51 protein-coding genes, 1 pseudogene and 1 riboswitch (2 of these 53 running past the window's edge) are annotated in these 57,671 nt (G+C 40.7%); of the genes and pseudogenes, 15 read left to right on the top strand and 37 right to left on the bottom strand.

All coding sequences use genetic code 11. The annotated features are described in order from the left end of the window. The 4 genes from MKX82_RS17765 to MKX82_RS17780 form a co-directional block, all read right to left on the bottom strand. On the bottom strand, positions 1-670 hold the 5' portion of the coding sequence (locus MKX82_RS17765) for an amino acid ABC transporter ATP-binding protein (protein WP_233315714.1). 53 nt of this gene lie to the left of the window's left edge; the window shows 670 of its 723 coding nt (coding positions 1-670); it begins with the start codon at positions 668-670; the stop codon falls past the left edge of the window. After that, entirely contained in the window at positions 657-1,319 is a 663-nt protein-coding gene (locus MKX82_RS17770) for an amino acid ABC transporter permease (protein WP_233315715.1), read from the bottom strand. Before MKX82_RS17770 ends, MKX82_RS17765 begins: the two co-directional genes overlap by 14 nt. Positions 1,320-1,431: 112 nt before the next feature. Further along, positions 1,432-2,262, bottom strand: coding sequence for a transporter substrate-binding domain-containing protein (locus tag MKX82_RS17775; protein ID WP_237941946.1), 831 nt, complete (start codon positions 2,260-2,262; stop codon positions 1,432-1,434). 355 nt (positions 2,263-2,617) lie between these two features. Next, positions 2,618-4,147 (bottom strand): glycosyltransferase family 2 protein, encoded by a 1,530-nt coding sequence (locus MKX82_RS17780; protein ID WP_233315717.1) that lies wholly within the window; start codon positions 4,145-4,147, stop codon positions 2,618-2,620. Between the two features lie 371 nt (positions 4,148-4,518). On the opposite strand from MKX82_RS17780, the gene MKX82_RS17785 reads away from it, so the two are divergent. From MKX82_RS17785 to MKX82_RS17795, 3 genes are all read left to right on the top strand, one after another. Beyond that, entirely contained in the window at positions 4,519-5,538 is a 1,020-nt protein-coding gene (locus MKX82_RS17785; protein ID WP_341078881.1) for a methionine ABC transporter ATP-binding protein, read from the top strand. Next, positions 5,538-6,197 carry a methionine ABC transporter permease gene (locus MKX82_RS17790; RefSeq protein WP_233315719.1) on the top strand — a complete coding sequence of 220 codons (660 nt, stop codon included), beginning with the start codon at positions 5,538-5,540 and terminating at the stop codon, positions 6,195-6,197. The genes MKX82_RS17785 and MKX82_RS17790 overlap by 1 nt, the downstream gene beginning before the upstream one ends. A gap of 133 nt (positions 6,198-6,330) precedes the next feature. Continuing rightward, positions 6,331-6,555: a hypothetical protein gene (locus MKX82_RS17795; RefSeq protein ID WP_341078882.1), complete on the top strand. Its 225-nt coding sequence runs from the start codon at positions 6,331-6,333 to the stop codon at positions 6,553-6,555. 21 nt (positions 6,556-6,576) lie between these two features. On the opposite strand, the gene MKX82_RS17800 is transcribed toward MKX82_RS17795, so the two are convergent. The 7 genes from MKX82_RS17800 to MKX82_RS17830 all read right to left on the bottom strand — a co-directional run bounded on the left by MKX82_RS17800 (position 6,577) and on the right by MKX82_RS17830 (position 15,446). Then, the gene (locus MKX82_RS17800) at positions 6,577-7,809 is read right to left on the bottom strand and encodes a Zn-dependent hydrolase (RefSeq protein ID WP_233315721.1); all 1,233 of its coding nucleotides are present in this window, start codon (positions 7,807-7,809) and stop codon (positions 6,577-6,579) included. A gap of 23 nt (positions 7,810-7,832) precedes the next feature. Next, complete coding sequence (locus MKX82_RS17805) at positions 7,833-8,069, bottom strand: hypothetical protein (RefSeq protein WP_233315722.1); 237 nt, start codon at positions 8,067-8,069, stop codon at positions 7,833-7,835. A 16-nt stretch (positions 8,070-8,085) separates the two neighbouring features. Continuing rightward, on the bottom strand, positions 8,086-9,561 hold the full coding sequence (locus tag MKX82_RS17810) for an NCS1 family transporter (RefSeq protein ID WP_341078883.1): 1,476 nt from the start codon (positions 9,559-9,561) through the stop codon (positions 8,086-8,088). A gap of 88 nt (positions 9,562-9,649) precedes the next feature. Then, a complete protein-coding gene (hydA, locus tag MKX82_RS17815; protein WP_237941948.1) occupies positions 9,650-11,068 on the bottom strand; it encodes a dihydropyrimidinase in 1,419 nt (472 codons plus the stop codon). A gap of 23 nt (positions 11,069-11,091) precedes the next feature. Then, complete coding sequence (preA, locus tag MKX82_RS17820; protein WP_341078886.1) at positions 11,092-12,369, bottom strand: NAD-dependent dihydropyrimidine dehydrogenase subunit PreA; 1,278 nt, start codon at positions 12,367-12,369, stop codon at positions 11,092-11,094. Positions 12,370-12,406: 37 nt separating this feature from the next. Beyond that, positions 12,407-13,765, bottom strand: coding sequence for an NAD(P)-dependent oxidoreductase (locus tag MKX82_RS17825; RefSeq protein ID WP_341078888.1), 1,359 nt, complete (start codon positions 13,763-13,765; stop codon positions 12,407-12,409). A 319-nt stretch (positions 13,766-14,084) separates the two neighbouring features. Next, complete coding sequence (locus tag MKX82_RS17830) at positions 14,085-15,446, bottom strand: aspartate aminotransferase family protein (RefSeq protein WP_341078890.1); 1,362 nt, start codon at positions 15,444-15,446, stop codon at positions 14,085-14,087. 159 nt (positions 15,447-15,605) lie between these two features. On the opposite strand from MKX82_RS17830, the gene MKX82_RS17835 reads away from it, so the two are divergent. After that, positions 15,606-17,231 carry a PucR family transcriptional regulator gene (locus MKX82_RS17835; protein ID WP_341079578.1) on the top strand — a complete coding sequence of 542 codons (1,626 nt, stop codon included), beginning with the start codon at positions 15,606-15,608 and terminating at the stop codon, positions 17,229-17,231. A gap of 1 nt (position 17,232) precedes the next feature. Here MKX82_RS17835 and MKX82_RS17840 read toward each other — a convergent pair whose 3' ends face one another. The 5 genes from MKX82_RS17840 to MKX82_RS17860 form a co-directional block, all read right to left on the bottom strand. Continuing rightward, a complete protein-coding gene (locus MKX82_RS17840; RefSeq protein WP_233315728.1) occupies positions 17,233-17,706 on the bottom strand; it encodes a hypothetical protein in 474 nt (157 codons plus the stop codon). A gap of 108 nt (positions 17,707-17,814) precedes the next feature. Next, positions 17,815-18,198: a VOC family protein gene (locus MKX82_RS17845; RefSeq protein ID WP_233315729.1), complete on the bottom strand. Its 384-nt coding sequence runs from the start codon at positions 18,196-18,198 to the stop codon at positions 17,815-17,817. Between the two features lie 256 nt (positions 18,199-18,454). After that, on the bottom strand, positions 18,455-19,567 hold the full coding sequence (locus tag MKX82_RS17850) for a GerAB/ArcD/ProY family transporter (RefSeq protein ID WP_341078891.1): 1,113 nt from the start codon (positions 19,565-19,567) through the stop codon (positions 18,455-18,457). Beyond that, positions 19,564-20,781, bottom strand: a complete 1,218-nt coding sequence (locus tag MKX82_RS17855) for a Ger(x)C family spore germination protein (RefSeq protein WP_341078892.1) — start codon at positions 20,779-20,781, stop codon at positions 19,564-19,566. Before MKX82_RS17855 ends, MKX82_RS17850 begins: the two co-directional genes overlap by 4 nt. After that, complete coding sequence (locus tag MKX82_RS17860) at positions 20,778-22,469, bottom strand: spore germination protein (RefSeq protein WP_233315732.1); 1,692 nt, start codon at positions 22,467-22,469, stop codon at positions 20,778-20,780. The genes MKX82_RS17855 and MKX82_RS17860 overlap by 4 nt, the downstream gene beginning before the upstream one ends. A gap of 177 nt (positions 22,470-22,646) precedes the next feature. Between MKX82_RS17860 and MKX82_RS17865 the strand changes: the two genes are divergently transcribed. Beyond that, positions 22,647-22,853, top strand: a complete 207-nt coding sequence (locus MKX82_RS17865) for a hypothetical protein (RefSeq protein WP_233315733.1) — start codon at positions 22,647-22,649, stop codon at positions 22,851-22,853. Between the two features lie 30 nt (positions 22,854-22,883). On the opposite strand, the gene MKX82_RS17870 is transcribed toward MKX82_RS17865, so the two are convergent. Then, complete coding sequence (locus MKX82_RS17870) at positions 22,884-24,209, bottom strand: UDP-glucose dehydrogenase family protein (RefSeq protein WP_341078897.1); 1,326 nt, start codon at positions 24,207-24,209, stop codon at positions 22,884-22,886. Between the two features lie 288 nt (positions 24,210-24,497). Here MKX82_RS17870 and MKX82_RS17875 point away from each other — a divergent pair, with 288 nt between their 5' ends. After that, positions 24,498-24,986: a sigma-70 family RNA polymerase sigma factor gene (locus MKX82_RS17875; RefSeq protein ID WP_341078898.1), complete on the top strand. Its 489-nt coding sequence runs from the start codon at positions 24,498-24,500 to the stop codon at positions 24,984-24,986. A gap of 30 nt (positions 24,987-25,016) precedes the next feature. Here the strand turns inward: MKX82_RS17875 and MKX82_RS17880 are convergent, their stop codons facing one another. Both MKX82_RS17880 and MKX82_RS17885 read right to left on the bottom strand, forming a co-directional pair. Next, a complete protein-coding gene (locus MKX82_RS17880) occupies positions 25,017-26,075 on the bottom strand; it encodes a M42 family metallopeptidase (RefSeq protein ID WP_341078900.1) in 1,059 nt (352 codons plus the stop codon). Positions 26,076-26,213: 138 nt separating this feature from the next. Beyond that, positions 26,214-27,395 carry a NupC/NupG family nucleoside CNT transporter gene (locus MKX82_RS17885; protein ID WP_341078903.1) on the bottom strand — a complete coding sequence of 394 codons (1,182 nt, stop codon included), beginning with the start codon at positions 27,393-27,395 and terminating at the stop codon, positions 26,214-26,216. 407 nt (positions 27,396-27,802) lie between these two features. Between MKX82_RS17885 and MKX82_RS17890 the strand changes: the two genes are divergently transcribed. After that, a complete protein-coding gene (locus MKX82_RS17890; RefSeq protein ID WP_341078905.1) occupies positions 27,803-28,606 on the top strand; it encodes a pepsin/retropepsin-like aspartic protease family protein in 804 nt (267 codons plus the stop codon). 123 nt (positions 28,607-28,729) lie between these two features. Here MKX82_RS17890 and MKX82_RS17895 read toward each other — a convergent pair whose 3' ends face one another. From MKX82_RS17895 to MKX82_RS17930, 8 genes and pseudogenes are all read right to left on the bottom strand, one after another. After that, the gene (locus MKX82_RS17895) at positions 28,730-30,031 is read right to left on the bottom strand and encodes a nucleobase:cation symporter-2 family protein (protein WP_233315738.1); all 1,302 of its coding nucleotides are present in this window, start codon (positions 30,029-30,031) and stop codon (positions 28,730-28,732) included. A gap of 4 nt (positions 30,032-30,035) precedes the next feature. After that, on the bottom strand, positions 30,036-30,644 hold the full coding sequence (locus MKX82_RS17900; RefSeq protein ID WP_233315739.1) for a xanthine phosphoribosyltransferase: 609 nt from the start codon (positions 30,642-30,644) through the stop codon (positions 30,036-30,038). Positions 30,645-30,758: 114 nt separating this feature from the next. Next, positions 30,759-30,860: riboswitch (purine riboswitch) on the bottom strand. A 189-nt stretch (positions 30,861-31,049) separates the two neighbouring features. Beyond that, on the bottom strand, positions 31,050-36,131 hold the full coding sequence (locus tag MKX82_RS17905; RefSeq protein ID WP_341078908.1) for a PA14 domain-containing protein: 5,082 nt from the start codon (positions 36,129-36,131) through the stop codon (positions 31,050-31,052). A 319-nt stretch (positions 36,132-36,450) separates the two neighbouring features. Then, positions 36,451-36,705 (bottom strand): annotated as a pseudogene (locus MKX82_RS17910) (response regulator transcription factor); the annotation flags it as partial. Between the two features lie 69 nt (positions 36,706-36,774). Continuing rightward, positions 36,775-37,935: an MFS transporter gene (locus MKX82_RS17915; protein WP_341078910.1), complete on the bottom strand. Its 1,161-nt coding sequence runs from the start codon at positions 37,933-37,935 to the stop codon at positions 36,775-36,777. 112 nt (positions 37,936-38,047) lie between these two features. Beyond that, positions 38,048-39,250: a SpoIIE family protein phosphatase gene (locus MKX82_RS17920; protein ID WP_341078911.1), complete on the bottom strand. Its 1,203-nt coding sequence runs from the start codon at positions 39,248-39,250 to the stop codon at positions 38,048-38,050. Between the two features lie 20 nt (positions 39,251-39,270). Continuing rightward, a complete protein-coding gene (locus tag MKX82_RS17925) occupies positions 39,271-40,083 on the bottom strand; it encodes an alpha/beta fold hydrolase (protein WP_233315751.1) in 813 nt (270 codons plus the stop codon). Positions 40,084-40,238: 155 nt separating this feature from the next. Further along, on the bottom strand, positions 40,239-40,850 hold the full coding sequence (locus MKX82_RS17930; protein ID WP_341078913.1) for a PH domain-containing protein: 612 nt from the start codon (positions 40,848-40,850) through the stop codon (positions 40,239-40,241). Between the two features lie 234 nt (positions 40,851-41,084). Between MKX82_RS17930 and MKX82_RS17935 the strand changes: the two genes are divergently transcribed. Continuing rightward, a complete protein-coding gene (locus MKX82_RS17935; RefSeq protein WP_233315753.1) occupies positions 41,085-41,468 on the top strand; it encodes a UPF0715 family protein in 384 nt (127 codons plus the stop codon). A 402-nt stretch (positions 41,469-41,870) separates the two neighbouring features. On the opposite strand, the gene MKX82_RS17940 is transcribed toward MKX82_RS17935, so the two are convergent. From MKX82_RS17940 to MKX82_RS17950, 3 genes are all read right to left on the bottom strand, one after another. After that, on the bottom strand, positions 41,871-42,062 hold the full coding sequence (locus MKX82_RS17940; RefSeq protein WP_233315754.1) for a YwbE family protein: 192 nt from the start codon (positions 42,060-42,062) through the stop codon (positions 41,871-41,873). Continuing rightward, positions 42,062-42,238 carry a hypothetical protein gene (locus MKX82_RS17945; RefSeq protein WP_233315755.1) on the bottom strand — a complete coding sequence of 59 codons (177 nt, stop codon included), beginning with the start codon at positions 42,236-42,238 and terminating at the stop codon, positions 42,062-42,064. Before MKX82_RS17945 ends, MKX82_RS17940 begins: the two co-directional genes overlap by 1 nt. Positions 42,239-42,312: 74 nt before the next feature. After that, complete coding sequence (locus MKX82_RS17950) at positions 42,313-43,134, bottom strand: methyl-accepting chemotaxis protein (protein ID WP_233315756.1); 822 nt, start codon at positions 43,132-43,134, stop codon at positions 42,313-42,315. A 129-nt stretch (positions 43,135-43,263) separates the two neighbouring features. Here MKX82_RS17950 and MKX82_RS17955 point away from each other — a divergent pair, with 129 nt between their 5' ends. The 5 genes from MKX82_RS17955 to MKX82_RS17975 all read left to right on the top strand — a co-directional run bounded on the left by MKX82_RS17955 (position 43,264) and on the right by MKX82_RS17975 (position 47,984). Then, positions 43,264-43,953 (top strand): response regulator transcription factor, encoded by a 690-nt coding sequence (locus MKX82_RS17955; protein WP_237941968.1) that lies wholly within the window; start codon positions 43,264-43,266, stop codon positions 43,951-43,953. Beyond that, positions 43,950-44,963, top strand: a complete 1,014-nt coding sequence (locus MKX82_RS17960) for a sensor histidine kinase (protein ID WP_341078918.1) — start codon at positions 43,950-43,952, stop codon at positions 44,961-44,963. The genes MKX82_RS17955 and MKX82_RS17960 overlap by 4 nt, the downstream gene beginning before the upstream one ends. 107 nt (positions 44,964-45,070) lie before the next feature. Continuing rightward, complete coding sequence (locus MKX82_RS17965) at positions 45,071-45,832, top strand: ABC transporter ATP-binding protein (RefSeq protein ID WP_341078921.1); 762 nt, start codon at positions 45,071-45,073, stop codon at positions 45,830-45,832. Next, positions 45,822-47,765 carry an ABC transporter permease gene (locus MKX82_RS17970; RefSeq protein WP_341078923.1) on the top strand — a complete coding sequence of 648 codons (1,944 nt, stop codon included), beginning with the start codon at positions 45,822-45,824 and terminating at the stop codon, positions 47,763-47,765. Before MKX82_RS17965 ends, MKX82_RS17970 begins: the two co-directional genes overlap by 11 nt. Before the next feature lie 81 nt (positions 47,766-47,846). Continuing rightward, complete coding sequence (locus MKX82_RS17975) at positions 47,847-47,984, top strand: hypothetical protein (protein ID WP_233315761.1); 138 nt, start codon at positions 47,847-47,849, stop codon at positions 47,982-47,984. A 43-nt stretch (positions 47,985-48,027) separates the two neighbouring features. Here MKX82_RS17975 and MKX82_RS17980 read toward each other — a convergent pair whose 3' ends face one another. Further along, entirely contained in the window at positions 48,028-49,281 is a 1,254-nt protein-coding gene (locus MKX82_RS17980; RefSeq protein WP_341078925.1) for an ATP-binding protein, read from the bottom strand. Between the two features lie 539 nt (positions 49,282-49,820). Here MKX82_RS17980 and MKX82_RS17985 point away from each other — a divergent pair. Continuing rightward, a complete protein-coding gene (locus MKX82_RS17985) occupies positions 49,821-51,212 on the top strand; it encodes an amino acid permease (protein WP_237941972.1) in 1,392 nt (463 codons plus the stop codon). Between the two features lie 42 nt (positions 51,213-51,254). Here MKX82_RS17985 and MKX82_RS17990 read toward each other — a convergent pair whose 3' ends face one another. The 5 genes from MKX82_RS17990 to MKX82_RS18010 all read right to left on the bottom strand — a co-directional run bounded on the left by MKX82_RS17990 (position 51,255) and on the right by MKX82_RS18010 (position 56,734). After that, positions 51,255-51,593 carry a hypothetical protein gene (locus MKX82_RS17990; protein ID WP_237941973.1) on the bottom strand — a complete coding sequence of 113 codons (339 nt, stop codon included), beginning with the start codon at positions 51,591-51,593 and terminating at the stop codon, positions 51,255-51,257. Positions 51,594-51,753: 160 nt separating this feature from the next. Then, on the bottom strand, positions 51,754-53,067 hold the full coding sequence (locus MKX82_RS17995; protein ID WP_341078927.1) for a glycosyltransferase family 2 protein: 1,314 nt from the start codon (positions 53,065-53,067) through the stop codon (positions 51,754-51,756). A gap of 15 nt (positions 53,068-53,082) precedes the next feature. Beyond that, entirely contained in the window at positions 53,083-54,609 is a 1,527-nt protein-coding gene (locus tag MKX82_RS18000; protein ID WP_341078930.1) for a sugar isomerase, read from the bottom strand. A 12-nt stretch (positions 54,610-54,621) separates the two neighbouring features. Then, a complete protein-coding gene (locus MKX82_RS18005; protein ID WP_341078932.1) occupies positions 54,622-55,734 on the bottom strand; it encodes a polysaccharide pyruvyl transferase family protein in 1,113 nt (370 codons plus the stop codon). Between the two features lie 22 nt (positions 55,735-55,756). Next, a complete protein-coding gene (locus MKX82_RS18010; RefSeq protein WP_233315770.1) occupies positions 55,757-56,734 on the bottom strand; it encodes a glycosyltransferase family 2 protein in 978 nt (325 codons plus the stop codon). 268 nt (positions 56,735-57,002) lie between these two features. On the opposite strand from MKX82_RS18010, the gene MKX82_RS18015 reads away from it, so the two are divergent. Beyond that, positions 57,003-57,131, top strand: coding sequence for a hypothetical protein (locus MKX82_RS18015; RefSeq protein ID WP_282581406.1), 129 nt, complete (start codon positions 57,003-57,005; stop codon positions 57,129-57,131). Between the two features lie 37 nt (positions 57,132-57,168). Here MKX82_RS18015 and MKX82_RS18020 read toward each other — a convergent pair whose 3' ends face one another. Continuing rightward, a protein-coding gene (locus MKX82_RS18020) for a hypothetical protein (RefSeq protein ID WP_341078935.1) crosses the window boundary here: on the bottom strand, positions 57,169-57,671 show its 3' portion. It continues 244 nt past the right edge of the window; 503 of the gene's 747 nt are visible here — the last part of the coding sequence; its start codon lies beyond the right edge, outside the window — the gene reads right to left on this strand; it ends in the stop codon at positions 57,169-57,171.

Below are 57,671 nucleotides of genomic sequence, written 5' to 3' on the forward strand. Positions count from 1 at the left end.
AGAAATCTTGCGGGTTATTTTCCTCAAGGATTTTTCCTTGATCGATAAATAAAATCCTGTCTCCGACCTCTTTGGCAAAGCCCATTTCATGTGTTACAACAACCATTGTCATTCCTTCCTTTGCAAGATCCTTCATGACGGCAAGAACCTCTCCGACCATCTCTGGATCAAGTGCTGATGTCGGCTCATCAAACAGCATCACTTCCGGCTGCATCGCCAAAGCCCGGGCAATGGCAATCCGTTGCTGCTGCCCGCCTGAAAGAGAGGATGGGTAAACATCCATTTTCTCCAAAAGTCCAACTTTTTTTAACAGTCCGATTGCCAAGTCCTTTGCCGCTCCTGTCTTCAATCCCTTTACACGGACAGGTGCATGGCAGATGTTTTGACAAACGGTTTTATGAGGGAAAAGATTGAATTGCTGAAAGACCATCCCCATCTTCTCCCTGACTTTATCAATATTGGTATCCTTCGATGTGATGTCCTGCTCATTCACATAAATATGACCGCTTGTCGGTATTTCAAGAAGATTTAAACAGCGCAGTAACGTGCTTTTTCCAGAACCGGAAGGACCGATAATGACGACAACCTCCCCCTTTTGGATGGTTACATCAATGCCTTTGAGCACTTCACTTTTCCCATAGCTTTTATGCAAGTTTTTAACGCCTATCACTTGTTTTCAGTCTCCTTTCAACCACTGCCAACAGTCTCGACAATGTAAAAGTCATGATTAAATAGCCAATAGAGGCAATGATGATTGGCTCTAATCCTAATGCCGTATTTCCTCTGACAATCGTTGTTTTGTACATTAGCTCTGCAACACCGATAATAGACACGATAGACGAGTCCTTAATGCTGCCGATAAACTGATTTCCAAGTGCTGGCAAAATATTCTTGAATGCTTGTGGAAGAATGATGTCAAACATTGCTTGTCTCTGACTCATACCAAGGCTTCTTGCTGCCTCCATTTGCCCAATGTTTACTGCATCAATTCCGGAGCGAATAGTTTCTGAAATATATGCTGCTGCATTAAGTGATAAAGCAATGGCGCCTACTGCCAGATCAGGAATGTCATAGCCGACGAACAACAGCGGCACCCCTATGTAAATGATGTAAATTTGTGCAAGCAGCGGTGTACCCCTGATAAACTCGACATATATATCGCCAATCCACCTTAAAACAGTAAATCTTGACCGCCTTAGCAGTGTCAGACCAACTCCAAAGATGCTTCCCAATATCACGGCAATGACAGCCAGGATAATAGTGATGTATGCCCCAGTTAAAAAGAACTGATAGTAATCCCCGAAAAATGAAAAGTTCATTGTGTCACCCCTTATCCCAAAACTGTCTCACATACAATATTTAGAGAAGGCAGCTCACAGCCCAATAAGGGGAAGCTGCCAGCCATGCTTATTAGCTATAACTACTAAACAATCAGTCTTCGAGCTCTACACCATCCATGGCATCTTTCAGCCATTTCTCATAATCTGGCTTAATTCTTTCAATTGTTCCATTGATAGCATTCATAATTTCCTCATTTGTGCCATTCGGCATGGCAATGGCTGCACCAGCAGAAGGATCTTCATAGTAAACTTGACTTGCGACAATGCTGCTGTTTGCTTTAGCAAGGAGCGTTGCTGTCGGAATGTCAACAAGCACCGCATCGACTTTCTTGTTAGCTAAATCAAGCGACAGTTCAGTAGATTTCCCAAGAAGCTTTAGGGTTGCATCTGGCAGTTCACTTTCTAAAATAGCTTGCTGAACGGAAGTTTTAATTGCTCCTATCTTCTTATCTGCAAAATCCTCTTCAGACTTGTACTTGTCCAAATCTCCCTTCCTGACCATCATCACATTGCGCCCTTTATAGTAAACATCTGTAAAGTCAGCATTCTTTTCTCTTTCCTCTGTCGGGCTCATCGCCGAAATAATCATGTCAATCTTTCCGCTTTGCAGTGCGACAAGCAGCCCGTCAAAGTCCATATCCTTAATCTCGTACTCGACCCCTAAATCTTTTGCTACCTCATCAAGTAGTTTAATGTCCGACCCGACAATTTTGTCCTCTCCATTCTCGACAAGATGGTATTCATATGGCGGGGTTGCAGCCATTGTGCCTACGACAATCTTTCCTTTTTTCTGCAGGTCTTCCAGACTGTCGACAGCGCCGCTTGAACTAGTAGCCGATGAAGATCCACATGCTGCTAAAGCCAAAATAGTTGTTCCTGCCATCATTAATGTTGTCATTGCTTTAAAGAGCCTTTTCTTCATTCATTTCTCCCCCATTTAAATAATAGTTTTATCTAACTCGGTAATAAGACTAAATATTCAAATAACTCTTCAGAAAAATTTACGGCTATTTAACTGTCCTTGCTTATCAGCTAATATTTCAACTGATACATATAAAGCTCCTTACAATTAAAACGAGTAATCCTGTATTCTCCAACAGTTGTTTTTCATCTATTTGTTATATAACGTTATATAACGTTATAATAATACCCACGCTAACACCTGTCAATATTATTCTGAAAATTTCTACTAAACTAAAAATTAATCGTACTTTCCTCCCAAAACAAAAAAAAGATAGAGCATTATACTCTATCTCTACTAAAATATTAAACTTTCATCAGGCTGTATGTCTGCCGCGCAGTGTCCAAATTTGATAAACCATCATTGCAGATTTAATGACTGTCAAATAAGTCAGCACAACCCAGCCTCCCATCAAGTACGGTTCAACATTTGCTTGCACAGAAGCGCTCGTTAAGAAATCGCGTTTATCGTAGCATAAGTAAGCAATTAACGCTACGCCAAGTATACTTAATAAAATACCTTGTGCCAGTTTACTTTTTGTTTTCCCTGATTCTGCTGCATATTGGTTTGCCCAGCCGTCCTTCTTGTTGGCGGAAAGCTTACCGAGCCATACTTGGCCAAATGTCATTAAGTTAACCCATAAATACATTTCGGGACTTATCAATAACCCTGCCATCACCACATCTATCGGTCGATACATCGGTGTTTTTATCGCAAGAATTATATTTAACACAGATGCAAGGGCAATAGGTGTCAGCCATATCCATGACCAATAATACTGGTCTGTTGCAAGGGCGAGCGCTAGCAAGACGATAAACATCACACGAATAAGCAAGTCGGAAAAGAGCTTAACCTGATTTCGCCAAATTTTCCCCTTATGTCTTGTCTTCACACTCAAATCTTTATTTGTCAGCAAGTCCACCGTTCCTGAATTCCATTTATTCCGCTGCTCCCGGAAGGTATGATAAGAACGCATCGCATCAACAAAGCAGCGTCCTTCAGGGCTGATTAACGTTTTCCAGCCGGATTTCTGCAGCTGCCAAGTAAGCAGCATATCCTCTACATCACTGTCATTTTGCCACGGTCCATCAAGTTTATTATCATTCACAACCTCCTGCAAAGCTTCAGGTCTGAACAATGTTGCCTGACCGCCAAGAACATAAGTGCTTCCGCCATGGTATTGAAGATCAAGGAGCCAGCTCGCCATATCCTGCTTCTGCTGATGTGTCCACCATCTTGCCATCGGTCCGCCATATTCTCCGTTTGCAATCTTTTCTTCATAGAAAACATCGTCCTTGCTCAGTAAGCTTTTCTTCTTAGGCATGCGCATCGTATACTTGGCCATAACGCCGCCAATATTTCGTGCGCTCATCAGGCCTTCCCATAAATGCTTTAAGCAATTAGGAGCAAGCCTGCTGTCTGCATCCATTCCAAGCACGCCTTTAATGCTTTGTTTATAGATGATTTGCGAGTCTGTCAGCTCTTTATCGTAAATATCTAGCAAATCGCCGTATAACAGCTTCCAACCAGAATTCAACGCACCAACTTTACGGAGCTTGTTTCCGTCTGTCACGATGACCTTTAAGTTCAGATTGAATTCCTCACCTGCTGCAATGGCTCTCTCCTCTGTGCGATCAGAACAATTATCAGCAATAACATAAACATCAAGGTCTACACCTTTTGGCAATGTTTGATCTCTTAAGCCAGCAAGGCAATCTCGAATCGAATTTTCCTCATTATGAGCAGGAATCAACGCAATGATCCGCGGCCTCATATATGTTTTTTTTACACCTGGCATACTAAAAATCGACATTCTACCTTGTTCTCTTTGTACTAATAATGACATATGAATTCACCAACTCTCTCTTTTTTGTTTTATAGAAAACGTATCGTTTGTTTGTTCTTTAAAAAGAACGTTTCAACCAAAAAAATAGGAAAAAGAAACTGTTCTATATTTTTCTTTCAGTTGTTCTTAACTAAGAACATATTAACATCTCTATATTGCAGCGTCAATTTATTTTATTAATAAATCGACAAAAAATTAAGTGAACCATTCGTGAAATCCTTATCATAACCTTTGTAAAGGCAAATAAATTATTTCTTTATAAAGAACAGCTGGTTTTTACTATTATGATTATTAAATATTGTATTCCCGCCAGTATTTCATTATTATTAATGCAGCAAAGATTATAGTAAGTTTTAATGAAAGGATTGCCCATGATTGAGTTAAAAAACGTTTATAAAACATTTATACAAAAAGACAACGAAGTGCAGGCATTAAAAAATATAAATCTTAAGGTGGAAACAGGAGATATCTTTGGTGTCATCGGCTTTAGCGGTGCTGGCAAAAGCACGCTCATCCGCCTTGTTAATCTGCTGGAGCAGCCGACTAAAGGAGAGGTAATCGTTGGCGGTCAATCTCTGCTAGACCTTAACAGTAAACAGCTGCGGACAGCAAAGAAGCAAATTGGCATGGTTTTTCAGCATTTTAACTTATTAGAATCAAAGAGTGTGTTTGACAATATAGCAATACCTCTTATTCTGCAAAAAAGAAAAAAGGGAGAGATCCGCAAGCGGGTTATGGAGCTTCTTGAGTTTGTCGGCCTGGCAGACAAGGAGAAAGCTTATCCTAATGAATTATCGGGCGGACAGAAACAGCGTGTCGGCATTGCAAGAGCACTTGCCACCAATCCTTCTGTCCTGTTATGCGATGAGGCAACATCCGCTTTAGACCCGCAAACGACAAGGTCAATCCTCCGGCTGTTAAAGCGAATTAATGAAGAATATAATATTACGGTTATGATTATTACCCATGAAATGGCTGTCATTCAGGAAATCTGCAATAAGGTTGCCGTTATGGAACAAGGAGAGATTATTGAACAAGGCACTGTTCTTGACGTATTCTCCAATCCTGCTCATCACACTACCAAAAGCTTTGTGAGCACGATTGTTCAGCATGATCTTCCTGCAAGCATGAAAGGCAAATACAAAAACGAGCCTGGCAGCAGATTAGTTAAGCTAGAGTTTCTCGGAAGTGAAATGGCACAGCCATTTCTTTTTGAATTAGTTACTCGCTTTGGAGTAAGTCCGAGAATATTGTTTGCCAACACGGTCGAAATTCAGGAGCATTTGATCAGCACAATGACTGTCACACTGAGTGGCGAAGACGAACAGATTATAACAGCACTTTCTTATTTAAAAGAACAAGGAATACAAGTGAAGGAGGTGGCTGAATAATGTTTGATACATTTATAACGACAGATTTATTTATGCAGGCAATCGTCGAAACTTTATATATGGTAGGATGGTCGCTTTTAATAGGTACCTTGATTGGAGGACCGCTCGGTATCCTGCTTGTTGTAACAAGAAAAGGCGGGGTCTTGGAAAACAGGCTCTTGTATAATATCCTGAATCCGATCATAAATATTATCCGCTCCCTGCCATTTATTATCCTGCTGATTGCCATCATTCCCTTTACCAGATTTGTCGTCCAAACGACGATTGGGACAGAAGCAGCGATTGTGCCGCTGATTATTTATATTGCACCATACATAGCCAGACTTGTTGAGAATTCCATCTTAGAAGTGAACCCTGGTATTTTAGAAGCTGCTGAATCAATGGGAGCAACTCCCTTTCAAGTTATCTGGTATTTTCTGCTGCCAGAGGCCTTCGGTTCGCTCATCCTCTCGATTACAACGGCAGCAATCGGCTTGCTTGGTGCGACTGCAATGGCCGGAACAGTCGGCGGCGGCGGTGTCGGCAGCCTTGCGTTAACATATGGCTATCAGCGTTTTGACACATTCGTTATGGTAATAACAGTGATCGTCCTTATTATTCTTGTCCAAGTGATTCAATCTCTAGGAACCTTTTTAGCCCGTAAAGTTCGGAGAAGATAAAAAAACACAAAAAAACTGACCGCTTCAATAGGTCAGTTTTTTTGGTTGTTACGAAAATTTCCATATTTACGTGCATTCATTTAATAGAAACCACAATTCTAAATGGTAAAATAAGATAAAAGGAGTTGGTCTGATGTTTTTTAAAGAAAATAAAAATTTCGACAGGGTAAGTATAAATATAGCAAGCTATTCTGCTTTTATTTATTGGGGAATTTTTTTACTTATTAACGGCTTTTACGAAACCTGTGGAAAAGGGCCGCTAGTCAATTCCCTATTTCTGCTGAATTCGGGATTAGTCATCTTTTTCACTAGTGAAATACTTGCTAAATGGATAAGAAAAAGAAGAACCAATGCATGATTCTTCCTTGTGAGTACTACCCTATTTCTTCAACAATTCCAGCACTGTCTCCAACAGCAGGTTAACTCCTCTTTCACAATCCTCCCATAATGTCAGCTCTGCTTCGCAATGGCTTTTTCCATTAATGCTCGGCACAAACAGCATTGCTGTCGGAATGTAGCTGGCGATAAATTGGGCATCATGACCTGCGCCGCTTGCCATTTTTCGATACGAATATCCAAGCTGTTTAACGGCGTTTTCCATCACAGCTAGAATAGCTTCATCAAACCAGACAGTCGTCCGGTCCCACTGCTTCTCTGCCTTCATTGCACAGCCTTCTAAAGCAGAGACCTCTGTAAGACTCCCAATAATATTCTCCACTTCACGAATGACAGCTGGTTCCTTATGTCTGGCTTCTAAAGTGAAGACAACTTTATTCGGGATGACGGTGTGTATATTTGGGGAGATATTCATTCTTCCAATTGTGTATACAAGGTCATCTGCTAAAGCTCCGAGCCTTGTTCGTATCTCTGCGATAATATTATGACTTGCAAATAAGGCATCTTTTCTCATATCCATTGGTGTTGTTCCCGCATGGTCCGACTCACCTGTCACTTCTATTTCATAACAGACCATCCCGACAACACACTCCACAATGCCAATCGACAAGTTCTCACGCTCAAGCACTGGTCCTTGTTCAATATGCAATTCTAAAAATGCCGCTGCTTCCTTTAAACGGGACTCTTTTAGCCCTGCATACTCGATTTTGTTTAATGCCTCCTGAAAGGTAATACCAGCTGTATCTGTTTTTTTCAGCATGGTATCTTTCTCAAATTTGCCGGATAGAATGCCTGATGCCATCATTGATGGTTCAAACCTTGCTCCCTCTTCGTTAGTAAAGTTGATGACCGTTATCGGAACAGCAGGTTTTACATTGTTTTCAACAAGTGTGCGCACAACCTCAAGGCCTGCGGCAACACCGAGGACACCGTCAAAACGTCCGCCTTTTTTAACCGTATCGAGATGGGAGCCGATTGCTATCGGCGGCTTAGCCTCTTGGCCGGGAAGAGTCGCATACATATTGCCTAGATCATCAACTGTCACTGCCATGCCAAGCTCTTCACAACAATCGTAAAAATAATCCCTTGCTTGCCGGTCCTCCTCTGATAGAGACAGCCTTGTTACTCCATTGTTCTTTGTTCTGCCAAAGTCTGCAAATCTCTCTAATGAATCTTGCAATCTCTTGCCATTAATCAACAGCTTTTGCCCTTCCATGCTAACTCCTCCACTTCTTTAACTTATTTAGCAAAGTTTACTGCTTGCTGCTCTATCAGCTTTACAGCAAAATATTTCCGAGCATTCGCTGTTGATAGATGCACTGTTTCCATCTCTGCCTCTTCTTCCTTAGCATCTCGTTTTGCAAAATCTACAAACGCTCCATCTAAGTTCTCTGTTACTTTGGCGATTTTATACCCTTTTTCCAAGAGGATATCCATCTGCTCTCTCTCTTGCAGGAACTGCTCATAATCTGACATAAATCGAACCCTCCTTTTACACTCTTTCAGCAGCAGCATCTGTAATAACTTCTGCCTCTATGTCTGCTCCCTCTACTGCCCAATCGCGGCCTGCCGTTATTCCTAAATACTGGCTGTCATCTGGATCAACCATTTCTGCCTGCGGATATTTTTTGAACCACCAATATTTTGCTAAAATATAATAAAGCCCAGCACCAACCACAAAGCCGACAATAGAGGAATAAGCAGACAGCATGTTGGCGATGACTCCACCTACAATCCAGGAAATGAAGCCTGCCAGATTAAAACCTTTCAAATAGCGGAACTGGCCGTCTTTTTCATATAAGTCCTGCACATTCACTCTCCTTTTACGAAGCAAATAATAATCGGCGAACAAGATGCCGACAATGCTAGTAAGAATCCCGCCAATTACAAGCAGAGCACTGTTAAGAACAGTAAACAAACTCCAAGGCTGGGCGAGCATGCCGATGATGCCAGCAAGGACAACTCCCACCCAGAAGGGCATTTTCGGTCCGCCCACATTAGAAAAGATGGTCGCAGCCGGTATAACATTGGCCGATGTATTAGTTGACCACTGTGCAAGCACAATCATAAGCATTAGAACACCTAATGTAATTCCGCTTGCCGTTTCCTGAAGGGCGACAACAGGATCGGAGTTAGCTACAGCCATATAGGAAACAGCACCAATAATGATCATAAAGGTATTCACAATTGGCATGATGATAATGCTGCCCAACAGCTGTGTTTTGTTTCTTTTAAACCAATTTCGTTCCTTTTTCGGTGCCCGGAAATAGCGGGAAAGTGTTGGCATATCGGCTGCAAGGGTAGCCCAAAAACCCATATTGCTCATAACGACAACCATAAAGGCAGTAAATGCTGCTCCCCCTGTGACTGGACTTTCCACCCATGTCCAGATATTCTTTCCCTGCTCTACCGCTTTGTCAGACAAAGCAATATACATCCAGCAGGAAATTAAGATAATAATAGGGGCAGCCAAATCGGCAAAGCGTTCGATTGACTTGATGCCAAGAGAAGTATTAATCAGCTGGAATGCTGCAAACAGCAAGAAACAAATAAACCAATTATCAAAACCAAATAATAGATTCAAAATGGCATTGATTGCTGTCGAGCCAAAATAGGTGTTAATCCCAAACCAGCATGCGGCAGTGATGCCGCGGACAATCGATGGAATATGAGTTCCGATTGTTCCAAACGGCGCCCGCATATAGACAGGAAAGGAAAGGCCATGCTCAACTCCAATATCACCGATGATGGTCATTAATACTCCAATTGCCACAGACCCAAGAAGTGTTGCCATTATCACCAGGCCAAGGGGCAGGTGTATAATTGCGCCTCCTCCAATTGCAAAAGCTGCCAGCACGATGGCCATACCGACCCAGATGACGGCAAATCCAAACGGACCAATATTCCGTTCACTTGAAGCAATCGGCAATAAATCAGGTGATCGTAAATAATTGCTTTTCTTTTCCATACCTATCTTCACCCGCCTAAACTTATTTGAATATTGAAAATATTTAAATTACAAAGCAGGCTGATTTTATATCAGCCTATTCTGTCTTTTAAATCGTAATCGTGCTGCCTGCGGAGATTTTCTTTGCTTCTCCATATTTTGCCCGTTTAATGAATTGCCCTGCCCCAGCTTGACCTGTAAACAGTTTATCCTTAATGACAAACTCTCCTCTGGACAAAACAGACACAGGCTCACCTGTTACTTCCATACCTTCAAAAGGATTATAGTCGACAGCCATATGATGTGTTTCTGCAGAGATAACCCGCTTTACATCAGGATCAAAAATGACTAAATCTGCGTCAGAACCGACGGCGATTGTCCCCTTTTGCGGATAAAGACCAAACAGCTTTGCTGCTTTTGTTGACATGATATCCACAAACTGGTTAAGAGATATCCGTCCACCAACAACACCCTCTGAGTATAAAATACTGACACGGTCCTCAATAATGGGACCGCCATTCGGGATTTTAGAGAAATCATCTTTGCCTAAATCCTTCTGTCCTTTAAAGTCAAAAGAGCATTGGTCAGAGCCGAGAGTCTGGAGCTGACCTGTTTTTAAGGCATTCCACAGAATTTCCTGATTATGCTTTTCTCGAAGCGGCGGTGACCAAACATATTTCGCACCTTCAAAATCAGGCTTCTCTAAATAGGATTGATCGAGCACTAAATACTGGGGACATGTTTCTCCCCAAATATCAATTCCGCTATTTCTTGCGGCTGCGATTTTTTCTGCCGCCTCGGCACAGCTTACATGCACAACATACAGCTGTGATTTTGCCAGCCCTGTTAATGCTGCTGCCCTGCCAGTCGCTTCTCCCTCTGCTTCCGGCGGCCTTGTTAAGGCATGATAAATAGGTGCTGTATTGCCTTCTTGCAATGCTTTTTTCACTAAATAGTCGATTACATCGCCGTTTTCAGCATGAACCATCACTAATGCGCCCAATTCCTTGGCTGCAAGCAATGTTCGAAAAAGAGTCTCGTCATCTGCTTGAAACTGGTTTTTATATGCCATGAACACCTTTAAGGAAGTAATTCCTTCCTCATTAATCATCGCAGGCAGCTCGTTCAAGGCAGCTTCATTTGCTTCCACAATTTGAAGATGAAAGCCATAGTCTATGACCGCTTTTTCCTTTGCTTTTGCATGCCATGCTTCCACTGCAGCCTTTAAAGGCTTACCTTTTGTAGTCAGACAAAAGTCGATAACTGTTGTTGTTCCGCCGAAGGCTGCCGCCATTGTTCCTGTTTCAAAATCATCCTTTGTGACAGTGCCTCCGAATGGCATATCTAAATGGGTATGCGGGTCAATTCCCCCTGGAAAAATATACGAGCCAGCTGCATCAATAATCTCTGCCCCGGTTTCATCCAATTGACTGCCAATTTGGGCGATTATGCCATTTTCTATACATAGATCTGCCTGATACGTATCTGCTGCTGTCACGATTATTCCATTTTTAATGATTTTTCTCATCGATCACCGCTCCTCGTAGTTTTTTATGGACGAACAGAATTTGCTAATGCACCTAATGCGCCTTGGCGCTCGTTCCAAGTCATTGGCGGAAGTCCATTTTGCATCTGAACCATATCAATCGCCCCTTCCACAGGACATACAATAGAACATAGATTGCAACCGACACAATCTTCCTCTCTCACTTTTAAATAGCTCATGCCGCTTGCGTCCTTTAGCATATCAATGCATTGGTGAGAAGTATCTTCACAAGCGATATGGCATTTATTGCAATTGATACAAACATCATTATTGATTTTGGCAACAACGCTGTAGTTGAGATCCAAGTCGCCCCAGTCAGAATACTTCGGCACTGACTTTCCGACTAAATCCATGACAGATGACAGTCCCTTTTCCTCTAAGTAGAAGTCGAGCCCTTCTATCATATCCTCGACAATTCGGAATCCGTGGTGCATGGCGGCCGTGCAAACTTGCACACCAGTGGCACCCATCAGCATGAATTCGACTGTATCTCGCCAGCTCGATATCCCCCCAATACCGGAAATCGGCACATTGATATACGGGTTGCGGGCACATTCTCCAACCATATGAAGGGCGATTGGCTTGACGGCTGGTCCGCAATAGCCGCCATGGGCGCCTTTCCCAGCAACATGGGGAATTGTTTCCCATGTGTCAATATCAACACCTGCCAAGCTGTTAATGGTATTAATCATACTGATGGAATCGGCGCCGCCACGAACAGCTGCTTCAGCTGTTGCGGTAATGTCTGTAATATTTGGAGTAAGCTTGACAATAACAGGTGTTGTGGCAACTTCCTTCGCCCAGTATGTCTGCTTTTCAACCAGTTCAGGCACTTGGCCTGAAGCGGCTCCCATCCCCCGTTCTGCCATACCGTGAGGACAGCCGAAGTTCAGTTCAAGCCCGTCAACGCCGACAGCCTCCACTCGTTTCACAATTTCATGCCATTTATCCTGCTGCGGTTCCACCATCAAGCTTGCTATAATCGCATGATTTGGGAATCTTTTTTTCGTTTCATAAATTTCCTTCAAGTTTACTTCTAATGGTCGGTCTGTAATGAGCTCAATATTGTTAAAGCCTGCCACTCTTTGCCCATTAAAGCTGACTGCAGCAAATCTCGAGGATACATTTAATATCGGGTCACCGAGTGTTTTCCAGACAGCTCCTCCCCAGCCAGCTTCAAACGCACGCTGCACTTGATAGCCTGAATTAGTTGGGGGAGCGGACGCAAGCCAGAACGGATTAGGTGATTTAATGCCTGCTAAATTAATGCTCAAGTCTGCCATAAACGACCTCCTAGTTTTAGTAAAAAGGCATGCTTATTTAAGCTGTCTCTGCTGTTTCTTGAGTCAATTTCCTGTGAATCGCATAAGCACTTTCCTTCCCTTGCTGTGCAGCAGACACAACCATTGCCTCTCCCTGTCCTTTGCCAAAAATCGCATCTCCGCATGCAAATACCTTTTCGTTAGAAGTTTGATAAGAATTTAAATTAATAGAAATGACTCCGCCATCATGATCAAGTTCAAATTGCTCAATCAGGGGCAAATGACGTGATTGCCCAATCGCCTTTATTACGACGTCAACATCAAGCTTGAATTCCGAACCACAGACAGCTGCGGGCTTAGAGCGGCCATCCTCGTCAGGCTCGCCAAGCTCCATTTTCACACACTCCAGAGCTGTTACGTTGCCAGCCTCATCGCTGATAATCGTTTGAGGAGCTGTCAGCCACTTAAACTCTACTCCATCTTGTTTAGCAAATTCGTATTCAAATCGATAGGCGGTCATTTCCGCTGCTGTCCGACGATATACAATCTGAACTTGCTCTGCTCCGAGGCGGACAGAACAAGTAGCAGCATCAATCGCTGTGTTTCCTGCCCCGATAACTGCTACTTTCTTTCCGACTAAGTGATTCGTAATGGGCTTTGTCTTTGTTTCCTTCACGAATTCAATGGCATCATACACACCATCCAGGTCCTCACCAGCTATATTCAAGTCAGGGACATTCGCCATCCCTATTGCCAAGAGAACAGAATCATAGTTTTCGAGAAGAGCACTCGCAGAAATATCAGTGCCTACTCTTGTATTTGTGCGGATTTCCACATCAAGACTCTTCACCTGCTCCACTTCCCAATAGGAAATTTCCTTCGGAAGGCGGAACGAGACAATTCCATAAGTGTTCAGCCCGCCTGCCTCCTTCTCTGCTTCAAAGATGGTCACCTTGTAGCCAAGCAGTGCAAGCTCTCTTGCCGCAGACAGGCCAGCAGGTCCTCCCCCGACAATCGCTATCCTTTTGCCATTGCTTATGCCTGCCTTAAACATTACTTGCTTATTCTTTATTGCCCAATCTGTCGCATAACGCTGGAGACTGCCAATCATGATTGGCTTTGTAGAGGAGTTCAACACGCAAGCTCCTTCACACAATTCCTCTGTCGGACATACTCTTGCACAGCTGGCACCAACAGGATTGGCTGTCATAATTGTTTTAGCAGACCCTTTCATATTTCCTGACGCGATTTTTTTAATAAAAGACGGAATATTAATTCCTGTAGGACATGCAGTAATACACGGCGCATCATAACAGTAAAGACAGCGGTTCGCTTCTTCTGTTGCCTCCTGTGCTGAAAGAGGCGGTGCTGCTTCTAAAAAATTAGCGGATAAATTTACTTTTGAAATGAGACTCATAGAAACCTCCTTATATTTAGGGAAGGATTTACTTCCTATTGATCTATTGGGTATTCTTGTTACTCGGAGTTTTATGGTAAGTCTAGGACGAAGATTCATTGGTGGAAGGAAAGCTTACAATTTAAGGAATAGTTTCATAAATTATAATTGGTAATTATTTGTTAGTCTATATAGTATTCAATCAAGTTTAGCTTCATTACGAACAGGAGAACAAGCTCTTATCTTGCTTCATGCCAGTAATACCAATGGAATAAGGCAAATTCCCCCATGATGGCATCCGTTATTCATTAATATTATTAATGGCAGATAATCTTACAATCTACTTACAAATATTCTCAGCCAATACTTTCTTCAATGTCCCAATCAAATACATGAGATCTGCATCTGTACTTGATAAGGGCGGACAAATGGTCAGCACATTATTGTAGCCGTCGACAGTGTCGCCATTCTTCCCAATAATTAGTCCTTCCTGCCGGCACGCTTGAACAATGTTGGCAGCAAAAGCAGACGGTGCTGGCTCTTTGCTTTGTTTATTAGCAACAAGCTCGATGCCGACAATCATTCCTAATCCGCGGACATCCCCAATGTTCGGGTGAGTCTCGGCAAGGGGCAGCAGCTCCTTGAGAAGAAAGGAGCCTTTTTCTGCTGATCTGTCTACCAGATTCTCCGCCTCGATAATTTCAAGGTTTTTCAAAGCGACAGCACAGGCGGATGGATTTCCGCCAAATGTATTGATATGGCGAAAATGGACATTCTCTTCAGTTCCTTTGAACTTCTCAAAGATTTCCTTTTTTACGGCGGTCACAGATAAAGGCAGATAGGCACTTGTCAGCCCCTTGGCCATCGTCACAATATCCGGTTTTATTCCAAAATGCTGATGACCGAATTTTTTCCCTGTTCGTCCAAACCCGCAAATCACCTCATCAATGATGAGAAGGACACCATATTTCTCGCATATCTCTTGCACCTTTTCGATATACACTTTATCTGGAATAAGAATGCCGCCGCCTGTAATTAACGGCTCCATAATAACAGCGGCGATGGTTTCCTTCTGCTCCCAGATAATTTTCTGTTCCAATTCCTCTGCCCTTAAATTACTATGCTCTTTTGCTGTCATGCCGTTAGGTCGGCGGTACGGATCGGGAGGTGCTACGTGCAGGAAGCCAGACGCTAAAGGCTCATATTTATATTTCCGCAATGCCTGTCCTGTTGCAGCTAACGCTCCCATGGAGCTGCCATGATAAGCTCGATGCCGGGAAATGAACTTATAGCGGCCTGAATTCCCATTTTGCTGGTGATATTGGCGGCTGATTTTAAAAGCTACCTCATTTGCTTCTGAACCGCTGTTTGAATAGAAAATCATATATTCGCCTTCCAGCCATTCATTGATTTTTTCTGCAAGCTGTATAGCAGGCAAGTGGCTCTGTGTTAACGGGGCATAGCAAAGCTCCTTCATCTGCTCAAATGCTGCTTGGGCGAGCTCCTCCCTGCCGTATCCGATATTCACACACCAAAGCCCTGACATACCGTCCATATACCTGTTCCCTTCATGGTCAGTCAGCCATGCTCCCTCTCCTTTAGCTGTTATCATTGCCGGCTTTTCCTCCACATATGGAGAGATATGATGCCAAACATTCCCTTGATCCTTTTCAGTCCATGAAGCAGTTCGCAGCTGATCCATTTTAATAACCCCTTTCTTTGTGCCTGTGCCCCTCCAATTGGATTGACGGCAAGCCATTTTTTAAGATAGTATCTAATTTACAGATTATTTAAATAATTGTCATTTAACATCATGTAACATAGTAAGCTAAATCATTTAACAAAAGTGGGGGCTAAAGTGATGAAGATGATGCTGACAGTTGAGGATGTTTTGCAGCGCAAGCCATTTCATTCTGCAAAGGTGCTTGCAGGGAGGAAAGGAATAAACCGTCCCGTAAAGTGGTCTCATATATTAGAAGTCAATAATGCAGAGGAATTTGTAAACGGCGAGGAGCTGATTTTAACGACAGGCATGAATCTGCAGCACGGTCAAAAAAGTCAGTTAGCTTATATAGAAAAGCTGATTAAGCTGAATACTGCTTGCATATGTATCGAGCTTGGCTCCTCCATACTTGGGATTGCACAAGATGCACTGGCACTTGCAGAGATGCATGATTATCCTGTTATTGTGTTTGAAGAAACAGTCAAATTTGTCGAAATCACGCAGGATTTGCATACTGCAATCATTAATAGTCACCACGAAATGCTGACTGACCTTGACCGGCTGTCAACGGAATTTCACTCCCTTTCCTTGCAGCCTAACGGCATCATGAAAATATTGCAGGCTGTTTACCAGTATTTTCACAAGCCAGTCTGCTTTCTCTCACCAGACTCTATTCAATATTATCCAGTTAATAAAAAGGAAGCTGCGTTTTTTATAAAGGAACTAGACTTAGAGAATCGGCCATATATGGAGCATAATGATGACATCCTTCTTTCAGCAGCAGTTCGGATGTTTGACCAGGTGTGGGGCTATATCGTCTTAATGGAAGCTGATCAAATCCATCATGATTTCTCCACACTTGTACTTGACCGAGCGGCAACTGCCATATCACAAGTGACTCTGCGCTATAAAGAATTAGCAGAAAAAAAGCATTGTTTAGAAGAGGATTTCATTCGCTCCTGCTTGTCCAACGACTCTGTCGACTTTAATCGTTTTCATTCTATCTTGCCTACCTATTATGCAAATGCAGCTTACCGACTTCTGTGTATTCCAACACATCAAAACCAGCTTAGCTTCATGAACAGCAAAGCGGATTTTCAAAACACGCATACGGCGATGATGCTGCGGACATTATTGCAAAAGGAAGGATATTCTCCTATCATTTCAGTTCATCCACATGAAATTATTTGTATCATCTTCTCTAGTCCCAGTAATGTAAATACTAATGGCCAATGGGAAAAGCTCCGTGTAAAGCTGACTCAGCTGTGTGCTAAGCTTTTGAATGGTCAATTATTTGGAATAAGCTCGTCTTACTCGAGCCTTGAGCTTGTGACAAAGGCTTATGAAGAGGCAAATGACGTCCTGCATTTACGAAAACAGGCCGAAATAATCAGCCCTTTTTTCGACAATCTCGGCATATACCGGCTGTTGCTCCCCCTTCAGAAAACAGGGGCATTACAGCGCTATATCGAGGATTATATAGGGGGAATTATTGAATATGATAAGGTGAATAACAGCGAGCTCCTCAAAACATTGGCCGTGTACTTTGAGTGCAACGGCTCCAGAAAGATGGCGGCAGAAAGGCTGTTTATCGTCAGGCAAACCTTGTATCACAGGCTGGAGAAATTACGGAGTCTCCTTGGCGATGGGTTTACTGAGCCAACGAGCCGCTTGGCTTTAGAAGCAGCAATTAAAGGCTATGAACTTGAAAATAGCCTTCGCAAAAAGCAGGAAAATCTGCTGATTCACGAAGGCCGGAACTAATTTACGTACATTGGAAGGAAGAAATGCGGTCTGCATCTGTTCCGTAATACACCCAGCGGTTATTTCTCCAGCGCCATCCAGCAACAGAAGTTCTGCCGATATAAGTAGGATAGAACCAGAATGAGTTGCCATTGCGCAGCCACACATAAGTGTAGCGGAATCTGCATCTTCTCATAGAACCAGGATCAACTGCATATAGCTGTGGTCCTTGTGGTCCCTGAAGCTGCGGTGTAAAGGTAGGCGGCGGTCCTGATGGAGGACCATATTGGTCGCCTCCTGAACCTCCTCCAAAATCTGGCTGGAAAGAAGGTCCCCCAAAATCCGGCTGGAAGGAAGGTCCTCCTGGAGAAAATGGCGGCGGACCGCTCGGAGGACCACCAGGAATAGGAAAGAAAGATCCTCCTCCGATTTGGTTTAAACGATATGGATCTTGTTCATTTGCAACATTGTATGGATTAATAGGCGGATAATACATGCATAATCCCCTTTCAGTTTTTATGCTTTACTGTATGCTGCCCGCCTAATTTGGTGCCCGTACCGTTATAAGAATCAACATTTAAATATTTAAAACGCTTTCAATAATTCAAGCAAAGCCATGGATTCTAATTTTGTTATTTTCTATGTCTACAAAATAAAACTCATAGTATGTGGGGAATGGATTGTCAACAGGACCGACCAGCACACCCTTTTCTTTTAGCTGCTCATGTGCCGCAAAGATGTCATCAGCTTGCAAATCAAGGCAATCATTGACTGGAAGCTGGTTTATTGGATTTCTCAAATAACGGTTGCATAAGGCCAATTTTGTATATTCATTTATGGTAAAGAAATAGGCGGCATCATGTCTTTCTGTAGGTTCCAGCTCTAAAATATAAGAATACCACTCTACAGCACTCTGAAGATGTTCGACATATGTCCAGATGACTACCTTGCCATTAATCATCGTTTTTGGGATAAACACTTCACTCAACCTTATCTCCTCCCCATTTTATTCTTCTTTTTTATGTACGTTATCTCTATGCTTCCTCCTCTCTTTCTTAACTATATGCTGTTAAACGATGTATTTTACATAAAAAACATAAAAGGATAAGCCTTTAAGCAACAAGGCTAAAACAACAGCTTAATGATGAGCCAAATGACAAGAATCCAAATTGGTATTGATATAATGGTGCCCCAAAAGCAGCCTGCAGCAAATGATTTTTCCACTAAATTTCATCCTTTTTATCCTAGACTGTTTTTGCATCCTCTTTCTTTTTAAGCTTTTTCTTAAATATCGCTCCTAATACAAACAGCATCCCAGGCAGTCCTATGGCAATGCTGAGGCTGACAAGAACCCATTCCTTCTCAATGATGCCCATTGCCCGATGATGACTGCCTATCATCCAATAGCTAAAGGCACTTAGAACAAGACCAACAGGAATGATTACAGGACGATAATCCTTTAAGCCGATGATTTTTTGAACAGCTATAGAGGAGCATAAAAACGTCATCATAATTTGTGTTAAAATGGACAGCGCGAAAAAGGCAATCATAATCATTTCATAACGGTGCAAAAATAGACCGATTTCGGCACTTCTGGCCATTTGCATACAAGACACAATATACTGTGCAGCAACTTCTGGCGACAGAACACCAACCTCTAAAATCGGCCACATGACGATGATGACACCGCTGAAAATCAACCCAGACGTACTTGATCGAATCCATGTCGCACTATCTCTGACAAGGGGAAGAATCATACAAGCCATCATTGTCGCCATTGCCCAGTCTGCATCATGATGCCTGCTTGCCCATAATGTTGAGAAGAAGCCGGAGTCAAAGGTTGGCTGCAGCTCTTTAATATCAAATTCACTAATCGATCCTGCCAGAAGCAAAATATTCAACGCCATCACAGAGAAAACACCGATAAGCGCCATTCTTGCAATTACTTCTATGCCAAAATGAATGGCATATGACCCAATTAGAAAGGCAGCAACAATGAACAAAATAGTATGAGCTTCAGGCAAAAAATAATCTTTCAAATGGTAAACGAAAGTAGCCATTATCGTGCCATATGCACCTAAGAAAAACAAAAATACAAGGGCTGCGACCCCTTTGCCAATCCATTTTCCTAGTATCTGTCCATACTGATCAATCATATCTCCATTCGGGAGCCGCTTAATCGCAAAAATCACAATTGCCATAATGACAATGCCCTGAATCGAAGAAAATATCGTGGATATCCATATATCTCCACCCACTTCCCTTGCCATAATGCCTTGTGTCAGTCCAATTGACTTCGCATAAAGCATATTAATAATCAATGCCATGAACATGCCATTTGTTATTTGTACTTTCATTCTTCCTTTTTCTCCTTTTTGCCTGATGTTGTCGGCTTATAAAGCAGGGATCCGCTCTCTACTTTTGCACTAACCTTTAAATTTATCTTTACAGTTGGAAATACTTCATCCCAAGAATTAGCATAATGCTTCCACTCATATGGATATTCGTTTTGAAAAACCTTCCCTAGTTCCAATACATCTGCTCCGTAATCTTTTTGGATTTTATCCACTGTTGTCTTTATTTGACTTGTCAGCTCTTTTTCCACATTGTCTTCGAGCTTCTTTACATGCTTTTTATTAGACAGGTCAAGAGAACAGCCTGCTTCCACAACGCGGATATGCGCTTTAAAGGACGCATCATAGCTGATGTCACCATCCTTATATTTTGGCTTCACGTTAAAGGATTGATTTGTTAACTCCACACTTAGAGGCGTATTTGGATCATCAGGACAGCTCACTACTGCCACACCTGAATCGAGCTTTTCTCTGAACAAAACCAGCCCTCTCAACTCTTCTGGCTTCAATGTTCCCACAAGCTTATCCCCTTTAAAAATACCGGCCCCTGCTAAGACGACCTGCTTCGTTTGTGCTCCTTTATCAGGTGCTTTATTGTCAATTTTACTCGTTTCAAAGGCAACCCTCGCAAGCAGCGGCTCTGTCGACTCACTTAAATAAGCACTTAACAAGTCCATAATCACTGTTCTCGGCGCCTGATTAGATATGGTTGTGTAGCGAAACAGCTTTGCAAGCGCTTCGCCTGGGATTACTTCAAGACTTGTAACGGTAGAAATGACTTCATTCGCTTTCTCTGGTGTTACAGTTACCCATGTTCTCATTCTTAGTTCAGGGTTACGTGTGAAGAAATCGATAACATCCCCGATTCCTTCCTTCGCTACCTCCTCATTAATGACAATAATAAAGTTATGAGCCCAAAAAACCCTTCGTGATGACATGCTCGACATTTGACGGATTGCTTCAAAAATCGATGAGCCTTCTGTTTCCACCGTCCAAACTGGCTCTCCTGATTGACCTGATGGTGCTCCTGTCTGGCCCCGGGCATCTGCAGGTCTGGCTACTTGGGCTGTTACCTTAACTGTCCCTTCCTTTTCTCCTTTATCAAGGCCAACTGCCATCACTAAAGCTAAATCGCTAATTTCCCGCTTGCCCGAGCATGCCCCAAGCAAAAGAACAACAGACAGCAACGCATGAAAAAGGATGGTTTTTTTCATCATTTCTCATCCCCTTTTCCTTTTGGTGACTTTCGTCTCTTCAGCTGTTTAATGCCTGTCCCACCGCTGTCCTCTTTCGTTTCTGACTGCTGTTCGGCATTGCTCTCCGGCTCCTTCCGCTCAGAGGTTTCCTCTGCCTTCGTATGGGTGCTTTCTCCATGCTCATCTCCTTTTGGAGGCTGAGGCAGCTGGCTTTCCCCAATCTTAGAAGTATCATTGTCTGCTAATTGAGGGCGCTTCTTCATTGCCCACCATGGCATGCGGAAAATAGTATCCTTCTGGTCCTGCGGCTGAAAAGGCGTTGCTGGTGCTAAGTAGGATTCGCCAAATGAGCGGATGCTTAAGGCGTGAATTGCTATAAGTGCAAACATTGATGCAAAGCCAAGCAATCCTAATGTACCTGATGCAATTAACAACGGAAATCGTATCAGCCGGATTGAATAAGAGGCTGAGTAGTTCGGAATTACAAAAGAGGATATCCCGGTTGTCGCCACGATAATGACCATAAATGGTGACACGATGCCGGCCTGAACAGCTGCTTGCCCAATAACAAGAGAACCAACGATGCTCACAGCCGAGCCGACTGGTTTTGGCATGCGCAAACCAGCTTCCCGCATCAGCTCAAAGGTCAGCTCCATCAACAACGCTTCCAGCAAGACAGGAAAGGGGACAACCTCACGCCCTGAAGCGATTGTTAACGCGAGAGGGGTTGGAATCATCTCTTGATGAAAGCTGACAAGCATCACATAAATCGACGTCAATGTTAAGCTGAGAATAAAGGCTGTATAGCGGACAATTCGAAAAAAGCTTCCTGCCATGAAACCTAAATAATAATCATCGCTCGCCTGCAGGAACTCCCAGAAATAAGTTGGTACAACAAGAACAAAGGGTGTATTATCAACAAAAATCGCCACCCTGCCCTCTAGAAGCGAGGAAGCGACCTTATCAGGACGTTCGGTGCTCATGATGGTCGTGAAAGGAGATAATGGTGCGTCCCTTATCAGCTCCTCAATATAACCGCTTTCTAATATGCCATCAATATCAATTCTATTCAGACGTTCCTTCACTTCATCGACAAGCCCTTTTTTAACAATTCCATTTATATAGGCAATATTGATGTCTGTTTTTGTACGTTTCCCTGCATTCAGCTCTTCGAGACGAAAGCCTGTATCTCGTATCCTTCTTCTCACAAGAGCAGTGTTAACTCGAATGCTTTCTGTGAAGCCATCCCGCGGACCGCGCACAACTTGCTCTGCCTGAGGCTCTGATACTCCTCTTTGCGCCCAGCCTTTTGTCGGCACTTGAAAGGCTTTGTTGCAGCCTTCAACAAGCAGCACTGTGTCACCAGATAAAATCGATTTTATAGCACTCTCAAGCTCTGTCGTTTCAATGAAGTTAGTGTTCATAAGAACATGCTCTTCTAAGAGCCTCTCAATATCACGAGTATCCAAGTCATTGCGGATAATGACCTCATTTCCTTCAAACATCAGGGATTGCACTATCTTTTCAATAATTTGCGTATTTACTAGACCGTCAATATAAAAACAAGCAGCATGAACATCCTTTTTTTCTAAAAAGGTTACTTTCCGTTCAATAAAATCGGCACTGCCGCCAAGAAGCTCCTTAATGATGGAACTGTTATAGGTTAGTGAATAGGTGAAATCTCGCTGAGGTGTATTATTTGCTACCATTATTCATCATCCTTTAATCTGCGTATCATTCACAGCTTCTTTTATCCTTCATAACCAACTGTATGCTTCTCTATTCTTTTTGTTGAAAAATGTATAATTATGACTGCTTTTGTTGATTAAATAGAATATAGTTCCAATTGCTATAATAGAATTTTACTTATTAAGGAGTATTTGCCAATGAATTTATATCATACATGGATTTACGAATATGTCCTCAATGCCAAGTGGTTCATCTGGGTGATTGTCTACACCGTGCTTGCCTTAAACGTCATGGCACCTGTAATTATTTGGGGACTGATGAATGGCACTGCTTTAAAAAAATGGGGAAAGATGATTGTGGAGAAAACAAAAAAGAAAATGAAGCAAAAGAATCTCGAATCCTAATCTTTGCTTCATTTTCCACCTTTTATTTTATTAAATTTTTTGCAAAACCTTTTCATTCACAGACGGACGGCCGATGGAGTGGTAATGGACTCCAGCTTCTTCTGCCTCCGCAAGTGCATAGCAGTTCCTGCCGTCGTATACGTACGGCGTTTTCATATTTTCTGTAAACAAAGTTAAAGGAGCATTCTTGATTTCCGGCCACTCTGTAAACACAAAGCAAATATCTGCATCCTGCAACGCTTCTTCTATGGTTGATGCAAAAGCCACTTCGGTCGGGTAGATTTTTTTGAAATTCTGTTCTCCTACCGGATCATAGACATGCACAGATGCGCCTTCGTTCAAAAGCAAGCGAACATTCGGAATAGACGGAGCTTCTCGCAAATCATCTGTTCCCGGCTTAAAAGTGACACCTAAAACAGCCACCTTCAAGCCAGCAAAACTGGCAAAGTCTTTCCTTGCCTTTTTGATGAGCTTAAACTTCTGCTTTTCATTAACCTCAATCGCTGCCTTCACAGTGCGAAGAACATAGCCTTCTTCCTCAGACAGCCAGTGCAGCGCCTTCGTATCCTTCGGGAAGCATGAGCCACCGTAACCAATACCAGCCTGCAGAAATTTGTCCCCAATCCGGCTGTCCATGCTCATCCCTTTCGTAACATCATCAATATTAGCACCAACTGCCTCACATAGATTGGCAATATCGTTCACAAAGGAGATTTTAAGTGCCAGAAAGTCATTGGACGCATACTTGACCATTTCCGCACTGCGGCGTCCCATATTAAGAATTGGCTGCTGGAACGGCTGGTAAATTTGTGTTAAGAGCTGTCTTGCATTCTCTGATTCTGTACCGATAACGATTCGCGATGCATGAAGTGTGTCTCTGACAGCAGTGCCTTGTGCCAAAAACTCCGGATTTGCGGCTACCTCAACGTTTATATCACGCTTCACATGCTCTTTTATAAATGCTTCGACCTTATCGTTTGTACCGATTGGAACAGTCGATTTAATCACTACTAAACAGTCTCTTTGTACATTTTCGGCTATTTGTCTGGCCACATTGTATAAGAACGTAAGATTAGCAGAGCCATCCTCGTTTTCTGGTGTACCGACACCGATGATGATGACACTTGAATTTGCATATGCTGATTTATGGTCTGTTGTAAAAAACAGGCTGCCAGCATCCTTATTTCTGACGATCAGCTCATCTAGCTGCGGCTCATAAATAGGAGAGATGCCTTTATTCAATAAATCAATCTTATCCTGAATGGGATCAACACATGTCACTACATGGCCTGCTTCTGCCAAACATACGCCAGTCACTAATCCTACATACCCTGTTCCTGCTACTGTAATCTCCATTCGATCGAAACTCCCTCATCTTTTTATTGTCTATAAACCCGATTGCAATCTTTTTCCTTCATTTTAGCAGTGGCTTGTAAAGCTAATTCGTCATCTTTGTAAAGGTTGTATGAACTAACCCTATCGCCTAAGGCAAACAACAGCTATCATGGCAATTACCTAGTTTTCACACCCACTTCTTTTGTCTAAAATAGATTTCCACTATTCGCAGCCTGTTAATATTTCTTATATATTGAAAGCACCTAGGAAACTAACAAGAAAAAGCGCTTTTTCGAAAGGGATTTTCTGTTGAATGACAAAGACTATCAATTGTTAACCGAACAGTATACACCGATGATTCACCATTTGCTGAAAAAACTATCTATCTATAAAAATAAAGAAGAGTTTGTGCAAATTGGCCTTATCAGCATCTGGGAAGCATGGCAGAACTATAAAGAAGATAAAGGAAAGTTTCACTCTTATTTGTATATGTATATGAGAGGAAGATTTCTCGATGAACTGAAACGCCGTTCTAAAGAGGAACAGCAGACTGTATACCCTGAGGAGGCATTTTGGGAAACGGCTGGAAGTCACATGCTGACTCTAGATGAGCACTATATTCAAACATTGTGCAGTACACTTACTGCAAAAGAAGCAAAGTGGGTCAGCTATTTTTCCATCCAGCAGTTGACAATAGCTGAAATTGCTGCAAAAGAGCATGTCAGCAAGTCAGCAGTGAAGGCTTGGAAAAAAGGTGCGGTAGAAAAGCTGCGTAAAATTCTTGCCCAGCAAATGTAAAAAGGACGGCTCGGGAGCCATCCTCAAGTGTTAAATCATAAATTTATATTCACTAGCTGTTCTCATATGAAGAATAAATACCTTCAAGAGATCCTTTGTCGCTTCTAAATCCTTTATATCAATCACTTCATTTGGAGAATGTGCATATCTGGAAGGAATAGAGAGCACTCCTGTCGGTATCCCCTTACCCGCAAGGCTTAATTCTCCTGCATCTGTTCCAATTCCAGGAAACACTTCAAGCTGATAAGGAATGCTGTGTTCTTTTGCCAGTGACTGGAGCTGCTCTTTTACCTTCCTGTTAGAAATCAAGCTAAAATCCATAATTTTAATACCGGTGCCAGCACCTAAGGCAAGTGTTTTATCCATCATTTCCTCAGGAGTATCACTGACTGCTGTCGTATCAAGAGCAATTGCCACATCAGCATCCGTCTGATGGCTAACAACCCTTGCTCCCCTTAAGCCGACTTCCTCCTGAACAGTAAAGGCGCCGATAATTTCTCCTGCAAAATCAGTTGCATCAAGTTCCTCAAGCGCTTTAATTAGCACGGCACAGCCTGCTCTGTCATCAAAAGCTTTGCCGCTGATTCTTTTATCTGTTAACAGGTCGAAATGAGGCTGCCAAACAATCGAATCACCCACTTCAATCCCCAGTTCCGCTGCCTCTTTTTTGCTTGTAACACCTGCGTCTATGTATTGCTGTTTATGAGAACGAACCTTCTGCACATCATCAAACTTCACCATATGAGCAGATATGGTGCCAATAACCCCTGAACGCAGACCTCTGCCAGTTTTGATTTGTACTCGCTGCGAAAGAAGGACTCTGTCATCATGGCCACCTAATTTCTCAAAGCGAATCAAACCATTGTCTTCTACTTTTTTGACAATAAAGCCTACTTCATCCATATGTGCAGCAACGACAATTTTGGGTCCTGGCTTGCTGCCCTTTTTCGTGACTATTAAATTACCAGCACCGTCCACTTCAATTGTATCAACAGTGCCGCGCAGGCGTGCTGCAATAAATGCCGCAACATCGTCTTCAAAACCGCATGGTCCGTGCAGTGCTGTCAGTTCCTTCAATAATTCTATCACTTTGTTCCACCTCCGATAATTTCAGCCTTATTTCTATATCCGAAATAAATTCCGCCTTCCTTTATCGTAAGCTATTTTTCAGAAAAATCAATATAATAATAAAAAAAAGACTGGTGTTTGGCACCAGCCTTTTAAACATTATATAAATAACCCAACTATTGTTGCAGTTAGAACAGATGATAGAGTTGCTGCAAGCAGCATTTTTAAACCAAATTTAGCAACAACATCCGCTTTTTCACCATTGATTGCCTGGATGGACCCAGAGATAATACCAATGGAAGAAAAGTTAGCAAATGATACTAGGAATGTGGAAACAATACCGACCGTCTTCTCAGACAGATTTGGAATCATTTCTTGGAACTGCAGCATCGCAACGAATTCGTTAGCCGCAAGCTTCGTACCCATAACAGAACCTGCATCAAGGATTTCATGGCCTGGTATACCCATAATCCAAGCGATTGGCGCAAAGATATAGCCTAGAATTCCTGTAAAGCCAATACCGAAGATTGCTGAAAAGAAAGAGTTGATTAGTGCCAGTAAACCTACATAAGCAACAAGCATTGCCGCAACAATTAAAGCAACTCGTCCACCATCAAGAGCTCCTGCAGAGATTGCTCCGAAAATAGAATTCGTTGTAGAAACCTCTTTAATGTTGATTTCCTCGTCCTCTTCCTTTTTGATCGGGCAGAACAATGTAGAAATGATAAGGGCAGACAACGCATTAAGCAGCATGGCAATCAATACATACTTCGCAGGAATCATATTCATATATGAACCCATGATAGAAGCAGATACACTTGCCATTGCAGAAGTCGATACAACGAACAGCTTGTTGTCATTCATTTTATCCAAATGCGATTTAATCGCTAAAATAGTTTCTGACTGTCCAAAGAAAATAGAGTTAATGCTGTTGAAAGTTACAACCTTAGAAAGACCAGTAAGCTTCGCCAATGCTCCGCCGATATATTTGATAGCCAATGGCAGAACTCTAATATGAGTCAGCACAGACAATAATGTGGATGTAAAGATAATCAGCATCAGTACATTAAGGAAAAATACACTTACTCCTTCATCAACAAGACCGCCTGTAACGAAGTCGACTCCCTCATAACCAAAGCTAAGTACTTTCGACACACCATTAGAAGTAGCTTCAATAATCTTCAAGCCAAAAGTTGTCTTGAACATCACAACAGTTATTAATAATTGCATAACAATCATAATAAGAATCGCTTTAAAGTTAACGGCCTTTTTATCATTTGACAGAAGATATGACAAGCCCAATGTTAAAAGCAGCCCAATTATTCCTATTAAAATAGACATTTCCCTTTCCCTCCTGGATGTTATTCACAAATGTTGAATAATAGATTCGCACATAGTACACAATTTTTTATGATACTGGAAAGGAGCAGGAATGTCACTGCTTTTAAGCAAATAAACAAAAGTTCTATTCTTCAAAAAAGTATAGTAAATTCACAAGATTTATATAGTTTTGTGATTCAAACAATTGTTTATCCCCCCTTTTATTGGAGAGAATTTGAATTATAGAATTAAATCAGTGGAGATGTCAAATGTTAGTCTTGTTTTATTGTTTTTTTCTATTTGTCTGATTATTTTTGAGCACCTTTATCAACTAAGCACTATGCCTTTCGGAGAGCAAACCTTAAGCTTTTGGAGAAAAATGGATAAATTATGATAAAATATACTTTTGAAGATTAGGAGGAGATTATTTGAATAGTATTAACCTATTAGTGATTAAAGATGAGGAAATAAGCGACTTTGAGACTTTATTTGTAAAAGCTAGTATAGATGGAAAAGAACACCGCTTTCAGCTAGATACAGGCTCCAATCAAACTATCATGTTAGAAGATGATAGTTTAGCATCTTATCAAAAAAATGAGGCCAATGATTATATAGGAGCCTTTTCCGAACATCAAATAGAATCTATTAGTGTTTCTTCAATAAGAGTCGGTCCGATTAGCAAAGTGGATTTTGAAGTAGCATCAATCAAGGATGAAACGGGAACATTCACCAATATACTAGGAATAGATTTTTTCTTAGAACATAAATGCTATTTTCGCTTCGATCAATCTCAAATAGTTATTGATTCACCTTTGGAAGAAGGAGAAGATATTCTTTTTCACCATATAAAAGCTGATAATTCTCTTCCCTTTATAGAAGGAATTCTTAATGGTATGAAAGTTCATGCTTTATGGGATACAGGAGCTAATATTAATGTTGTTGATAGTTCACTTATCAATAGCTATCCAGAAATGTTTCAAGAAATAGATGGCAAAGCATTAGCATCAGGTCTAAGTGAAACAAATACAGAAATCCCTATTTATTATATGGAAGCCATTGAAATAGGAGGGCATGTTTTTCAAAAGCAATTAGTGGCTGCTACGGATTTGTCCCATTTTATTGAGCATATGGAACAGCCAATCCAACTAATAATAGGTTATAACACGATAAGTAATGCAAATTGGATATTTGACTTTCCTAACAGCAAATGGGCGATTTTAAGCAATGATTAAGTTATACAATTGAAAATCTTCGGAACTAGATAACTAAGATTTTCTACTAATTTTCTTTTATTTAATATCCTTTTTTTATAAACAAACAAAAAACCCCTCAAATTAATGAAGGGGCTCCTTAAATCATGCAGTCTTTTCTTCTGCTTTAACTGCTGGTTTTCTGTTTGGCAATAGATTAAACAAGATGTTCAGCACAATAGCTGTAACACTTCCTGCTACAATGCCGCTTTCTGTCAGAATGCGGATTGTTTCAGGCATTTCTTTGAAGATATCTGGCACTACTGTCACACCAAGACCTAATCCGACTGAGCATGCGACAACAAGCAGGTTTCCTTGCTGGTTGAAATCAACTTGTCCCAGCATTTTAATACCGTATGCACAAACCATACCGAACATCGCTAACGATGCTCCCCCCAGCACTGCTGTTGGGATTAGGGTTGTGACTGCTGCTACTTTAGGCAGGAAGCCTAGGATAACAAGGATAATACCAGCAGAGAAAATCGCGCTTTTTGTTTTTACTCCTGTCAGCTGTACAAGCCCGACGTTTTGTGAGTAAGCTGTGTATGGGAAGGAGTTGAACACACCGCCAATTACGCTGGCAATCCCTTCAGAACGATATCCTCTTGCAAGGTCCTTTTCTGATACCTTTGTTTTTGTGATATCGCTAAGAGCTAAATATACACCAGTCGATTCAATAAGGCTGACAATTGCTACAAGTGTCATTGTTAAGATAGCTGAAAAATTAAATGTCGGCATTCCGAAATAGAATGGCTTTAAGCCGTGAACCCAGGAAGCTTCCCCAACTTCAGCAAAGTTGACTAAGCCCATGAACGCTGCAACAATTGTTCCAACGATTAATCCAATTAAAATGGAGATAGTTTTAATAAAGCCTTTTGCATATTTGTTTAGCAACAGGATAAACACTAACACACCGAAAGACAACAGCAGGTTTTTCGGATCACCGAAGTCTGCACTGCCTTCGCCGCCTGCCATATCCTTAATAGCGACAGGAATCAATGTTAAACCAATGATGGTTACGACAGAGCCTGTCACAACAGGCGGGAAATATTTAACTAGCTTACTAAAGAAGGAAGAAATAATAATAATGATAGCTCCTGAAACGATAATCGCTCCGTATATAGCAGTTACTCCATGATTTGCACCAATTGCAATCATCGGTCCTACTGCTGTAAATGTACAGCCAAGCATGACTGGAAGACCAATCCCGAAGAATTTATTTTTCCAAACTTGCAGCAATGTAGCGATACCGCATGTCAGCAAATCAATTGATACTAAATAGGTTAATTGTTCAAATGTTAAATTCAGCGCTCCGCCAACAATCAATGGAACTAGCACTGCTCCGGCATACATTGCCAGAACGTGTTGAAAGCCTATTGACCATGTCTTTAAAGATTCCTTGCCCATATAATTAGTAACCTCCTGAATAGATGCTTTGCACTTCTCTGTCTGCAGCAAACTTCACTTTTCCTTCTTGCAGGGAAGCGATTCTTGCCAATGACTCCAAACGATATCCTTTTTTAAGAATCTCATCAGCACCAGGCTGGAAGGACTTTTCAATCAAAATACCGATACCGCTCACCTCAGCGCCAGCTTGTTCTACTAAATCTGCCAGACCGATTGCTGCCTGTCCGTTTGCAAGGAAGTCATCAATAATTAAGACACGGTCTTCCTTTAAAAGATATTTTTTCGATACAGTAATCTCATTGGATTCCTGCTTTGTAAAAGAATAAACAGTCGATGTATATAAATCGCTTGTTAACGTCAAAGATTTTCTTTTTCTCGCAAAAATGACGGGAACATTCATCGCTAGGCCCGCCATAATAGCAGGTGCAATGCCGGAAGATTCAATCGTTAGGATTCTTGTGACTCCTGCGTCTTTAAACCTTCTTGCGAACTCTAAGCCAATCTCATTCATAAGCTGTGGATCCATTTGATGATTGATGAAAGAGTCTACTTTAAGCACATTGCTGTCGAGCACAATGCCTTCTCTTTCAATTTTGTCTGTTAGTAGCTTCATTGCGTTCATCCCCCTGAAAAATAAAAAGGAGAACAGCACGTTTACTTAAAAAAGAGTAAGCGTGCTGTTCTCCAGCAGAATTAATGACACTATTCCCTAAAGAAAATAGCATCCTATTATTAATAGCTTACTCGTAGTCAGATAATTTCCGGTTATCTGGTAGAAACTCGCAGGCCATATCCCTGCTATTATACGAGATGAATATAAATGTTATATAGAAATTATATCCGAAGATTGGACTTTTGCAAACTGAATTTTTACAAAAACGAAGAATATTCGACAAAGTCCAACACGGAAGCACAGGATAAAAACCTTGCTGTCACTGTCTTTAGCCGGTTTTTCAGACTAATGCTGGGAAATGCAACCAAAAGAAGAAGCCGCCAAATTTATCGGCGGCTTTTCCTCTTATTTATATCTTGGTATGTCAAGGGTAATACTATATGACTCTAGTATATTATAAATATTATACATGCTGGATGTTTGCTTAGATGCCCAGCCAATATCTGTTGCATATTGGTGTGTAGCATATCCATTTGCAGCTGCTCCGACAGGATTCCATCTCATTTCATATATAGTATCTTGACCTCTGTCAATATAGTCTTTTCGCACAAATTCAGCACCGCCAATAATAGCTGCTTCTGGTGTAAACCAGCCTGCGCTGTACGCGAAAGCTGCTCCGCCTGAAACGGCATTATTGTCTGTTGCGCCAATTCCGTACATATTGTACACTGTCTTGCCATTGTATGTGACGCCTTTTGCAAGCTGGCTCGTTCCGTTTCCTGTTTCCAAGAAGGAGTGTGCCATCAAGTAAACGGCGTTAACGCCATACTGCTCTGCAGCTTTTTGGTAGCTGCTCGCTTTTCCAGCAAGAATACCTTTTCCGGTAAGAACCTTCTCGTTTACTTCAGTCACATTGATTGTTCCCGGATCAGAAAGCTTAGCGAATTGCAGCTGTGCTTTCAGCGTTCCCTGGAAGTTAGATGGGTTGATATAATACTTCAGATCCGCTATGGAAGGCGGAACCCATCCGCCAAGCTTCATCCAGTTCATGCCGTCCGTGCCCTTTACTGTGCTAAGGACTGTGAAATCACTGTCTCCTGCTTGGAAGCGAAGATCATGTGCACTGTAGTTCGCCCCCGGACCTGTACGAATATTCCAGCCGCCCTCAACAGCTAATCTGCCATTGCTTTTCGTATAAAAAGCATCTTCACGCAAGTAGATGTCATAGCGTTTGTCTGTTTTTGGAGCGGAATTGCTCTGGATTGTCGTCATTTGGTCAAGGGTAAGAGAAAAGTCACTGTATGTTTTAATTACTTCTTGCTTCACCGATTCGCTAATATCAAGGCTGAGATTTGCGTTGCCAGTGCTCTCGAAATACTTGATTGTTACAGTGTGGTATCCTTTGTCCATGTACTTCGCTTTTACTTCTCGCTCGCCCTTCTTCGCTACCCATGAATCGATGATAGTCTTTCCATCGACAAGCAGAATGACACCGTCATCTGCATTAACAGTGAAGTCATAGTTCGTGCTCTTAGAGAAGTAGACTTGCTTGCTCATAACTGCTGAGAAGTTATCATTTGGAATACTCTTAGCAGGCGAGCCTGAACCCCAATTGAAGTTCACGTCAGATTCCTGATCGACTTCCACAAGTCCTGTGGAAGATACAGGACTGCTTGGATTAATGACGTTCGGATAATATTGAACTGTCCAAGTATCCTTATTGATTAAGCTGTTCTCATTGAATGGGGTAATCGTAAAGTCAATATTCGATTTGCCTGTCTGTTCAAGATATCTAACCTCAATCCAGTGAATATCTCCTTCTGCCCCATTCTTGACAGAAAGCTTAACTGCATCATTTTTGCTGTTGCCAGCACTCCATCTGTCGATCACAACTTTGCCGTCGACAAGCACTTGCACTCCGTCGTCAGCAATTGTGTTGATATAATAATCGCCAGCAGTCAGGCGCTTCGCCGTAACATAACGTGCTGAATAGTTATTAGCAGGCACATTTGCCATCGGCGCATCATAGCCGAAATCTTCTGTAAAGCCGTTGTTGCTGTTCGGATTGAGCACTTTCGCATTCACAGGAGCACCAGATGTTTCCATATTGTCATAATAATAGACAATCCAGTTTCCAAATGGGACTACATCAGCAAACAGAGATGCTTTTCCGGTATTTTCATAGTATTCAGCAGTAACGGTATGATTACCGCTAGAGACCTTCGGCAATGTTGCACGGTAGATGTCTCCTGAAGAGTTCGTCCACTTATCGATAAACTTGCTGCCATCAAGGCTCATGCGGATGCCGTCATCAGCAAACGCCTGTGCAAAGTAATCTTGTCCGCCTGCAATCAGTTTTCTGAAGCGAGCAGAGAAGTTATCTGCAGAAAGGCCTGAGATGGACTGCCCCGTACCCCAATTATAGCGAATGGTATCAAGCTTATTGCCGGATGTCGCTCCGCCTGCTATATTTACATAATTTCCAGACAATGTGCTGTTCGGGTAGAATTGACCGAACCAGCTGTCCTTCTCAACTTCCTTATCTGCGTTTTGCAAATAGAACTCAAGACCGCTGCCGCCTGTCTGATCATAGTATTGAATTTCAATGGTATGAACATTTTTGTCAGAAGCAGAAGCTGAAGTGCGATCATTAACTTGAATAATATCAGTTGTTTCACTCTTCCAATAGCTGCTTGATTTCCATCTGTCCACAACAAGATTGCCGTCAAGATAAACACGAATTCCATCATCTGCTCTTGTGCGCAAAATATACGAACCAGCAGTTATCCTTTGTGCTGTCTTGTAGCTTACAGAGAAGTTGTCTGCATTAATCCCTGCAGTTGGTGAGCCTGTGCCATTTTCCACCTTCAGACTTTGTCCATTTCCAGAAACAGTCTTGACAGACTTAGGCATACCAGTCAGAGATGTATTGTTATAATAGGATGCAATCCAGTTTCCGAATGGTGCCACAGTTGCTGCGATTCCTGCATTGTTGGTACTTTCATAGTAATCAACAGTCAAACGGTGATTTCCAGTGCTTAAACCTGTGATTGTTCCAAAATCTGATTTTCCGGAAGAATTGCTCCAGCGGTTAATGACAGTCTTGTCATCAACCGTTGCTCTTACTCCGTCATCTGCATATGTTTGAATAACATAGTCCTTGCCGCCCTCAATGAGCTTCATGAACTTAGCAGAGAAGTTGTCTGCATTCACTTCTGTATAAGGCTTGCCTGTTCCCCAATTATGAAGAAGCTCCTTCACCTTAGTGCCTGCAGTAGCACCGCCGACTGCTTTTACCAGTGTTCCAGACTGACTCGTATTATTGTAGTAAAGCTCTAGCCAGCTGTCCTTTTCAAGCTCATCACTCGCAGGCTGCAGATAAAATTCCAATCCGCTGCTTTTTGTCTCCTCATGATACTCAATTCGTATGGTGTGAATATCTTTATGGTCTGCATTCCCTGTTGTATGATCCTTTACAGAGATGACATGAGTCTGTTCGCTCTTCCAGTAGCTGCTTGACTTCCAGCTGTCGACTGCAAGCTTGCCGTCAATATAAACACGCATTCCGTCGTCAGCTCTTGTACGTAAAATATAGTCGCCTGCCTTAATTCTTTGGGCAGTTGAATAGCTTGCGGAGAAATAATCGCCGCCAACCGCACTAACAGGTGAACCATATCCGTTCTCTACCTTCAAGGAAGTGCCGTCACTTGAAATTGTATTTTGTGCTGCCGGGAAGCCGCTTAAATTCGTATTGTTGTAATACCAGGCAATCCAGTTGCCCAGCGGCACTGCGTCTCCCGCTACTCTTGCTCTGCCGCCTGCTTCCATATAATCGACTTGAAGCAGATTATTGCCGGATGCAAGATCCGTAATAATTCCTGTATCCATTATTCCAGAGGAGTTGCTCCAGCGATTGATGACGGTGTTGCCATTTGCCTTTGCACGAATTCTGTCATCGGCATATGTCTGGATATAATAATCCTTGCTGCCATCAAGAAGCTTATAGTAGCTTGCTGTGAAATTATCCTCATTGATGTTTGGATACGGCTTGTTCTTATCCCAGTTATGGAAAAGCTGGCTCTGCTTTGTTCCAGCAGTAGCGCCTCCCTCAATAACAGAAGCAAGCCCGCTTAAAGAGGTATTGTTATAATATAAGCCAAACCATTTATTAGCTGCAGCCTCTTGTTGAATAGTATTCAAGTAAAATTCAAGGCCGCTGCCGCCTGTTTTCTCATAATACTCGATCGTAATTTCATGGACATCCTTCTTAGAAGCATCACTTGTGCTCTTGTCCTTTATTTCGATCATATGCGCTTGTTCACTTTTCCAATAGCTGCTTGATTTCCAGCTGTCTACAGCCAATTTGCCGTCAATATAAATCCGCATGCCGTCATCAGCACGAGTTCGCAAGATATACTTGCCGGCCTTTATATGCTGAGCTGTTGAATATCTCACAGAGAAGTTATCCTTGCCAATGCCTTCTATCGGGGATCCTGAACCGTTTTCCACCTTGAGGGACTTGCCGTTTCCTTGAATAACATTCTGTCTCTTCGGAGTTCCGCTTAAAGAGGTATTGTCATAGTACCAGCCGATCCAGTCGCCAAATTCGACTGCTTCAGCAGCAAATCTCGCTCTGCCAGTCGCTTCAAGGTAATTTACCTTCATCGTCTGTTCTCCAGAGCCAACATTTGTTGCGACACCTGTATTAATAGCGCCGGATGAGTTGTAGTTTTGCTTGATTACTGTCTGACTCCCAATTTTCACTTCAATCTGATCATCTGCATAAGATTGGACAAAATAATCCTTGCCACCAGCCAACTTCTTTAAATAAGTTGCAGTGAAGTTGTCTGCAGGCAGGCCGTCCGCAGGGCTTTCACGCCCCCAGTCTTTCAGGAGCTGATCTAGCTTAGTGCCAGCTGTCGCTCCGCCTTCCACTAATGCGGGAGTGCCAGAAAACGATTTATTAGAATAATAGAGTCCTAGCCAGCTGGAATCCTCTGTTTCATCCTCATATGGATGAAGATAAACCTCAAGGCCGCTGCCGCCAGTCTTATCATAGTATTCTACCTTTATGCGGTGAAGCTGTTTGTTGGATTGACCGCTAATGTCTGCGACTGTAATCACTTTGGACTTCTCACTTTTCCAATAGCTGCTTGCAGTCCAGTCATCCACAACCTTCTTGCCATCCACATAAACTCTAATGCCGTCATCTGCCCTTGTCCGCAGGATATACTTCCCTGCAGGCATCACTTGGTCGGACTGATAAACAGCAGAAAAGTTGTCGCTGTTCACTCCGGTTGCCGGAGAATTAGTGCCGTTCTCTACTTTCAAGCCGAGCTCATTCTGGGAAATCTCCTCTTTTACGACAGGAGTTCCTGACATGCTCGTATTGTTATAGTAGCTAACAGACCATTTTGCAGCAGTTGCTGCTTCTGCATCATGACTAGCCGGAATAAATAACCCCGAAATTCCGAATGCTAAAGCCATAAATGTTACGGGTAAAAACTTCTTAATCCAAGACACCTCCTAAAAAGATTCGTCTGATAAAATAGTCTTAGCGATAAACCCTCTATAATTATGCAATATTACCCGAAATTTGTTAATAATTCTTTTGAAGCACCTACCAAAAATAGTACGATATACTCATAGATTTTGGAGAAATATGAGAAAATATGTATGTTTTTGTCAAAAAATTATATTTAATGGGAGTTTTATAAATTGGTAGTCGGATAGGTATAAAGAGGTGAGGAGGCAGCATAAAAAGCTGCCTTAAAAGATGGACAGTAAATAAAAGTAATAAATTGGTTTATATCCAGCCATTATTTTGCGCCTTTGAAATTGCTTCAATTCTGTTTTTGACTTCTAATTTATTTAATACTTCAGAAATATAGTTGCGGATAGTGCCGGAAGAAAGATACAAGGTCGAGGAAATTTCTTGGACAGTTTTTCCTGCAGCCACGAGAGCTAAAATCTCTTGTTCTCTTTCTGTTAATGGATTTTCTGTACCTATGCTGCCAAAAATCAATTCAGAGGCAAACTCTCTTTTTCCCTTCATAACATTCGCATTCTCCTTCCGCTTGCTGGTGAATAAAAAAAGGCTTCTTCCCAATAGGAAGAAGTCTTTTTTCCATTATGCTGTCTTCGTCTTCACAGCTCTAAGCTGAACAAACAGCAAGACAAATCCGACTACTGTAATGATTGGTGCCACCAGAACAAGATCTTGAAGTGGCAAATAAGTAACCGACAAGCCTCCTGCAAATGCACCGCCGGCATTGCCGAGATTCATTGCCGATTGATTTAGCGTGCTTGCAATTGTTGGTGCTTCTGCTGACAGCCCGAGTATGCGGAACTGGAGCATTGGCACCATGGAAAAGGCAAGGACGCCGAACAGGAATATGCCTGGAATCATCAATATTGTGGAGAATTGCAGCAGATACAGAACAAAGAAGTACAGGATGAAGATAACCAATATATACTGCAAGGATAAATTAATATTCCAGTCTGCCAATTTTCCGCCCACGATATTGCCAACTGTAACTCCAAGCCCGAACACGACGAGTATCCACGATACTGCTGCAGATGGGAAGCCTGTTACATCTGTTAAAATTGGTGTGATGTATGTGAACAATGTGAACACACTGCCAAAGCAGAACATTGCAATCAACAAAGCCAGCCATAACTGATTGTTCTTGAGGACAGCAAGCTCTTTTCTTAAGTCCGCCTTTTTCTGCTCTTTCGGCTTTGGCACAAGCATATATATTCCAATAAGTGTAATAAAGCCAATGACTGCGATAATGAGGAAGCTGCTCCGCCAGCCGAGCTGCTGGCCAACAAATGTACCGAATGGCACACCGATTACATTAGCAACTGTCAATCCTGTGAACATCAATGCCATTGCGCTGGCACGGCGAGAATGCTCTACAAGACTTGCGGCCATAATTGCTCCTACTCCAAAGAACGAGCCGTGTGCCAATGACGTCAGCAAACGGGAAGCCATAAGTACACCGTAGCTTGACGCAATTGTTGACATTAAGTTTCCGAGAATAAATATTATCATTAACAACATTAATAAGTTCTTTTGTGACATTTTATAGGTTATAAGGACAAGAATAGGCCCGCCGACTGCCACACCAAGGGCATAGCCAGTAATAAGCTGTCCTGCTGCAGCAATAGAAGAGTTAACATCCCTTGCCACTTCTGGCAGCAAGCCCATGATAACAAACTCTGTCATGCCGATTGCAAATGCGCCAATTACCAATGTCCACAATGCCACTGGATATTTTTTATTCATATAATTCCCCTTTCGATGCATCAAATAGGACCATTATATCGAAAAAAACAGCCCAATGGCTGCCTTCTCTTTAAAAAAGTAAAAAAAGAACAAGCTGCTTTTTAGCTTACCTCTACACCTCAATAAGCAAAAAGCAGCGATCATCTACCTTTATTCCTATCTCCTCATCGAGCTTTAAAAAATGGACAATTTTTTCCTTAATAGCGTGAATAGGCTCTTGTTCTTTCACCAATAAATTAAGCGTGTTAGCAGAAATGGCTTCTGTTACACCGTCTGTATATAAGAACAGTCTGCCGCCCTCTTGATAAGCAAAGCTGCTTTTTCGGAATGTTAAATCCTCAAATATGCCGATTGGCGGAATTGTTGATTTAAATTCCGTGATTTCTGTGTCTCTCCCAATCCACAACGCCGGAGGGTGACCTGCATTTATGTATTCTATCTCCTTTGTATTCGTGTCAATGGTTAAAAAGATCGCTGTACAATAATGCTTTATGCCATCACCATTGCGAAACAGAAGATGAAGCTGTGTATCAAGCTCTGCCATAATTTCCTCAGCGGTAGCGCCTTTCATAATCAACAGCTGAAACAGTGACCTGAGCGACATGGAAATCAAGGCAGACGAAATCCCATGCCCCATAACATCAAGAATGATAAATCCATACTTGCCTGGAGAAATTTGATAAAAGCTGTACATATCACCAGACAGCTCGTTTGATGACTGGTAATAAGCAGAAATGCTTATCTCCTCATTACTGAAAGGAGTGGATAAGGAAATGCCCTGAATGTTTTTAGCCAAATCCAGCTCCCTTTTGATTCGCTCCTGATATTGTTCCTTTTGTTTATTGAGTTGAATAAGCTCCTTTTGTTTAGCTTGCAATTCACAAAGAACCTTTTCAAGCTCTTTGTTTGTTTCAGCCGCTTCCTTCAAGGCTGCAGCAGCAATGTTTCTTGCCTTCAAAATCTCACTTTCAAACTCAAGTCGTTGATGCATCGGAACAAGCACACATTCAATGACAAAGACGCCTTCTTTCTTATGTCTATTTGCAAAAATCAAGGCAGGAATCTCCTCGCCGCCTTTTTTCTGCAGAGAAAAGTGCATTTCTTCAATTTTATTTTCATGACGAATTAGCGGAAAAAAATAAAGCTGGCAAAAGATCCTTGAGGGCTTCGTCAATAACTGATTCATATGCTTATTAATCAAGTCATGACGGTCAAACCCTAACAGCTCCAGCAAGGTTCTGTTGACGGACAGAATATTCCCGTTATCTGAAAGCATTAGAAAGCCGCATGGTGCTTCATCCAGTTGTCTATCCATACATCACCAGCTCCTTTCCCTTAATCAAGGGTGCCTAAATATTCTCTCATTAATTCAACCGTTTGGTCCGGATGGCTCAGATGAGGGCAGTGTCCAGCTGCATCAATTACTCTTATAAGACTGTCACGCATATTTTGATGCATATATTCACCGACTGCTTTTGGCGCAACCACATCATCTGAACATTGAATAATAAGGGATGGCACAGAAGCTTTCGCAAGTTCTTGGCGATAATCAGAGAAAAACGTAGCAATCGCAAACTGACGGGCAATAACTGGATCTGTCGAACAAATGCTGATCATCAGCTCTTCTGCAAGAGAAGGCTGGTCTTCATTCGCCATGACCATCGCAGCAAAACCTTTCGCCCAGCCGATATAGTTTTTGTCGAGCAAATCAATCAATCCGTGAAGCTCTTCCTCCTCAAACCCTCCATAGTATGGCGGCTTGTTCAAATAGCATGGTGAAGGACCAATCATGATCAGATTGCTAAAGCATTGCGGTCTTTCCAAGGATGCCAGCAAGCCGATAATGGAACTGACAGAATGGCCAACAAAAATAGCATCCTCGAGCTGCAGCTCATCGCAAATGTCGAGAACGTCCTGTACATAGCCGTGCAAGCTTTCATATTTCTCTTGATCATATTGGGAGATGTCAGATTTGCCAGAACCGACATAGTCAAACAGGACAACTTGATAGTCTTGTTCAAAAGCACTGGCTGTCCAGCGCCACATATTTTGGTCACACCCAAACCCATGGGCAAAGATCATTGTTTTGGAGCCGTTCCCACTAACTTTAACATTATTGCGATGTGTTATTTTTGGATGCTGTCCCATTTAGTCCCCTTTTACTTTTTCGTTTTAGTTGATAAGGTCATTATATGCTAAAAAGTCTTGAAAATTAAATAAAATAGTTCAAAGTTTGAATATCTTTTTTTTGAGATTTTCACTAGACAAAAAGACATCTTCCTATGAAGATGCCTGCTAGTTTATTAATTATTAATATATTTTTCAAATACGAAGCCGAAATCTTTTACATTGTATTTCTTACGGCTGTTCATGAGCCAGTTAAAAACTTGATCATTAATGTTGCGGAAATGCTCGGAAACATCTCCCTCTATTGAAGCACGCACTAATGTACTAGACGTAATTTGCAGACTTTCCTTCGCAAATTCCAAAGAAATTTCGTTTTCCTGTGTCAGTTCACTGATTCGGATTAATGCTTTATATAAATCCTTGATAGCTTCAATATGGTTTTTATGTATATCAATGCTGAATGGAACAGATCCCATCGAAAACTTAATTTCCACATCGAGATCAATCGTGCCTGCTGTTTCCATCGACACATCAGAAATCGCATGCTCTTTATACGAATATCTTTTCAAGCTTCTCTTTTTGCTGATTGCACTCGTACCGTCAAGATGGACTAACGCCCTGTTTGTAAAGCAATATTCATCTGTCTTTGATTTAATCAAAAAGTAAATTTTTTCATTATCCTCATGAAGGATATAATCATCAGCATCTACTTTATCATAATCAGAAGGGTGAATAACACTTCCTACATCACTTAAACCTAATGCATCAGACGCGATTTTTTTAAACACGGGTGAGTTCCTCCTAAAATGGTAATCTTCTAGTATATTACTCCATTTATTTACATCCACTACTATTATTTTAGCTTATTTAAGGAAAGGTTGAAAACTATTTTTCGAAAAGTTGTGCCATTTGTATCTAGGAAGAAAGTATCTTACATAAGAAAGAATACAAACATATACTAATAATGGGGAATTTTTTGTTTATTGTAAATCTATCACACAGTCCTATCGAGGTGTTTTAATATGGAAAAGGTTTATATCGACTCTGATCTTATCGGCAGGTCATTCATCTGCTCTCTTCTATCGGCAATAACGCTTAGTCTTGTTTTTATTTTATTACGGTCAACTTATTTTTCTTTTATGGAACTTATCATTTTTTCTCTTATTATCTTTTTCTTTTATTTGTTTATCGCTACACCGCTGCAAATTAAGCTGAACCAAAAGCCTAAAAGCTTCAGTATTAAATATCTTCTCATCTATCTGATTGGCTCTGCGATTACTAATGCTGTCTTGTTAATGACTATGCATCAAAATCCTTTTAATTTCCTGGAGTTTTATTTAATGGTTTTAGCTGGTGCCATTATTTTTTGGATTTATGATTCGGTTTTGCTGCAGCAGCAGGAATAGTATAAATAGTAAGGTTTTTCTTATTCCAAGATCTTAGTTTAATAGTTCTCTTCATTTTTCCTTCACAATTAATTATACTGCAACTGCCCACTTTCTTGACAGCGTTTTCAATTCACAAACCTCTTTGCGAAACATTGAACAAAACCTTCTGGAATGCAAATCACATGATAAAATAATGCTGCATAATTAAAAGCAACCCGATTAATATTCAAGACCAAAGCCATTGGTAAAGTGCTCAAATTTTTACAACATTTCAGCTATTTCCAAAACAAACAATAAGGAGTTGAAACCGATGTCAGCAGACCAATCAGCATTTTAATTCCCATTTACTTATTCATAATGCTTGTACTAGCAGAAGAACAAAATATCGTACTAATTACCTCGATATAAAAAAAAGGGAAATCAGCGAATGGCCTGCACTCGTCCGACTTTCCCATCTGTTAGCCTTACTTTTATTCCATGTGGATGGAAAGAGGAATTTGTGAGAATATCTTTAACTACTCCAACGGTTCTCTTTCCTGTTTTTTGATCTGCTTTTAAGACGATTTCAACCGTTAGCCCGGAGGTGATGTCTTTTCTGTTTTGGCCGTTCATTAGACGCCCATTCTTCTTCGCTGGTTGTTCGTTTTTTTCGTTTGCTGGCTGTTCATCTTTTGCATTTTTGTATTGCCGTTAAGATTTGGGCCTTGCTGAGATTGTTGCTTTTTATTGGCAAGCTGCTGCTTCATTGCATCCTTTAAGCTTACTTTTTTCTTTTCTTGTTCTGACATTTTGTTTTCCTCCATTGCATTTTTGACTTGCTATTGCTACTATAACACACACCTAAATAGGAAGAAATCATTCTCTACAATTCATCGGCGAATTGATTCAGTCTTACTGCCATTTCCTGAATTTCCTCCATAAATGCACATGTTTGCTTAATGGAATTTGCCTGTGACTCCCCAATAGATGCTATCTTCTCAATCGAACGATTCATTCTGCTTGTCGCCGCCTTTATCTGTTCCATTGTAGCGTGGATTTGCTGGGTTGATTGAACAGTATCTCGGGAAAACTTTCTAATTTCATTTGCGACAACTTCAAAGCCCTTCCCCTTTTCGCCTGCTCTGGCCGCCTCGATTGCTGCATTAAGACCAAGCAAATTTGTCTGATCCGCAACCCGCTTAATAAGTGACAACACCTCTGTCGATTTATTCACCTCTCCTTCTGCTTGTTTTGATTGCCCAAGAAGTTCCTGTGAGAAATTAGCCAAAGATCCAGAGCTGTCTGTAATCATGCCAATTTGTTTGTTTGCCTGCAATAAAGAAGCGAGCATTTGATTGACAATCTCCCGCAGTTCAGTCTGTCTGCGCACTTGCACAGCAATCCCGCCAATCACCTCTCCCTTTGTATTAACAATCGGCGTTGCTGTGCCGATAAATTCAAACCCATAAAAATTTGCTGGAACGGAGGACTTGAACGCTTTTTTATCCCGAAGAGCAATGGCAAGAGGTTCCTCTCGTGAAAGCAGCTGGTTTACTTTAATTTTCAAGTCGATTGCATCTCCAGGAAAATAGGCGACAAACTTTTCTTTATCACAAATGGCAATCGACAAGTCTAACGGGATAGCCATTTTCATCATAGGGATAATGTCGATAATGCTTTCTAATGATTCTGCTCTGTTTAACAATCGTAGAACTCCCTTCCCGCGTAATACTCTTAGTATCACTTAAGCAAGGAAATACTAAACATCACTACACATTAGTTCAATCGATGTTTATAATACAAATATAACCAATTTTTTAAGTGCGGTGATTTTTTGTTCAAAATATTATTAATTGAAGATGACGCAACCCTTTTTGCTGAAGTAAAGGACCGGCTCAGCCAGTGGTCTTATGAAGTATATGGGATAACTGACTTTTCTAAGGTAATGCAGGACTTTACGACAGTAAAGCCTGATCTCGTTATCATAGACATCCAGCTTCCGAAGTTCGACGGATTTCATTGGTGCCGCATGATTCGCTCTCAATCAAAGGTGCCGATTATTTTCCTGTCCTCACGAGATCATCCGACTGATATGGTCATGTCGATGCAGCTTGGAGCTGATGATTTTGTCCAGAAGCCCTTCCATTTCGAGGTGCTAATCGCTAAAATCCAAGCAATTCTCCGCCGTGTGTACAATTACAGCCTAGAACAGACGGAAAAGAAGACTTGGTGCGGTGCAACCCTCGATTATGAAACAAACACTGTAGCTAATGAAAATGGCACAATCGAACTGACAAAGAATGAAGCTTTTATCTTAAAATTGCTTGTTGAGCAAAAGAATAAAATTGTCAGCCGAGACACGCTCATTGAACATCTTTGGAATGACAGCCGCTTTATAAGCGATAATACCCTTACAGTGAATGTTAACCGGCTTCGCAAACGGCTTGAGGAGATTGGAATCGGAAAGTTTATTGAGACGAAAGTCGGCCAAGGCTATATTGCCATTGAAGAGGACGAGCTATGATTTGGAAATTTATTAAAGAAAAACAAAGCTGGCTTTTATTTATTTTGTTTCTCCTAGCATTGAATCTGGTTGTGGCAGCACTTGATGATACAATTGCCTTCACATCAGTTCTATATACTGTATTTTTGTCTTTGCTGTTTTGCCTGCTGTATTTGTTTTGGAGATATCAAAAGGAAACAGCTTTTTATAAGACTTTGACCGAGCGGGACGATAATCTTGATTTATCAGGTATCGCTGTTCCTGAAAGTCCATTCGAGGAAATTGTCGCCGAAAGTCTGAGACAACAAACCTTGTTGTTAAAAGAAGAGCTGCTCACAAATATAGTCGCATTAGAGCAAGAAAAAGACGACCTCCTCTCTTGGATTCATGAAGTAAAGACACCTATGACAACATTGCGACTTCTAATTGACCGGATTGACGATAAAGAAATGCGAGGCAATTTAACATATGAATGGCTGCGGATACATCATCTTCTTGACCAGCAGCTTCATTCAAAACGCTTGCCTTTCATGCAAAATGATTTGTATGTGGAAAAAATATCTTTACAGGATATTTTGTACGATGAAATTCGCACATTGCAGACATGGTGTATCCAGAAAGGAATTGGTTTTGAGGTTGAGCTTTCAGAAACTGCAGTGCTGACAGACAGTAAATGGCTGGCATTTATTATCAGACAGCTGCTGACAAATGCCGTTAAATACAGCGAAAAAGCAGATATTGTCATTACAAGCAGCAGGAAAGACGAGCAGATTATACTGCAAATCCGTGATTTTGGAATCGGCATGGAGAAAAAGGATTTGCCGCGTATTTTTGATAAAGGCTTCACATCTACAGCTAACCATCAAAACCAGCATGCGACAGGCATGGGATTATACCTTGCCAAAAAGGCAGCAGATACCCTCCATATTACAATGGAAGTCGATTCCTTGCCGCAAAAAGGAACAGCATTCACCTTGACCTTTCCAAGAAAGAATGACTTTGTCCATTTGTTAAGCAATGCAAGCATGTGACAAAACTGTCACATGCTTCTTCTATTTTGTTCGCTGATTCGAAGGATGAGACAGTTCGAGGTGCCTATAATGTAGATATAAACAAGTGGTTAGGAGAGTGACTTAATTTGATGATATTAGAAGCAAATCAAATTCAAAAAAGCTATGGAAACAAATTTAATAAACAAGAGGTACTCAGAGGTGTCAGCCTGTCTGTTCAAAAAGGCGAGTTTGTCAGCATTATGGGAGCTTCTGGTTCTGGAAAAACAACATTGCTTAATGTGCTGTCTTCCATAGATAAAGTAAGCAACGGAACCATTAAAATTGAAGGCAGTGAAATAACCGGGATGAGGGAGAAGCAGCTTGCTCAGTTCCGTAAAAACAACCTCGGCTTCATCTTTCAAGATTATAACCTGCTCGACACACTGACAGTGAAGGAGAATATCCTTCTTCCCCTGTCTATCACGAAAACACCAAGAAAGGAAGCAGAAAACCGTTTTACAAAAATCGCCAATGAGCTCGGCATATTTGAGCTAAAGGATAAATATCCAAATGAGATTTCCGGCGGCCAGAAGCAGCGTACATCTGCAGCCAGAGCTTTTATCCATGATCCGAGCATCATCTTTGCTGATGAGCCGACTGGTGCATTGGACAGTAAATCAGCTTCTGATCTTTTGAACAAGCTGAGCAGCTTGAACGAAACACTTGCCGCAACCATTTTGATGGTTACACATGATCCACTTGCTGCGAGCTATTGCAGCAGGGTCATTTTCATTAAAGATGGACAAATTTACACACAGTTAAATAAGGGAGAGCAGGACAGGCAGCATTTCTTCCAGGATATCATGAAGACACAAGGAATTTTGAGCGGGGTGCAATATGAACATTAATCAGCTCATTTTTCGCAACCTTGTCAAAAACATCAAGCATTATTACTTGTATGTATTTGCCTTGATTTTCAGTGTCTGCTTGTATTTCGCTTTTGTCACCCTTCAATATGATCCGTCTATGGATTCGGTGGAAGGAACGATTAAAGGCGGTGCTGCCATTAAAGTTGCCTCTATCTTGTTAGTCGTTATCGTCTCCATTTTTCTTTTTTATGCGAATATGATTTTCATTAAAAGACGCAGCAAGGAAATCGGACTGTTCCAGCTGATTGGCATGACAAAGGAAAAAATCTTTTGGCTTCTAGGAATGGAGAACTTCCTGTTATACTTTGGAGCGCTTTTCATCGGTACCTTCATCGGCTTTTCCTTTTCAAAGCTAATTATCTTAGTTTTATTTAAGATAACTGGCGTAAAAGGAATTGCAAAACTTCATTTTTCAAATGAGGCATTAGTTCAGACAATTCTTGTGTTTGCAGTCATCTATATCTTCATTATGCTGATGAATTACATCTTCATTAAAAGACAAACAATCTTAAACTTGTTCAGAGTAACATCATCTGCAGAAGGCAGAGTTAAAAAAATGTCCGTCATGGAGATTATTATCGGGATTATCGGGATAGCAGGAATCATCTCAGGCTATTATGTTTCGTCAAAGCTGTTTGATGGCGATTTTCAGACAATGAATGCATTGTTTGGTGCGATGGCCTTTATATTAGGGTCTGTTATACTTGGCACCTATCTCTTCTATAAAGGGTCTGTCAGCTTTCTGTTCAATCTTGTCCGCAAAAGCAAGAACGGCTATTTAAACATTAATGAGGTCCTGTCTTTATCGAGCATCATGTTCAAGATGAAATCCAATTCGCTTCTGTTAACCATTATCACAACTGTATCAGCGCTTGCGATTGCCTTGCTGTCGTTATGCTATATCTCCTACTATTCTGCTGAGAAAAATGCAGAGACTAGCATCCCCGCTAATTTTTCATTCGGATCGAGTGAGGAAGCTGCGTTGTTTACAGAACAATTAACCAAAAATAAGATAGCATATGACGAAACAAAGATTGACGTAATAATGGCTGATATTAATATCGGCAAAATTTTAAAGGCGGATTTCAACAATCTTAATTTCGACCCGAATATGACGACACTTGCTGTTGTAAGCGAAAACAGTGTGAAAGGGGTCGATTTAGAGGAGGATGAAGCATTATTCACAAACTATGATGGTGCATTAAAAGAATTTATGCCGATGAAAAACACTGGAGATATAACGCTTGAAACAAAGGACGAAGCAATCCCGCTGCACCTCATTGGTTTAGATGACGTGCCAGTTATATCCTATAAGTACACAGCTGGCGGGATGCCGACAACGATTGTCGACGAAAAGGTATTTGCTCAGCTTAACAGCAACAAAAATGACAAGCTGCAGTTAGCTTCAAGCACTTATTTCGGAGTTGATATTAACAAAAACGCGGAGATTGAAAAAGCGAATGACATTTACCATGACCTTAAATTAGAGGAGCAGGAATTCAGCCTTTCCCGTCTCGATATGGCCACTAACAACAAGTCTAATATGGGACTGACTATGTTTATCGTCGGATTTCTAGGTTTGACCTTCCTTATCACTTCCGGCTGTATTCTTTACTTTAAACAGATGGATGAAGGCGAAGAGGAAAAGCATAACTACACGATTTTAAGAAAGCTTGGCTATACGAAGGGTGATCTGCTCAGAGGAATTCAAGGCAAGCAGCTGTTCAGCTTCGGAATTCCCCTTGTGATTGGTCTTGCTCACAGTTATTTTGCTGTCCAATCAGGCTGGTTCTTTTTCGGAACAGCATGGACACCAATGCTTACTGTTATGGTCGTCTACACGCTTCTCTATTCCATCTTTGGACTATTATCTGTCCTATACTATAAAAAAGTAATAAACAACGCGCTTTAAAACCTTTACCTATTATTGGCAGTTTATCTTCTGTCAGAAGGTCTATATATACTTTATAACCTTTTAAGGAGGATGATAGAAATGAGTAACTTTGACCAATACAAAGACAAAGCTATCGATGCTGCGAAAAAGGCGCAAAGAAATGAGAAAGTCCGAGACAAAGAAAGAGATATGGGTGAAAAGTTAAAGGATAAAATGAAAGATAAGTTTAATAAATAACCCGTATAAAAAGAGCAGGCTAGTTTACGATAGCCTGCTCTTTTCATTGGGCAAATTTGGAGTTGCCGCACCCTCCTAACATTTCCTGTGTAAGGCTTGGCAGCACTATTTCCACAGTCGTCCCACTACCTACCCTACTTTTAATGTTTAATTGGCCGTGATGGCCCTCTTCAATTATCTTGAAGCAGGTCATTAATCCAAGTCCTGTCCCCTTCTCCTTTGTTGTATAGAAAGGTTCGCCGAGTGTCGCAAGTCTCTCTTCTTCAATGCCAATCCCTTGGTCGACAATTTGAATCGATATCTTGTCTTCTTCTAGCGCTTCTACTGTTATCGCAATAATTCCCCCGTTTGGCATTGCTTCGATCGAGTTTTGCAGAAGGTTAAGGAATACTTGCTTCAAACGGTTTTCTTCACAAAAAATCATCGGGATGTCTTCATCCATCTTCGTGTAAATTTGTGTATTATACAAATTGGACTGAGCATTGATAAAGGTGACAACATCTTTAATAATATCTTTAATATTTTTCTTTTTATAAACGTCTGCAGTCGGTTTAGAAAGAAACAAAAACTCTCCGACAATCGTATTTATTCGCTCTATTTCGGATAGAACTATATCCAAATATTCATTCTGCTTATCATCAGACTTTAACAGCTGAATAAATCCTTTGATGGAAGTAAGAGGATTGCGGATTTCGTGGGCAATTCCTGCAGACATTTGCCCGAGCAGCGCCATTTTCTCTGACTTCTGCACATATTGGTTCGTCTGCTCTTTGCGCTCTGTAATATCTGTGCCGAGGGAAAGAACGGCATCCTTGCCGTCAAAGGCAATCGACAGACAGCTGACTTCAAAATAAAACACTGATTTGTCGAATCGCATCATTTTATATTCAATATTGTGGAGCGGCTTCTTCTCTGTTTTGACAAGACTCATCCGCATTTCCCAGCGTTCCTTGTATTCAGGTGCAATAAATTCTCCGAAGGACCTGCCAATCAGCTCACTAGGAGAGTTCGCCCCCATCATTAGAACTGCTGCCTTATTCACATAGATAATTTTGTTCTTGTGATGAATAAACACCGGCTCTGGCAGGGAATCAACTAGCAGCCTGTAGCTGGTCTCACTCGAACGGGCTTTTTGCTCAAAATAGCTGCCTAAGTCAATATGATAGCCGACAAACCATGCAATGGCCGTAAAAATGAAGAAGTCGATTGTAAAGAAAGGCTCATGGTCTGCTATCTTCTGATACAACGTAAATAGGACCGAAACTAACACCAACACAACTTGTCCAGTTCTTTTCATATTTGGAGGTCTCCCCATCATATCCATTGCTCCCATGCAACATAATAGTATTAACACGTTCTTTATGATGAACATTCTTTTCTCTTATTCTACCATCTGATTGGTGGAATTGGTAAAAATTTATGATTGTTTTTTTACGGCTAGATTATGTGTCTTTTGTCAAAAAATTTGCAGAAATCGCAAAAAGATCATTTTTTTATTGTTATATAGCTTTATTTTTCTTCTACCCTTGTAGCTTGCGGTCTCAAACGCTGTCTCATTATTCACACACTATTGCAAAATAAAGAATTCCTGTTCATGAAAACCCTTTCTTATTGTACTCTCCAGAAATACAATTGTATTCTTAGGAAAAATTTATTATGATAGTTAAGTTGAATCAAGAATTATAGATAACCAGCTGAAAGATGCTTTTTAATAAAACTGCAAGAAATGAGATTGGTTTTATTCCAACTTCATCATTTCGTTGCCGGAAACCTACTCCATGAGCATTATCATATTTTGAAAATTACGGCTGCTAAATCGTGAAAGAGGGGATATAAATGTCAAACAACAACAAGCTTTCCCAAGGCTTAGAATCACGTCATATCCAAATGATTGCATTAGGCGGAACAATCGGAGTCGGACTGTTCCTAGGCTCTTCCAGTACAATCGGCTGGACAGGCCCATCCGTTTTGCTTGCATACGCAATTGCTGGAATGTTCGTATTCTTTATCATGCGGGCAATGGGAGAAATGCTTTATCTAGAGCCTAGCACAGGTTCCTTCGCCACATTCGGCCATAAATACATCCACCCGCTTGCAGGCTATATGACTGCTTGGAGCAACTGGTTCCAGTGGGTAATTGTCGGCATGTCAGAAATCATCGCTGTCGGAGAATATATGAACTACTGGTTCCCTGATTTACCGCCATGGATTCCAGGATTAATCGCCATGGCAATACTAGGTGCTGCTAACTTAGTATCTGTAAAATCCTTCGGAGAATTTGAATTTTGGTTTGCCATGATTAAAATTGTTACAATCGTGCTCTTAATTGTAGCAGGCTTAGGCATTATCTTCTTCGGATTTGGAAACGGCGGACAAGCTGTCGGCTTATCAAATCTATGGGCACACGGCGGCTTCTTCTCAGGCGGCTTCACAGGATTTTTCTTTGCCCTTTCTCTTGTTATCGGTGCCTATCAAGGAGTTGAATTGATTGGGATCACTGCTGGAGAAGCAAAAGATCCAAAGAAAACACTAACAAAGTCAATCAACAGCATTATCTGGCGCATTCTTATTTTCTATATTGGCGCGATTTTCGTTATTGTTACAGTGTATCCATGGGATCAGCTCAGCTCTGTCGGCAGCCCGTTTGTAGCAACATTTGCTAAAGTCGGTATCACAGCTGCTGCTGGTATTATTAACTTTGTTGTTATCACTGCTGCCATGTCAGGCTGCAACAGCGGTATTTACAGTGCAGGACGCATGCTTTATACATTAGCAATGAACAAGCAAGCACCAGCCTTTTTTGGAAAACTAACTTCAAATGGCGTACCATTATTCAGCACAATCGGCGTTATGGTCGGATTATTAGTTGGTGTTATCTTAAGCTATATCGCACCAAAGGGCATCTTTGTTTACGTTTATAGTGCAAGTGTCTTGCCAGGAATGGTGCCATGGTTTGTCATCTTAATCAGCCAAATTCGTTTCAGAAAAGCGAAAGCAGCCGAAATGGGCAGCCATCCATTTAAAATGCCATTTGCACCTGTAACAAATTATGCAACTATCGTATTTCTATTAATCGTCCTTGTCGGCATGGCCTTCAATAAAGACACACAAGTCTCTCTTGTTGTCGGAATCATCTTCCTGCTCTTAGTTGTCATCAGCTTCTTCGCTTTTGGCATCGGCAAGGAACGCCCAGACAAAAAGGACACTACTACAACAGCAAACCGTTAAATATAGAAAACAGCACTCCTTAACATTAAGGAGTGCTGTTTTTTATTTAGCTGATTTTTTTTGACCTATACAACAGGCAAGAGTTAGGAAAATGTATGGGTATGTTAATAGAATCAGCTCTAAAAATCCATATTCTCTAAAAATATGACCTTCTCTCGGGTCTGTATCATAGTAATAACCTTTACCCACCATATAGATGCCGACGAGCAAATAAGTGACAAATGATATAGTAAGCAAAACATAGCCTAGTATATGGAATTTTATATTTAGAACACAATATAATAATATGCCAAAAAAGATTAATCCTAACAATAGTAACAATACACATACATATAATGGCTCATATAAATAATCACTCTCACTTCCAGGGAAGTTCATCATCCTCCCTCCTTTCTTATCGTCAATTCTTGATAGATATCCCTCTTTCCTTTCAAGTCACAGAATGATCATAAAAAATGGGTTATTCACTTTAATAAACTGATAGTAGTATTTCTCTAAACAAAAAAGATGAGCCCAATAAAACCGGACTCACCCTTCCTTGTTAACTTTTCTGCACGACAGCTTTCCTGCCCAGATTACGAAGTCTGGACAGCCGTCTTTTAATGACAATTTTCAGCGCTGCATATCGCATCTTTTTATAAATACTTCTGCAGTTTTCCTTTGTCCAATTTAACATCACAAAATAATCATTTGCGTTTTTAGCGGAATATTTTAAGAAGTACATAACTGTAACGTACACACTGTTTCCCAACCAGTCCTCTACTTCTTTGGCATTGTAGTTGAAGTCATTAACAGCCATATTTTTGATTGTCTTTTTTTCGTTTAAATTTTCAATGATAAAGTCACTCTTTAAGTTAAAGGTGATATTATTGCCGTGAATTCGATACACACCTGCGACTGTATCAAGAAAGCCGGCATCGCCAACGAGCAGGGATCTTAAATAGATAGCAGAATCATTGACCATTTTCATGTTTACAATGTCCATCTCAATGAGCGCAGACCGCTTAAAAACAGTTGTTAATGTGGATGCTGGCTTCGGGTAGCCTTTTTTTTCAAAGTTAATAAAATAATCATATTTTTTGACGATGGTGTTTAGCTTAAGGTCTGAAAGTTTTAATTCGGATTTGTTCGTTTTATCTAAGAATACATTAGCTGCCACAAATGAAACTTCTGGATGCTGTTCATGAAAATGGACTGCTTTGCTTATATAATTCGAATCAATCAGATAATCGTCATCATCTAAAAAGAAAATATACTCGCCGTCAGCATGTGTAACAAAGGCTTTCAAACGGTTTGTGCCTGGTCCTTCATTCTTGTTATTTCTCATATAAATGACATTGGACGTACTAGCATATTTCTTCTCCATTAAAGAGCTTGTTCCGTCCTGGGAGTTATCGTCTATGATGATTAACTCAATATTTGGATAATCTTGCTTTAGAATACTATCAATTACTTGTTCTAGAAATCTTTCTCTATTATACGTAGTAATAATAACATTCACTTTCGGTGCTGATTGGTTTGGGAACGTAATTTCATCATGCAGCGAGCTTTCTTTATAAGCCTGAAACCTCGTTATATAAGTGCATATTTGTTTAGCAGCTGCTTCATCTAGAAAAAATTGCGCTTCTAAATAGAAAAGAAACACTTCTGCAGACAGCTTTCCTTTTAACAGTGCAAGTAACACTTCGTTAAAATTCTCTATATAATCCTTTTGTTCGGCAGAGTCAGCTAGTTTTTCACTTAAAAACTTTTGAAGTTGTGCTATATCCACTATAGTGCTCATTTCTTGCTGATTGGTATGGAAAAAGTCAGTAATCACAGTGCCAGTTTGTTTTAGTTCATGCTCCGAATTCATAAACATCCTCCTCTCTTATGTAGAGATAGATTTTTTGCGTTTTTGTTGATTAATAAGTTTAACGATAATATCTTTTGTATATTTAAAAGCCTCTCTGTCGATAACAGCATTAACAGAAGCAAATATCACAATCGTTAATCCTAATAAAATAACGGCGCTAAGAATTGTCGTTACATAAGAAGTTGGATGAATGCTCATCGCTTTGGCTGCAGTTACGATGATTGAGAATATCACAATATTTGTCAGCCATCTTCTTATTGTCATCCACGCATTTCTTTCCAGTATCTTTTTGTTCGCATAAAGGACGATATCGATAGAGCGATATAATAATGCTGCGATTGTGCCAAGCAGCACACCATATATTCCTAAAAACTGAACAAGCGTGATGGAGCAGACTAGATTAATCGTACATTCCAATATCGCCCGGCTTTGTGTCTTCTTGAAATGCCCTGCAATATTTATGACATTATTAGAGGTTGCTCGCGCATTCACTAATAATTTAATGATGACAAATAAGGTCGGTATCCAAAAATCAATATAGTTTATATCCTTAATTCCGCTCGTATACAGCTCCATAAATGGCAAGATGAATATATAGGCGACCGTAAATAAGGAGAACACAAAGGACATGAAACAAACTTCGTAAGCATTAAATAGTTTTAAGAACTTATCTTTGCCTTCATGAAAGGTTTGTCCGAGTGCAAATGTGACACTGCTGTTGACGGTGCTGATGACTTTATCTAATACAGAAAACAGCATATTATAAAGCACATAGACACTTACAACCTTTAAATTCGTAAAGATAGTCAGAATAAGGACATCCGTATTGTTAAAGATTAGAGAAGATATTTGGTGAACCATCACTGATTTTTTTTGCGAAATGGCGTCAAAATCTGGTTTAACCTTTAAATCTAGCCATTGATAATTCCTATTAATATAGATTTGATAAATGATAATTTGCACAATCATTAACACAAAATGTGTCGATTGAATCGCAATAAGATTATAGCCTTTAAGGATAAATAAAATCTTTAATCCACTTATCACAATATTAATAAGTGTTGTGATTGATGTATCGACATAGCTTTTTCCTTCTGCAATTAAAAAAGCTTTAAAGGTTCCTTGAAAATAGAAATTAATAGCTCCGCCCATACCCGTAACGAGAATTACAAACATAATCGTCATTTTATCGATGGATGAATCAATAAAAAGCGGATAGAAAACGGAAAGCAGGATAATACAGATAAAATAGTAAATACCCGTTTTTTTATAGTAGCTTGATGTAGCTGACAGGATAGAATTTATATTTTCCCGATTTGCACCTGCCACTTGTTTATATAATGCTTGTAAGGAGGCAGCTCCTACCCCTGCTTCTAATAGGGACATATAAATAATAATTTGCCCAACAGAAGATAATAATCCATTTACCTCAGAACCAAAGTTCACCAAAAGTAAACGCGGAATTAAAATGCCTAGTGCTATGATTAGTAACTGACTTATTAACCCTAAGGCTAAATTGATCAGACTTCTTTTGGCTTTCATATTTACTCCTTTTTATTTCCAGTCATTCAACAAGTATTTATCCAGCTGTAGAAACTGCAGGTTAGAATCCTTGATAATATGCTCCATATCCAGTTCTCGATACTCTACCTGCGCAAGTTCTGTAATATCAAGCTTGCCAATATCCTTGATTTCACTGTATTTTCCTTCAAAATTTATATCGTGTAACACATTGGTCATTTTTTTGCTGTAAATTATCGGAAACACTTTTTTCTTAAATAACAACCCAAGAATCATCGCGTGAAATCTTGTGGCATACATTATTTCGACTTTATGAAGCTCCGCCAATGCTGTATCTAAATCATTTTCATAGTTAACTACTTTGATGTTAGGCTTGTATTTATCGTCCATTACTTGCAGCAGCTCAGCGATTGCTTTTTCATCACCTTCATATTTACAAAAGGAAAATAACGTGACTTGATAATCATTGTTAATAAATGATTCACAAATTTCTTTCATCTTCTGTAAATAAGCCGCTTTAAATGGTGCTAGGTTTTCCCGGTTACTCACATCTATCAGTGAAATACCAACCCTTTTCTCCACCTGAATTCCTTGTGTTTGATAATCCAAATTAAACACAACATCTTGTGCTAAGCGGACATTGGGAAGCTCTTTAAACAACTCATATGATTGATTATCTCTAAAGCAAACATCATCATAGTTTGAGAAGATATGTTGATAGCTTTCAAAAAAGCCGCTATTTTCATATGGCCCAAAATTGCAGCCTAACAAAAAATTAGACTTATTATTTAATAGCTTCGCTTTATCCTTTTTTATCTTCGTTTGCCAATTCTCTTTTTCGATAAAAAGAGAGCCGCCAATATATACATGTGCGTCCATCGTTAAACCAAGCATCGTTCTAATAAAGGATTTGCTGAATAGTTTATTAGGAATCTTATCAATCACCTTATAAAGGATATTCGGATAAATCACATGTAAGTTTTTTATTCCTGTGAAAGCACTAAGCTTCTCTTTATTTTCATAAATATAGAATTGTGTTTGAGGGTATCTCTCACATAAAACTTTAACGAATAAATCATCTCCTAAGTTGTTGTTTAAATATGCTGATATTAAAACCCTTTTCAAAGAAACACCTCGTTTATCCATACAGTTAAGTTAGTTAGCTTTTTTACACAATCTTCTTTTTAAGCTGTTTCGGGTACTTTAATAAAACATCGCCTAGGAGAAACTGACCCTTTAAGTATTGATGAATTACAATTCTTTTCATTAATTTTTTTATCCCTTTATTGTTATGCTTTACGGAAGCTTCCCATTTAGGGAAGTAGCGGTCCATTGTTGTCTTTATATTCACGGCTATATTCATTCTTACAGTCGTATCTTCTACGTACATGAGTTTAAATAATAATCCATTCAAGAGATGGTCGATAAACAAATATTCAACCTTATTTAGATTCTTATTAAGCTTCCCTTGTCTTTCTAATTCCTTATACACATTTTCAACCATATAAATCTTATCGTTCAGTTTTAAAGGATTAATTGTGTTCGTTTGAGAAGTCTCTCTAGAAACATCATAAAAATAGAGGGCTTGATCAATTTTTGCTATATTACTAGCATTCGCAACAACCACTGGGACAATCCCGAGATCTTCATACCAATAGCCCTCAGGAAAACGATAGTTCTCCCATAACTTTCTGCTAAACAGTTTATTGCAAGGTCCGGCACTGCAGGTATGCAGTTCTGTGCCAAGATGAATATGCTGTTTCTGGCCTTGTTTATTCACTTTGTAATAGTCAAACACAATCAAGTCACATTGTTGGCTGTTGACTATATCCACACATGCTTGAACGGCATTATTGTCCAAATAATCATCGCTGTCCACAAACAGGAAGTATTCGCCTTTTGCGATACTTATCCCTAAGTTTCTAGCGCTCGCTTGACCGCCATTTTCTTTGTTATAGATACGGATTCTATTTTCTGTTTTGCCGATTTCCTCTACAATGCTTAAAGAGTTATCAGTCGAACCGTCATTTATCACTACTATTTCTATATGTTTATACGTTTGATTTTTGAGTGAATCCAAACATCTCGTTATATATGCTTCTACATTATAAACAGGTATGATAATACTTATTAAAGGATTAATCATGTCTTTGTTTGTCCCTCCGCTATGTTGTACATTAGGGTAGCTCCTCTTTCGTTCATTATACTAACAATTAGAAAAGCAAAGATAATAATGGAATTTAATTAGCAGAAATAACACTAATTCTTTACAGTAACTTAAAGTTTTTCCTGTTGCTTTTAATGAACTCCCTCTCTTTATCCATCAAACTATTACAACTCTTAAAATAATTCATGGTTTAAAAAAATTCACAGCGTCTATATATAAAGTACAACACTAAAGGAGGCTGTCCAAAATGGTTAAACCGAATGATTTAAAAGACAAAACAGTGGACCGTCCACTTGATGACAAGAAAGTTGAAGAACAGGTAAAGAATATTAAAGAAGACAACAACGAGTCTGATGAAAAGAAGAATAAAGAATAAAAAATAAGCCTCCAATAAATGGAGGCTTACTTTCCGTTTATCCAAAAATCTCGCCGTCGTTTTGGTCGAGGTCCATAGCAGAGTACATATAAGCTTGATTAAAGTCAGGAGTATATTCCGGTTTATCTGACAGCTTTTTAAGATGTCTGCCTATTAAGTACTTCGTCTCACTGGAGATGAAACCAAACGGCAATTCTGCTGCTCTGCCGAAATAAATCGATGACTGCTTGCCGCTGCTTAACACAACCTTCTTGCTGTTTACCAAATATGGGCGGTCCATTTGTGTTGTATAAACGGTCTCCCAATCATTGACTGTCTCAAAGGCAATTTTGGAAAGATGGCCGCCGGAAACAGATAATAGAATAATATCTGGCTCCAAATAATCAACAAGCTTGTGCCAAGCTGGAACACCGCTTGATTCAAGGTTTTTCTGTTCACTTCTGCTGAGCGATTCCCATGTCTGATTCGTCGCAAGGGAGGAACAGATGTCTGTATGGATGGCCGTGTTTACCATATTGCCGTAGAAGCTGGCATCAAGAC

Origin of the sequence: Niallia sp. FSL R7-0271, assembly GCF_038005785.1 — a bacterium.
GTDB lineage: Bacteria > Bacillota > Bacilli > Bacillales > Cytobacillaceae > Niallia.

Bases quoted from the DNA above. Each gene is read 5' to 3' on its own strand.
- MKX82_RS17980 (WP_341078925.1), bottom strand. From the start codon at position 49,281: ATGAAAAGAACTGGACAAGTTGTGTTGGTGTTAGTTTCGGTCCTATTT.
- MKX82_RS17810 (WP_341078883.1), bottom strand. From the start codon at position 9,561: ATGGAAAAGAAAAGCAATTATTTACGATCACCTGATTTATTGCCGATT.
- MKX82_RS17995 (WP_341078927.1), bottom strand. From the start codon at position 53,067: ATGAATTCGGAGCATGAACTAAAACAAACTGGCACTGTGATTACTGAC.
- MKX82_RS17780 (WP_233315717.1), bottom strand. From the start codon at position 4,147: ATGTCATTATTAGTACAAAGAGAACAAGGTAGAATGTCGATTTTTAGT.
- MKX82_RS17940 (WP_233315754.1), bottom strand. From the start codon at position 42,062: ATGAACGGCCAAAACAGAAAAGACATCACCTCCGGGCTAACGGTTGAA.
- MKX82_RS17900 (WP_233315739.1), bottom strand. From the start codon at position 30,644: ATGAAGCTACTAACAGACAAAATTGAAAGAGAAGGCATTGTGCTCGAC.
- MKX82_RS17835 (WP_341079578.1), top strand. From the start codon at position 15,606: ATGAAGATGATGCTGACAGTTGAGGATGTTTTGCAGCGCAAGCCATTT.
- MKX82_RS17840 (WP_233315728.1), bottom strand. From the start codon at position 17,706: ATGTATTATCCGCCTATTAATCCATACAATGTTGCAAATGAACAAGAT.
- MKX82_RS17830 (WP_341078890.1), bottom strand. From the start codon at position 15,446: ATGGATCAGCTGCGAACTGCTTCATGGACTGAAAAGGATCAAGGGAAT.
- MKX82_RS17925 (WP_233315751.1), bottom strand. From the start codon at position 40,083: ATGGGACAGCATCCAAAAATAACACATCGCAATAATGTTAAAGTTAGT.
- MKX82_RS17870 (WP_341078897.1), bottom strand. From the start codon at position 24,209: ATGGAGATTACAGTAGCAGGAACAGGGTATGTAGGATTAGTGACTGGC.
- MKX82_RS18015 (WP_282581406.1), top strand. From the start codon at position 57,003: ATGGTTAAACCGAATGATTTAAAAGACAAAACAGTGGACCGTCCACTT.
- MKX82_RS17990 (WP_237941973.1), bottom strand. From the start codon at position 51,593: ATGATGAACTTCCCTGGAAGTGAGAGTGATTATTTATATGAGCCATTA.
- hydA (WP_237941948.1), bottom strand. From the start codon at position 11,068: ATGAGAAAAATCATTAAAAATGGAATAATCGTGACAGCAGCAGATACG.
- MKX82_RS17785 (WP_341078881.1), top strand. From the start codon at position 4,519: ATGATTGAGTTAAAAAACGTTTATAAAACATTTATACAAAAAGACAAC.
- MKX82_RS17825 (WP_341078888.1), bottom strand. From the start codon at position 13,765: ATGAGTCTCATTTCAAAAGTAAATTTATCCGCTAATTTTTTAGAAGCA.
- MKX82_RS17895 (WP_233315738.1), bottom strand. From the start codon at position 30,031: ATGGGCAAGGAATCTTTAAAGACATGGTCAATAGGCTTTCAACACGTT.
- MKX82_RS18000 (WP_341078930.1), bottom strand. From the start codon at position 54,609: ATGAAAGCCAAAAGAAGTCTGATCAATTTAGCCTTAGGGTTAATAAGT.
- MKX82_RS17805 (WP_233315722.1), bottom strand. From the start codon at position 8,069: ATGTCAGATTATGAGCAGTTCCTGCAAGAGAGAGAGCAGATGGATATC.
- MKX82_RS18010 (WP_233315770.1), bottom strand. From the start codon at position 56,734: ATGATTAATCCTTTAATAAGTATTATCATACCTGTTTATAATGTAGAA.
- MKX82_RS17865 (WP_233315733.1), top strand. From the start codon at position 22,647: ATGAATTTATATCATACATGGATTTACGAATATGTCCTCAATGCCAAG.
- MKX82_RS17920 (WP_341078911.1), bottom strand. From the start codon at position 39,250: ATGGATAGACAACTGGATGAAGCACCATGCGGCTTTCTAATGCTTTCA.
- MKX82_RS17935 (WP_233315753.1), top strand. From the start codon at position 41,085: ATGGAAAAGGTTTATATCGACTCTGATCTTATCGGCAGGTCATTCATC.
- MKX82_RS17970 (WP_341078923.1), top strand. From the start codon at position 45,822: ATGAACATTAATCAGCTCATTTTTCGCAACCTTGTCAAAAACATCAAG.
- MKX82_RS17795 (WP_341078882.1), top strand. From the start codon at position 6,331: ATGTTTTTTAAAGAAAATAAAAATTTCGACAGGGTAAGTATAAATATA.
- MKX82_RS17860 (WP_233315732.1), bottom strand. From the start codon at position 22,469: ATGGTAGCAAATAATACACCTCAGCGAGATTTCACCTATTCACTAACC.
- MKX82_RS17915 (WP_341078910.1), bottom strand. From the start codon at position 37,935: ATGAATAAAAAATATCCAGTGGCATTGTGGACATTGGTAATTGGCGCA.
- MKX82_RS17975 (WP_233315761.1), top strand. From the start codon at position 47,847: ATGAGTAACTTTGACCAATACAAAGACAAAGCTATCGATGCTGCGAAA.
- MKX82_RS17945 (WP_233315755.1), bottom strand. From the start codon at position 42,238: ATGTCAGAACAAGAAAAGAAAAAAGTAAGCTTAAAGGATGCAATGAAG.
- MKX82_RS17905 (WP_341078908.1), bottom strand. From the start codon at position 36,131: ATGGCTTTAGCATTCGGAATTTCGGGGTTATTTATTCCGGCTAGTCAT.
- MKX82_RS17850 (WP_341078891.1), bottom strand. From the start codon at position 19,567: ATGAAAGTACAAATAACAAATGGCATGTTCATGGCATTGATTATTAAT.
- MKX82_RS17960 (WP_341078918.1), top strand. From the start codon at position 43,950: ATGATTTGGAAATTTATTAAAGAAAAACAAAGCTGGCTTTTATTTATT.
- MKX82_RS17885 (WP_341078903.1), bottom strand. From the start codon at position 27,395: ATGTCTATTTTAATAGGAATAATTGGGCTGCTTTTAACATTGGGCTTG.
- MKX82_RS17775 (WP_237941946.1), bottom strand. From the start codon at position 2,262: ATGAAGAAAAGGCTCTTTAAAGCAATGACAACATTAATGATGGCAGGA.
- MKX82_RS17985 (WP_237941972.1), top strand. From the start codon at position 49,821: ATGTCAAACAACAACAAGCTTTCCCAAGGCTTAGAATCACGTCATATC.
- MKX82_RS17770 (WP_233315715.1), bottom strand. From the start codon at position 1,319: ATGAACTTTTCATTTTTCGGGGATTACTATCAGTTCTTTTTAACTGGG.
- preA (WP_341078886.1), bottom strand. From the start codon at position 12,369: ATGGCAGACTTGAGCATTAATTTAGCAGGCATTAAATCACCTAATCCG.
- MKX82_RS17790 (WP_233315719.1), top strand. From the start codon at position 5,538: ATGTTTGATACATTTATAACGACAGATTTATTTATGCAGGCAATCGTC.
- MKX82_RS18005 (WP_341078932.1), bottom strand. From the start codon at position 55,734: ATGGATAAACGAGGTGTTTCTTTGAAAAGGGTTTTAATATCAGCATAT.
- MKX82_RS17800 (WP_233315721.1), bottom strand. From the start codon at position 7,809: ATGGAAGGGCAAAAGCTGTTGATTAATGGCAAGAGATTGCAAGATTCA.
- MKX82_RS17855 (WP_341078892.1), bottom strand. From the start codon at position 20,781: ATGATGAAAAAAACCATCCTTTTTCATGCGTTGCTGTCTGTTGTTCTT.